The 56,344-nt window shown below is 76.7% G+C and carries 57 protein-coding genes, 1 tRNA gene and 1 pseudogene (2 of these 59 cut by a window edge); 41 read left to right on the top strand and 18 right to left on the bottom strand.

The features are described from left to right. From WA616_RS07680 to WA616_RS07640, 9 genes are all read left to right on the top strand, one after another. Positions 1–1,567, top strand: partial view of a TIGR03960 family B12-binding radical SAM protein gene (locus WA616_RS07680; RefSeq protein ID WP_336028708.1) — the 3' portion only. 362 nt of this gene lie to the left of the window's left edge; 1,567 of the gene's 1,929 nt are visible here — the last part of the coding sequence; its start codon lies beyond the left edge, outside the window; its stop codon occupies positions 1,565–1,567. 3 nt (positions 1,568–1,570) lie between these two features. Beyond that, positions 1,571–2,338 carry a TIGR03936 family radical SAM-associated protein gene (locus tag WA616_RS07675; RefSeq protein ID WP_073419145.1) on the top strand — a complete coding sequence of 256 codons (768 nt, stop codon included), beginning with the start codon at positions 1,571–1,573 and terminating at the stop codon, positions 2,336–2,338. A gap of 313 nt (positions 2,339–2,651) precedes the next feature. Beyond that, positions 2,652–5,975: an Rne/Rng family ribonuclease gene (locus tag WA616_RS07670; RefSeq protein WP_336028707.1), complete on the top strand. Its 3,324-nt coding sequence runs from the start codon at positions 2,652–2,654 to the stop codon at positions 5,973–5,975. 191 nt (positions 5,976–6,166) lie between these two features. After that, positions 6,167–6,478 carry a 50S ribosomal protein L21 gene (gene rplU / locus WA616_RS07665; RefSeq protein ID WP_073419147.1) on the top strand — a complete coding sequence of 104 codons (312 nt, stop codon included), beginning with the start codon at positions 6,167–6,169 and terminating at the stop codon, positions 6,476–6,478. Between the two features lie 7 nt (positions 6,479–6,485). After that, complete coding sequence (rpmA, locus tag WA616_RS07660) at positions 6,486–6,743, top strand: 50S ribosomal protein L27 (RefSeq protein WP_073419148.1); 258 nt, start codon at positions 6,486–6,488, stop codon at positions 6,741–6,743. A 102-nt stretch (positions 6,744–6,845) separates the two neighbouring features. Next, positions 6,846–8,360, top strand: a complete 1,515-nt coding sequence (gene obgE / locus WA616_RS07655; protein WP_336028705.1) for a GTPase ObgE — start codon at positions 6,846–6,848, stop codon at positions 8,358–8,360. Continuing rightward, the gene (proB, locus tag WA616_RS07650; RefSeq protein ID WP_336028703.1) at positions 8,357–9,493 is read left to right on the top strand and encodes a glutamate 5-kinase; all 1,137 of its coding nucleotides are present in this window, start codon (positions 8,357–8,359) and stop codon (positions 9,491–9,493) included. The genes obgE and proB overlap by 4 nt, the downstream gene beginning before the upstream one ends. Beyond that, on the top strand, positions 9,490–9,972 hold the full coding sequence (def, locus tag WA616_RS07645) for a peptide deformylase (RefSeq protein ID WP_073419151.1): 483 nt from the start codon (positions 9,490–9,492) through the stop codon (positions 9,970–9,972). The genes proB and def overlap by 4 nt, the downstream gene beginning before the upstream one ends. A 22-nt stretch (positions 9,973–9,994) precedes the next feature. Next, positions 9,995–10,777, top strand: a complete 783-nt coding sequence (locus WA616_RS07640) for an isocitrate lyase/PEP mutase family protein (RefSeq protein WP_336028701.1) — start codon at positions 9,995–9,997, stop codon at positions 10,775–10,777. A gap of 41 nt (positions 10,778–10,818) precedes the next feature. Here WA616_RS07640 and WA616_RS07635 read toward each other — a convergent pair whose 3' ends face one another. After that, a complete protein-coding gene (locus WA616_RS07635) occupies positions 10,819–11,124 on the bottom strand; it encodes a hypothetical protein (protein WP_336028699.1) in 306 nt (101 codons plus the stop codon). After that, positions 11,121–11,777, bottom strand: coding sequence for a maleylpyruvate isomerase family mycothiol-dependent enzyme (locus tag WA616_RS07630; protein WP_336028698.1), 657 nt, complete (start codon positions 11,775–11,777; stop codon positions 11,121–11,123). Before WA616_RS07630 ends, WA616_RS07635 begins: the two co-directional genes overlap by 4 nt. Positions 11,778–11,849: 72 nt before the next feature. On the opposite strand from WA616_RS07630, the gene WA616_RS07625 reads away from it, so the two are divergent. After that, positions 11,850–12,290 (top strand): MarR family winged helix-turn-helix transcriptional regulator, encoded by a 441-nt coding sequence (locus tag WA616_RS07625; protein WP_336028696.1) that lies wholly within the window; start codon positions 11,850–11,852, stop codon positions 12,288–12,290. Here the strand turns inward: WA616_RS07625 and WA616_RS07620 are convergent. Genes WA616_RS07620 through WA616_RS07605 form a run of 4 tightly spaced genes read right to left on the bottom strand, consistent with a single transcriptional unit; the run spans position 12,281 to position 15,528 of the window. After that, positions 12,281–12,700, bottom strand: a complete 420-nt coding sequence (locus WA616_RS07620; RefSeq protein ID WP_336028695.1) for a Fur family transcriptional regulator — start codon at positions 12,698–12,700, stop codon at positions 12,281–12,283. The genes WA616_RS07625 and WA616_RS07620 overlap by 10 nt on opposite strands. After that, positions 12,697–13,761 carry a metal ABC transporter permease gene (locus tag WA616_RS07615; RefSeq protein ID WP_336028693.1) on the bottom strand — a complete coding sequence of 355 codons (1,065 nt, stop codon included), beginning with the start codon at positions 13,759–13,761 and terminating at the stop codon, positions 12,697–12,699. The genes WA616_RS07620 and WA616_RS07615 overlap by 4 nt, the downstream gene beginning before the upstream one ends. Before the next feature lies 1 nt (position 13,762). Further along, positions 13,763–14,569 carry a metal ABC transporter ATP-binding protein gene (locus WA616_RS07610; protein WP_336028692.1) on the bottom strand — a complete coding sequence of 269 codons (807 nt, stop codon included), beginning with the start codon at positions 14,567–14,569 and terminating at the stop codon, positions 13,763–13,765. Continuing rightward, the gene (locus WA616_RS07605) at positions 14,566–15,528 is read right to left on the bottom strand and encodes a metal ABC transporter substrate-binding protein (RefSeq protein WP_336028691.1); all 963 of its coding nucleotides are present in this window, start codon (positions 15,526–15,528) and stop codon (positions 14,566–14,568) included. The genes WA616_RS07610 and WA616_RS07605 overlap by 4 nt, the downstream gene beginning before the upstream one ends. Positions 15,529–15,591: 63 nt before the next feature. On the opposite strand from WA616_RS07605, the gene WA616_RS07600 reads away from it, so the two are divergent. From WA616_RS07600 to holA, 10 genes and pseudogenes are all read left to right on the top strand, one after another. Then, positions 15,592–16,845 carry a glutamate-5-semialdehyde dehydrogenase gene (locus tag WA616_RS07600; protein WP_336028689.1) on the top strand — a complete coding sequence of 418 codons (1,254 nt, stop codon included), beginning with the start codon at positions 15,592–15,594 and terminating at the stop codon, positions 16,843–16,845. A 26-nt stretch (positions 16,846–16,871) separates the two neighbouring features. Beyond that, on the top strand, positions 16,872–17,759 hold the full coding sequence (locus tag WA616_RS07595) for an AAA family ATPase (protein ID WP_336028688.1): 888 nt from the start codon (positions 16,872–16,874) through the stop codon (positions 17,757–17,759). Next, positions 17,759–19,225, top strand: a complete 1,467-nt coding sequence (locus WA616_RS07590; protein ID WP_336028686.1) for a vWA domain-containing protein — start codon at positions 17,759–17,761, stop codon at positions 19,223–19,225. Before WA616_RS07595 ends, WA616_RS07590 begins: the two co-directional genes overlap by 1 nt. Before the next feature lie 335 nt (positions 19,226–19,560). Next, positions 19,561–20,244 carry a nicotinate-nucleotide adenylyltransferase gene (nadD, locus tag WA616_RS07585; protein ID WP_336028685.1) on the top strand — a complete coding sequence of 228 codons (684 nt, stop codon included), beginning with the start codon at positions 19,561–19,563 and terminating at the stop codon, positions 20,242–20,244. After that, positions 20,241–20,870 carry a ribosome silencing factor gene (gene rsfS, locus WA616_RS07580; protein ID WP_336028683.1) on the top strand — a complete coding sequence of 210 codons (630 nt, stop codon included), beginning with the start codon at positions 20,241–20,243 and terminating at the stop codon, positions 20,868–20,870. Before nadD ends, rsfS begins: the two co-directional genes overlap by 4 nt. A 16-nt stretch (positions 20,871–20,886) precedes the next feature. Beyond that, positions 20,887–21,621, top strand: coding sequence for a histidine phosphatase family protein (locus WA616_RS07575; RefSeq protein ID WP_336028681.1), 735 nt, complete (start codon positions 20,887–20,889; stop codon positions 21,619–21,621). 71 nt (positions 21,622–21,692) lie between these two features. Beyond that, complete coding sequence (locus WA616_RS07570) at positions 21,693–22,601, top strand: DegV family protein (protein WP_336028680.1); 909 nt, start codon at positions 21,693–21,695, stop codon at positions 22,599–22,601. A 134-nt stretch (positions 22,602–22,735) separates the two neighbouring features. Beyond that, positions 22,736–23,623, top strand: coding sequence for a ComEA family DNA-binding protein (locus WA616_RS07565; RefSeq protein ID WP_336028679.1), 888 nt, complete (start codon positions 22,736–22,738; stop codon positions 23,621–23,623). Further along, positions 23,620–25,725, top strand: a pseudogene (locus WA616_RS07560) (ComEC/Rec2 family competence protein); the annotation flags it as partial. The gene WA616_RS07565 and the pseudogene WA616_RS07560, both read left to right, overlap by 4 nt. A gap of 331 nt (positions 25,726–26,056) precedes the next feature. After that, positions 26,057–27,061, top strand: coding sequence for a DNA polymerase III subunit delta (gene holA, locus WA616_RS07555; RefSeq protein ID WP_336028678.1), 1,005 nt, complete (start codon positions 26,057–26,059; stop codon positions 27,059–27,061). 114 nt (positions 27,062–27,175) lie between these two features. Here holA and rpsT read toward each other — a convergent pair whose 3' ends face one another. Further along, positions 27,176–27,436 carry a 30S ribosomal protein S20 gene (rpsT, locus tag WA616_RS07550; protein WP_073419169.1) on the bottom strand — a complete coding sequence of 87 codons (261 nt, stop codon included), beginning with the start codon at positions 27,434–27,436 and terminating at the stop codon, positions 27,176–27,178. Positions 27,437–27,610: 174 nt separating this feature from the next. On the opposite strand from rpsT, the gene lepA reads away from it, so the two are divergent. Genes lepA through WA616_RS07530 form a run of 4 tightly spaced genes read left to right on the top strand, consistent with a single transcriptional unit; the run spans position 27,611 to position 32,557 of the window. Next, on the top strand, positions 27,611–29,440 hold the full coding sequence (gene lepA / locus WA616_RS07545) for a translation elongation factor 4 (RefSeq protein WP_336028676.1): 1,830 nt from the start codon (positions 27,611–27,613) through the stop codon (positions 29,438–29,440). Further along, positions 29,437–30,099, top strand: coding sequence for an MOSC domain-containing protein (locus WA616_RS07540; protein ID WP_336028675.1), 663 nt, complete (start codon positions 29,437–29,439; stop codon positions 30,097–30,099). Before lepA ends, WA616_RS07540 begins: the two co-directional genes overlap by 4 nt. Before the next feature lie 60 nt (positions 30,100–30,159). Beyond that, the gene (locus WA616_RS07535; protein ID WP_336028674.1) at positions 30,160–30,852 is read left to right on the top strand and encodes an LppX_LprAFG lipoprotein; all 693 of its coding nucleotides are present in this window, start codon (positions 30,160–30,162) and stop codon (positions 30,850–30,852) included. Beyond that, positions 30,821–32,557: an MFS transporter gene (locus WA616_RS07530; RefSeq protein WP_336028673.1), complete on the top strand. Its 1,737-nt coding sequence runs from the start codon at positions 30,821–30,823 to the stop codon at positions 32,555–32,557. The genes WA616_RS07535 and WA616_RS07530 overlap by 32 nt, the downstream gene beginning before the upstream one ends. Here the strand turns inward: WA616_RS07530 and WA616_RS07525 are convergent. From WA616_RS07525 to selD, 3 genes are all read right to left on the bottom strand, one after another. Next, positions 32,547–33,512, bottom strand: coding sequence for a zinc-binding dehydrogenase (locus tag WA616_RS07525; RefSeq protein ID WP_336028672.1), 966 nt, complete (start codon positions 33,510–33,512; stop codon positions 32,547–32,549). The two genes, WA616_RS07530 and WA616_RS07525, sit on opposite strands and share 11 nt — an antisense overlap. A 65-nt stretch (positions 33,513–33,577) precedes the next feature. After that, positions 33,578–34,123 (bottom strand): hypothetical protein, encoded by a 546-nt coding sequence (locus WA616_RS07520; RefSeq protein ID WP_336028671.1) that lies wholly within the window; start codon positions 34,121–34,123, stop codon positions 33,578–33,580. 146 nt (positions 34,124–34,269) lie between these two features. Next, complete coding sequence (selD, locus tag WA616_RS07515; RefSeq protein WP_336028670.1) at positions 34,270–35,277, bottom strand: selenide, water dikinase SelD; 1,008 nt, start codon at positions 35,275–35,277, stop codon at positions 34,270–34,272. Between the two features lie 78 nt (positions 35,278–35,355). On the opposite strand from selD, the gene WA616_RS07510 reads away from it, so the two are divergent. The 5 genes from WA616_RS07510 (at position 35,356) to WA616_RS07490 (ending at position 39,871) form a co-directional block, all read left to right on the top strand. Further along, complete coding sequence (locus tag WA616_RS07510) at positions 35,356–35,997, top strand: DUF6624 domain-containing protein (RefSeq protein WP_336028669.1); 642 nt, start codon at positions 35,356–35,358, stop codon at positions 35,995–35,997. A gap of 21 nt (positions 35,998–36,018) precedes the next feature. Next, positions 36,019–36,114: transfer RNA gene (locus WA616_RS07505), tRNA-OTHER, on the top strand. A 38-nt stretch (positions 36,115–36,152) separates the two neighbouring features. After that, positions 36,153–37,463, top strand: a complete 1,311-nt coding sequence (gene selA, locus WA616_RS07500) for an L-seryl-tRNA(Sec) selenium transferase (RefSeq protein ID WP_336028668.1) — start codon at positions 36,153–36,155, stop codon at positions 37,461–37,463. Beyond that, positions 37,454–39,214, top strand: a complete 1,761-nt coding sequence (selB, locus tag WA616_RS07495; protein WP_336028667.1) for a selenocysteine-specific translation elongation factor — start codon at positions 37,454–37,456, stop codon at positions 39,212–39,214. The genes selA and selB overlap by 10 nt, the downstream gene beginning before the upstream one ends. A 282-nt stretch (positions 39,215–39,496) precedes the next feature. Beyond that, complete coding sequence (locus WA616_RS07490; RefSeq protein WP_073419178.1) at positions 39,497–39,871, top strand: PH domain-containing protein; 375 nt, start codon at positions 39,497–39,499, stop codon at positions 39,869–39,871. Positions 39,872–39,975: 104 nt separating this feature from the next. Here the strand turns inward: WA616_RS07490 and WA616_RS07485 are convergent, their stop codons facing one another. Both WA616_RS07485 and WA616_RS07480 read right to left on the bottom strand, forming a co-directional pair. Beyond that, positions 39,976–40,131 carry a hypothetical protein gene (locus WA616_RS07485; protein WP_175562792.1) on the bottom strand — a complete coding sequence of 52 codons (156 nt, stop codon included), beginning with the start codon at positions 40,129–40,131 and terminating at the stop codon, positions 39,976–39,978. A 32-nt stretch (positions 40,132–40,163) separates the two neighbouring features. Further along, the gene (locus WA616_RS07480; protein WP_336028664.1) at positions 40,164–40,946 is read right to left on the bottom strand and encodes an enoyl-CoA hydratase-related protein; all 783 of its coding nucleotides are present in this window, start codon (positions 40,944–40,946) and stop codon (positions 40,164–40,166) included. Positions 40,947–40,993: 47 nt separating this feature from the next. Here WA616_RS07480 and hemW point away from each other — a divergent pair, with 47 nt between their 5' ends. The 5 genes from hemW (at position 40,994) to WA616_RS07455 (ending at position 45,674) form a co-directional block, all read left to right on the top strand. Then, on the top strand, positions 40,994–42,217 hold the full coding sequence (hemW, locus tag WA616_RS07475) for a radical SAM family heme chaperone HemW (protein ID WP_336028663.1): 1,224 nt from the start codon (positions 40,994–40,996) through the stop codon (positions 42,215–42,217). A gap of 69 nt (positions 42,218–42,286) precedes the next feature. Next, positions 42,287–43,168, top strand: a complete 882-nt coding sequence (locus WA616_RS07470; RefSeq protein WP_336028662.1) for an ABC transporter ATP-binding protein — start codon at positions 42,287–42,289, stop codon at positions 43,166–43,168. After that, entirely contained in the window at positions 43,165–43,905 is a 741-nt protein-coding gene (locus tag WA616_RS07465; RefSeq protein WP_336028661.1) for an ABC transporter permease, read from the top strand. The genes WA616_RS07470 and WA616_RS07465 overlap by 4 nt, the downstream gene beginning before the upstream one ends. A gap of 18 nt (positions 43,906–43,923) precedes the next feature. Next, positions 43,924–45,036, top strand: coding sequence for a sensor histidine kinase (locus WA616_RS07460; protein WP_336028660.1), 1,113 nt, complete (start codon positions 43,924–43,926; stop codon positions 45,034–45,036). After that, positions 45,033–45,674, top strand: a complete 642-nt coding sequence (locus WA616_RS07455; protein WP_442901984.1) for a response regulator transcription factor — start codon at positions 45,033–45,035, stop codon at positions 45,672–45,674. The genes WA616_RS07460 and WA616_RS07455 overlap by 4 nt, the downstream gene beginning before the upstream one ends. Before the next feature lie 4 nt (positions 45,675–45,678). Here the strand turns inward: WA616_RS07455 and WA616_RS07450 are convergent, their stop codons facing one another. From WA616_RS07450 to WA616_RS07440, 3 genes are all read right to left on the bottom strand, one after another. Continuing rightward, positions 45,679–45,840 (bottom strand): hypothetical protein, encoded by a 162-nt coding sequence (locus WA616_RS07450; protein ID WP_336028659.1) that lies wholly within the window; start codon positions 45,838–45,840, stop codon positions 45,679–45,681. Positions 45,841–45,913: 73 nt separating this feature from the next. Beyond that, positions 45,914–46,351: a GNAT family N-acetyltransferase gene (locus WA616_RS07445; protein ID WP_336028658.1), complete on the bottom strand. Its 438-nt coding sequence runs from the start codon at positions 46,349–46,351 to the stop codon at positions 45,914–45,916. 32 nt (positions 46,352–46,383) lie between these two features. Beyond that, complete coding sequence (locus tag WA616_RS07440; RefSeq protein WP_442901983.1) at positions 46,384–46,758, bottom strand: type II toxin-antitoxin system VapB family antitoxin; 375 nt, start codon at positions 46,756–46,758, stop codon at positions 46,384–46,386. Positions 46,759–46,964: 206 nt separating this feature from the next. Here WA616_RS07440 and hrcA point away from each other — a divergent pair, with 206 nt between their 5' ends. From hrcA to WA616_RS07425, 3 genes are read left to right on the top strand one after another with little or no spacing between them, the layout of a single operon-like run. After that, positions 46,965–47,987, top strand: a complete 1,023-nt coding sequence (gene hrcA, locus WA616_RS07435; RefSeq protein WP_073419184.1) for a heat-inducible transcriptional repressor HrcA — start codon at positions 46,965–46,967, stop codon at positions 47,985–47,987. A 15-nt stretch (positions 47,988–48,002) separates the two neighbouring features. Then, entirely contained in the window at positions 48,003–49,139 is a 1,137-nt protein-coding gene (dnaJ, locus tag WA616_RS07430) for a molecular chaperone DnaJ (RefSeq protein WP_073419185.1), read from the top strand. Further along, positions 49,136–49,903: a 16S rRNA (uracil(1498)-N(3))-methyltransferase gene (locus WA616_RS07425; RefSeq protein ID WP_336028655.1), complete on the top strand. Its 768-nt coding sequence runs from the start codon at positions 49,136–49,138 to the stop codon at positions 49,901–49,903. Before dnaJ ends, WA616_RS07425 begins: the two co-directional genes overlap by 4 nt. A 155-nt stretch (positions 49,904–50,058) precedes the next feature. Here WA616_RS07425 and WA616_RS07420 read toward each other — a convergent pair whose 3' ends face one another. The 3 genes from WA616_RS07420 to WA616_RS07410 all read right to left on the bottom strand — a co-directional run bounded on the left by WA616_RS07420 (position 50,059) and on the right by WA616_RS07410 (position 53,353). Further along, a complete protein-coding gene (locus WA616_RS07420; RefSeq protein WP_336028653.1) occupies positions 50,059–51,669 on the bottom strand; it encodes a PhnE/PtxC family ABC transporter permease in 1,611 nt (536 codons plus the stop codon). After that, the gene (locus WA616_RS07415; RefSeq protein ID WP_336028651.1) at positions 51,666–52,343 is read right to left on the bottom strand and encodes a phosphonate ABC transporter ATP-binding protein; all 678 of its coding nucleotides are present in this window, start codon (positions 52,341–52,343) and stop codon (positions 51,666–51,668) included. The genes WA616_RS07420 and WA616_RS07415 overlap by 4 nt, the downstream gene beginning before the upstream one ends. Before the next feature lie 62 nt (positions 52,344–52,405). Beyond that, the gene (locus WA616_RS07410; RefSeq protein WP_336028650.1) at positions 52,406–53,353 is read right to left on the bottom strand and encodes a putative selenate ABC transporter substrate-binding protein; all 948 of its coding nucleotides are present in this window, start codon (positions 53,351–53,353) and stop codon (positions 52,406–52,408) included. A 112-nt stretch (positions 53,354–53,465) separates the two neighbouring features. On the opposite strand from WA616_RS07410, the gene WA616_RS07405 reads away from it, so the two are divergent. The 4 genes from WA616_RS07405 to ybeY form a co-directional block, all read left to right on the top strand. Then, a complete protein-coding gene (locus WA616_RS07405; protein WP_073419186.1) occupies positions 53,466–53,825 on the top strand; it encodes a histidine triad nucleotide-binding protein in 360 nt (119 codons plus the stop codon). 43 nt (positions 53,826–53,868) lie between these two features. Further along, positions 53,869–54,693, top strand: a complete 825-nt coding sequence (locus tag WA616_RS07400; protein ID WP_336028648.1) for an enoyl-CoA hydratase/isomerase family protein — start codon at positions 53,869–53,871, stop codon at positions 54,691–54,693. 119 nt (positions 54,694–54,812) lie between these two features. After that, a complete protein-coding gene (locus WA616_RS07395; RefSeq protein ID WP_442901982.1) occupies positions 54,813–55,922 on the top strand; it encodes a PhoH family protein in 1,110 nt (369 codons plus the stop codon). A gap of 5 nt (positions 55,923–55,927) precedes the next feature. Then, positions 55,928–56,344: the 5' portion of an rRNA maturation RNase YbeY gene (ybeY, locus tag WA616_RS07390; RefSeq protein ID WP_336028646.1), read on the top strand. Its footprint extends 87 nt past the window's final position; 417 of the gene's 504 nt are visible here — the first part of the coding sequence; its start codon is at positions 55,928–55,930; its stop codon lies off the right edge, out of view.

The raw sequence follows: 56,344 nt of genomic DNA, 5'->3' as shown, positions 1-56,344 counted from the left end.
CAACCTCCTCGAGGCGCTCGACCTCGCCGGCGTCCCGCTGCACGCGGTCGACCGCGACGAGACCCACCCCGTCGTCGTCGCCGGCGGGCACGCCGCGTTCAACCCCGAGCCCGTCGCCGACTTCGTCGACTGCGCCGTCCTCGGCGACGGTGAGCAGGTCGTCGGCGACGTCACCGACGTGGTGGCGGCGTGGAAGGAGCAGGGCCGCCCCGGCGGCCGCGAGGAGCTCCTCGCGCGCCTGGCCCGCGTCGACGGCGTGTACGTGCCGCGCTTCTACGCCGTCTCCTACGGGCCCGACGGCGCGATCGCCGCGGTGACCCGCACCCGCGACGACGTGCCCGCCCGGGTCGGCAAGCGCACCGTCATGGACCTCGACGAGTGGCCCTACCCCAAGACGCCGCTGGTGCCGCTGGCCGAGAGCGTGCACGAGCGGATGAGCGTCGAGATCTTCCGGGGCTGCACCCGCGGCTGCCGGTTCTGCCAGGCCGGGATGATCACCCGCCCGGTCCGCGAGCGGACGATCACCGGCATCGGCTCGATGGTCGACCAGGGGCTGCGCGCCACCGGGTACGAGGAGGTCGGGCTGCTCTCGCTGTCGAGCGCCGACCACTCCGAGATCGCCCAGGTCGCCAAGGAGCTCGCCGACCGCTACGAGGGCACCAACACCGGCCTGTCGCTGCCCTCCACCCGCGTCGACGCCTTCAACGTCACCCTCGCCAACGAGCTGTCCCGCAACGGCCGCCGGTCCGGGCTCACCTTCGCCCCCGAGGGCGGCAGCGAGCGGATCCGCCGGGTGATCAACAAGACCGTGTCCAAGGAGGACCTGGTCCGCACGGTCACCACCGCCTACGCCAACGGCTGGACGCAGGTGAAGCTGTACTTCATGTGCGGCCTCCCCACGGAGACCGACGAGGACGTGCTCGAGATCGCCGAGCTCGCCGTCGAGGTCATCCGCGCCGGCCGCGAGGCCAGCGGGCGCAGGGACATCCGCTGCACCGTCTCGATCGGCGGGTTCGTGCCCAAGCCGCACACCCCGTTCCAGTGGGCCGGGCAGGCCAGCGCCGAGACGATCGACCACCGGCTGCGGGTACTGCGGCAGGCCATCAACGCCGACCGCCGCATCGGCCGCTCCATCGGCCTGCGCTACCACGACGGCAAGCCCGGCGTGATCGAGGGACTGCTCTCCCGCGGCGACCGCCGCGTCGGCCGGGTCATCGAGCGGGTGTGGCGCGAGGGCGGCCGCTTCGACGGCTGGAGCGAGCACTTCTCCTACGAGCGGTGGACGGCCGCCGCGGCCGAGGAGCTCGCCGCGTTCGGCGTCGACCTCGACTGGTTCACCACCCGCGAGCGCACCCAGCACGAGGTCCTGCCCTGGGACCACCTGGACTCGGGGCTGGACAAGGAGTGGCTCTGGGACGACTGGCAGGAGGCCCTCTCGGAGGAGGAGGTCGCCGACTGCCGGTGGACCCCCTGCTACGACTGCGGCGTGTGCCCGACCATGGGCACCGAGATCCAGATCGGCCCCACCGGGCGCAGCCTGCTGCCGCTCACCGTCGTCGGGCGCTGACGGGTGGCCCGCTCGCCGGAGGGCCCGCCTCCACCGCCCACGGTCCAGAAGCTGCGGCTGCGCTACGCCAAGCGCGGCCCGCTGCGCTTCGCCTCCCACCGCGACCTCGCCCGCGCGCTCGAGCGGGCGCTGCGCCGGTCGCGGGTGCCGATGGCCTACTCGGCCGGGTTCACCCCGCACCCGAAGATCAGCTACGTCGGGGCGGCACCCACCGGCGCGGCCAGCGAGGCCGAGTACCTGGAGATCGGCCTGGCCGAGCGGCGCGACCCGGAGGAGGTCCGCGCGGCGCTGGACGCCTCGCTGCCGCCGGGCATCGACGTCCTCGAGTGCGTCGAGGCGGCCGAGGGCGGCGGGTCGCTGGCCGACCGGATCGACGCCGCGCGGTGGAGCATCGAGCTGCCCGGTATCGAGCCCGAGCACCTGTCGGCAGTGGTGGCGGAGTTCCTCGCCCGCGACGAGGTGACCGTGGCCAAGCGCACCAAGAACGGCCTGCGCGACGTCGATGCGCGCGGCCCCGTGGCGTCGGCGTCCGTGGGCGGTGCGGCAGGACGTGCCATACTGCACGTGGTCGTCCGGCAGGTGACGCCCGCCGTTCGACCCGACGACGTGGTGGCCGCTCTGGCTGCCGTCGCCGACCTGCGCCCGCCGTCGCCCCCACGGGCCGTGCGTGAGGCGCAGGGCCGGCTCGACGGCAGCGGGACCGTGGCCGATCCGCTCGGTCCCGACCGAGAGGCGCGCACCCGCTGCCAGGGGGAGCACGCCGCGGTCTGACCGGAGCAGCCCGGGAGCCACCCGCCGTCGCGCGACACGGCTGCCAGACGTGCCGCACCCCGACCGGTACCACCCGAGACCACCGGCACCACCGCACCACCCAGACCACCGCACCACCTGCAGTCCGCACCACCTGCAGTCCGGCCCCGGCCACGGCGACCGCCGACCCGGGACCGACCCACAGACTTCGCAGGCCGGGCGAGCCCGCCGTACCCCGTGCGGCCGCCCGGCCCGCCCAACCCGTGCTCCTGCGCGGCCGCCTGTCCCCGCCGGGGACCGGCGCCCGGGAGCACCACACAGGAGGCGAGCCCTCGTGGCCGACCAGGACGACGACACCACCACCACGCCCGGAGGAGCCGGCAGCGGCACCCCCGACCTCCCGCCCGGCGACGCCGCGGCCGCGGAGGTCCTCACCGGGGAGGCGGCGACCGGCGAGAGCGGCGGCGAGCCGCTGCCCGACCCGGAGCTCGAGGCCGCCGAGGAGGGCCCCACCGACGAGGCACCCGCCGAGGAGGTGCCCGCCGGGAACCCCGCCGAGGAGGCCGAGGACGAGGAGCCGGCCGGCCCCCGCTTCGGCGCCCAGTTCAGCTCCCCGGAGCCCACCGCCGTCATCGCCCGGCCCCGCCGCCGGGCCACCCGCCCCGCCGGCGCCGCCGACCCCGGCAGCGTCGAGGCCGCACCCCTGCCGGCGGCCCCGCCGCGGCCGGCCTTCGTCAGCTTCGTGGCCCCGCTCGAGCCCGAGGTCGCGCCCGCCCCGCGCCGCCGCAGCCGCCGGCCGCTGCCCGAGTCGCCCGACGTCGAGGAGCTCGAGGGCCTCGACGACGTCCCCGCGGCCTCCGCGGACGACGAGGACGTGCCCGCGCCGCGCTCCCGCCGCGGCCGCTCCCGCCGCCGCGCCGCCGCGGACGCCGAGGCGCCCGCCGAGGAGACCCCGCTCGAGGACACCGCCGACACCGGCCGGGACACCGGGCGGGACGACGACGCCGACGACGAGGTCGACCGCGACGACGCCGAGGACGGCGACCGCGAGGAGGCCGGCGGGAGCAGCCGCCGCCGTCGCCGGGGCCGCCGGGGCCGCGGCCGGGGCCGCAGCGGTGAGGACGCCGCCGACGAGGCCGACCGCGACGACGCCGACGAGGACGCCGACCGCAGCGGCGAGCGCAGCGGCGAGCGTGCCGCCGACGAGGACACCGAGGACACCGACGACGACGCCGACACCGGCGAGGACGCCGAGGGCGACGAGGCCGAGGGCGGCTCGAGCACCCGGCGCCGCCGCCGTCGCCGCCGCCGTGGCGGGGAGCCCGCGGGCGAGGCGGCGGCCGAGGACGACGACGACCGTCCCGAGCGCGCCGGCCGCAACGGCCGCGCCACCAGCGACGACGACGTCCGCGGGGTCACCGGCTCCACCCGGCTGGAGGCCAAGCGCCAGCGCCGCCGGGAGGGCCGCGACAGCGGGCGCCGCCGCGCGCCGATCCTCACCGAGGCCGAGTTCCTCGCCCGCCGCGAGGCGGTGGAGCGCCGCATGGTCATCCGCCAGCGCGGTGAGCGCACCCAGATCGCCGTCCTCGAGGACGGCGTGCTCGTGGAGCACTACGTCACCCAGGCGCAGGCGACGTCCTTCGCCGGCAACGTCTACCTCGGCCGGGTGCAGAACGTGCTGCCCAGCATGGAGGCGGCGTTCGTCGACATCGGCAAGGGGCGCAACGCCGTCCTCTACGCCGGTGAGGTCAACTGGGACGCCGCCGGCCTGACCGGCAAGCAGCGCTCCATCGAGCAGGCGCTCAAGTCCGGCGACAAGGTGCTGGTGCAGGTCACCAAGGACCCGATCGGCCACAAGGGCGCCCGGCTCACCCAGCAGGTCAACCTGCCCGGCCGGTTCCTCGTCTACGTGCCCGGCGGGTCGATGACCGGGATCAGCCGCAAGCTGCCCGACACCGAGCGGCAGCGGCTCAAGGACATCCTCAAGAAGATCGTCCCCGAGGACGCCGGCGTGATCATCCGGACCGCCGCGGAGGGCGCCTCGGAGGAGGAGCTCACCCGCGACGTCGCCCGGCTGCAGGCGCAGTGGGAGGTCATCCAGCAGAAGTCGCAGTCGACGAGCAACGCCCCGTCGCTGCTCTACGGCGAGCCCGACCTCGCCATCCGGGTGATCCGCGACGTCTTCAACGAGGACTTCAGCGAGCTCGTCGTCCAGGGCGACGACGCGTGGGACACCGTCGAGGCCTACGTCGCGCACGTCTCCCCGGAGCTGACCGGGCGGCTGACCCGGCACACCGGCGAGGGCGACGTCTTCCGCGACCTGCGCGTCGACGAGCAGCTGGCCAAGGCGCTCGACCGCAAGGTGTGGCTGCCCTCGGGCGGCTCGCTGGTCATCGACCGCACCGAGGCGATGACCGTCGTCGACGTCAACACCGGCAAGTTCACCGGCTCCGGCGGCAACCTCGAGCAGACCGTCACGCGCAACAACATGGAGGCGGCCGAGGAGATCGTCCGCCAGCTCCGGCTGCGCGACATCGGCGGCATCATCGTCATCGACTTCATCGACATGGTGCTCGAGAGCAACCGCGACCTGGTGCTGCGCCGGCTCACCGAGTGCCTGGGCCGCGACCGCACCAAGCACCAGGTGGCCGAGGTGACCTCGCTGGGCCTGGTCCAGATGACCCGCAAGCGGGTCGGCCAGGGCCTGCTCGAGGTGTTCTCCGAGCCGTGCGAGCACTGCCGCGGCCGCGGGGTGCTCGTGCACACCGACCCGGTCGACGACAAGCGCCGCGGCGGCTCGGGCTCCGGCTCCGGCGGCTCCGGCGGCTCCGGCGGGGGCAACGGCGGCAACGGCCGGCGGGACCAGCGCGGTGACCAGCGCAAGGACGCCGAGCGCAAGGAGACCGAGCGCAGGGACGCCGAGCGCGCCGAGACCGCCTCGGCCGAGCAGGCCGCGACGGACGCCGACGGCTCCGGCGACGGGTCCGGCGCCGGCAACGGCTCGGGGGAGGGGCAGCGCTCGGGCGGCCGCCGCAACCGGGGACGCCGCAACCGCGGCCAGTCCGGTGAGGAGCGCGCCGCCGAGGACGCCGCCGTGCTCGCCGCGGCCGCCGGGGGCGACACGGCGTCCGAGGACACCGCCGCCGACCCCGCTCAGGACGTCCCGCCGGCCGAGGACGCCCCCGTCGAGGACACCGCCGTCGAGGACACCGCCGCCGACGCCGCCCAGGACGTCCCGCCGGCCGAGGACGCCCCCGTCGAGGACGCCCCGGCCCAGGACCCGACGCCCGCCGACGTCGCCACCGAGGTCACCGTCCCCGACGAGACCACCCCGGAGCTGCCCGCGGCCGACGCGGTCGCCGGGCCGGCCGAGGTCGACGTCACGGTGCAGTTCGGCGCCGAGGTCCCGGGGGCCGAGGTGACCGAGCCGGAGCCGGCCGAGTCCGAGACCGAGGCCGCCGCGGCGGCGGACGAGGACGTGCCCCCGGGCACCGGTCCGGACGACGCCGGTCCCGGGGACGACGAGCCGGTGCCCGCCGACGGCGTCGCGGGGAACGGCACGGGCGACGCCGCAGGCGCCGAGGACGCGGCCGTCCCGCCCGCCCGCCCGCGTCGGCGCCGGGCCGCCAGCCGCCCGGCGGGCCCGCCCGCCAGCTGACCTCCGGGCGCCCGAGGCCGCGTTCGACCCGGTCCCGGGCGCTCGGGTACGCTGGTCGGGTTGCACCGCCCCGGACCGGGCTCCCTCCCGGGGCCGAGGAGGCGGTGCGGCCCGTCCAGCACCCGGTGCCCGCGCCGGGGTGCGCCCAGGACGCATCGCGGGACAGACAGCAGCGATCGAGGAGTTCAGTGGTGTACGCAGTCGTGAAGGCCGGTGGCCGGCAGCACAAGGTGGCCGTGGGCGACCGGTTCACGGTCAACCGTCTCGCGGGTGAGGCGGGCGACTCCGTCACCCTCCCGGCCCTGCTCCTGGTCGACGGCGACACCGTCACCAGCGACGCGCAGGCGCTGGCCGGCGTGACCGTGACCGGCGAGATCGTCGGGCACGGCAAGGGCCCGAAGATCCGCATCCACAAGTTCAAGAACAAGACGGGCTACCACAAGCGTCAGGGCCACCGTCAGCCGCTGACCGACGTGGTCGTCCGCGACATCACGAAGGGCTGACGACGACATGGCACACAAGAAGGGCGCCTCGTCCTCCCGCAACGGCCGCGACTCGAACGCCCAGCGCCTCGGCGTGAAGCGCTTCGGCGGCCAGGTCGTCAAGGCCGGCGAGATCATCGTGCGCCAGCGTGGCACCCACTTCCACCCGGGTCTCGGCGTCGGCCGTGGCGGCGACGACACGCTGTTCGCCCTGACCCCGGGCGCGGTCACCTTCGGCACCAGCCGTGGCCGCAAGACCGTCTCGATCACGACGGTCGACGCCTGAGCCGCAGGCTCGGGACCAGATCTCCGTACCGCCACGAGCGCACGGGCCGGCCGGCCCGTGCGCTCGTCGGCGTTGAGCAGGCAGTGAGCAGGTAGAGCAGAGATGGCCGCGTTCGTCGACCGCGTGATCGTGCACGTCGCCGCGGGCAACGGGGGTCACGGCGTCGCGTCCGTGCACCGCGAGAAGTACAAGCCCCTCGGCGGCCCCGACGGGGGCAACGGGGGCAACGGCGGCGACGTCGTCCTGGAGGTGGACCCCAACGTCCACACCCTCCTGGACTTCCACCACCGCCCGCACCAGAAGGCCGGCAACGGCCGCCCCGGCGCCGGCAGCCACCGGCACGGCGCCAACGGCGAGGAGCGCGTGTTGCGCGTCCCCGAGGGCACCGTGGTCAGCGTCGGCGGCGAGGTGGTCGCCGACCTGGTGGGCGCCGGCACCCGCGTCGTGCTGGCGCAGGGCGGCAAGGGCGGCCTGGGCAACGCGGCGCTGGCCAACCCCCGCCGCAAGGCGCCGGGCTTCGCCCTGCTCGGCGAGCCGGGCGAGGCCTTCGACGCCGTGCTGGAGCTCAAGAGCGTCGCCGACGTCGGGCTGGTCGGCTTCCCCTCGGCCGGCAAGTCCTCGCTGATCGCCGCCATGTCCGCGGCGCGGCCGAAGATCGCCGACTACCCGTTCACCACGCTGGTGCCCAACCTCGGCGTCGTGCGGGCGGGCGACACCGTCTTCACGATGGCCGACGTCCCCGGGCTGATCCCCGGCGCGGCCACCGGCAAGGGCCTCGGCCTGCAGTTCCTCCGGCACGTCGAGCGCTGCGCGGTGCTGGTGCACGTGGTCGACATGGCCACCCTCGAGCCCGGCCGCGACCCCGAGACCGACATCGACGCGCTCACCCAGGAGCTCGCGGAGTACGGCGGCGACGAGCTGGACCTCGTCGGCCGGCTGCGGGTCGCCGTCCTCAACAAGATCGACGTCCCCGACGGGCGGGAGCTGGTCGACCTGGTGCGCCCGGCGCTGGAGGCGCGCGGGCTGCGGGTCTTCCCGGTCAGCGCCGCGACGGGTGAGGGCCTCGACGCGCTCGGCTACGCCTTGGCCGCCGCCGTCGAGGAGTACCGGGCCGCGCTGCCGGCGCCGGAGCCCGCGCGGGTGACGATCACGCCGCGCGCCGTCGACGACTCCGGCTTCACCGTCGAGCGCGACCCCGACGACGAGACGACCTTCGTCGTCCGCGGCGCCAAGCCCGAGCGCTGGGTGCGCCAGACCGACTTCACCAACGACGAGGCCGTGGGCTACCTCGCCGACCGGCTCAACCGGCTCGGCGTGGAGGAGCGGCTCACGAAGCTCGGCGCGCGGGAGGGTGACACGGTCGTCGTCGGCGACGTCGCCTTCGACTTCGATCCCGAGCTGCCCGCCGGCACCCCGCTCGCGGAGGAGACCGCCGGCCTCGGCGGGCGCGGCACCGACAGCCGGATCGACGCGCCGCACCGCGTGCGCGCCGCCGAGCGGCTGGCGGCCAAGAAGGCCCGCCGGGTGCCCTACGAGGTCACCGACACCTGGACCGACGAGGAGCTGCCCGGCGAGGAGCTGCCCGCCGACGACCCGACCGGCGAGGACGACGCGTGACCGCCCGCCCGGGGATCGCCGGGGCGGGCCGGGTCGTCGTCAAGGTCGGCTCCTCCTCGCTCACCACGCTGCCCGGCGGGCTCGACCCGGCCCGGCTGACCGCGCTGGTCGACGTCCTCGCCGCCGTGCGAGCGCAGGGCCGCGAGGTCGTGCTCGTGTCCTCCGGCGCGATCGCCGCGGGCCTCGCGCCGCTCGGCGTGGAGGGCCGCCCGCGCGACCTCGCGACCGCCCAGGCGGCGGCCAGCGTCGGGCAGCTGCGGCTGGTGCAGACCTACGCCGACGCCTTCGACCGGCACGGCATCACCGTCGGCCAGGTGCTGCTGACCGCCGACGACCTCACCCGGCGCGGCCACTACCGCAACGCCCGCCAGACGCTCGAGCGGCTGCTCACCCTCGGCGCGCTGCCGATCGTCAACGAGAACGACACGGTCGCCACGGAGGAGATCCGCTTCGGCGACAACGACCGCCTCGCCGCGCTCGTCGCGCACGTGGCCGCCGCGGACGCGCTGGTGCTGCTCTCCGACGTCGACGGCGTCTACGACGGCGACCCGCGCACCGGCCCCGCACAGCTGGTCGACCGGGTGACCGGCCCGGCCGACCTCGCCGCGGTCACCCTCGGCACCGCCCGCCGCAACGGCGTGGGCACCGGCGGCATGGCGACCAAGGTGGAGGCCGCGTTCATCGCGTCGGGCGCCGGCGTGCCCGTCGTCGTCACCTCCACGCCGCAGGCCGCCGCCGCGCTGGCGGGGGAGCGGGTGGGCACGCTGTTCGAGCCCTCGGGCCGCCGCCCGTCGGGCCGCCAGTTCTGGCTGCGCTACGCCAGCCGCCCCCGCGGGCGCCTGGTGCTCGACGACGGCGCGGTGCGCGCGGTGCGCGAGCGGTCGGCGTCGCTGCTGGCCGCCGGGATCACCGGGGTGGACGGCGACTTCCTCGCCGACGACCCGGTGGAGCTGGTCGGCCCCGACGGCGCCGTCGTCGCCCGCGGGCTGGTCGCCTACGACGCCCGCGAGCTGCCCGGCCTGCTCGGCCGGCGCACGCCCGACCTCGACCCGGAGTACCGCCGCGAGGTGGTGCACCGCGACGAGATGGTGCTGGTCGGGCGCCCGCGGGCGGCTGGGAGACTGCCCGGGTGACGATCCGCCCCATCCGCGAGCTCGGTGACCCCGTGCTCCGCACCCCCGCCGACGAGGTGCGGGCCTTCGACCGGGAACTGGCCGCCCTGGTCCGCGACCTCGAGCAGACCGTCGACCACCCCGGCCGCGCCGGGCTGGCCGCGCCGCAGATCGGCGTGAGCGCGCGGGTGTTCAGCTACAACGTCGACGGCGAGATCGGCCACCTGGTCAACCCGCGGGTCGTCGAGCTGTCGGAGGAGACCCAGGACGGCGACGAGGGCTGCCTGTCGATCCCCGGCATCTGGGCGCCCACGGTGCGGGCGATGCACGCCGTCGTCGAGGGGTTCGACGTGCACGGTGAGCCGCTGCGGCTGTCCGGCTCGGGCCTCATGGCGCGCTGCCTGCAGCACGAGGTCGACCACCTCGACGGGAAGGTGTTCCTCGACCGGCTCACCGGGGACGCCCGCAAGGCGGCCCTGCGGGCGCTGCGCGACCGTTGACGCGCCCGTAGGTTCGGGACCCGTGACCGACCTCGCGACCCGCGCCCGCACCCTCCTCGACCTGCACACCGCCCCGGAGATCCTGGTCCTCACCAACGTGTGGGACGTCGTCTCCGCGCAGGTGGTCGCCGCCACCGAGGGGGTGCGCGCCCTCGCCACCGCCAGCCACGGGATCGCCGCGACCTTCGGCTACGAGGACGGCGAGAACATCCCGCTCGACCTCCACCTGGACATGGTCGGCCGGATCACCGCCGCCGTCGACCTGCCGGTGAGCATGGACATGGAGGCCGGCTACGGCGACGCCGGCGAGACCGCGCGGCGAGCCATCGAGAAGGGCGTCGTCGGGGGCAACCTCGAGGACCAGATGAAGCCGCTCGACGACGCCGTGGCCGCCGTCGAGGCCGTGGTCCGGGCCGGGCGCGACGCCGGCATCGACTTCGTGCTCAACGCCCGCACCGACGTGTTCGTGCGGGCGGCCCAGGGGGCCGACCGCGGCGAGCTGGTGGCCGAGGCGATCCGCCGCGGGAAGGCGTTCCTCGAGGCCGGCGCGCCGGTGGTCTTCGTGCCGCGCCTGGTCGACCGCGACGAGATCGCGCAGGTGGTCGAGGGCCTCGGCCGCAACAAGCTGACGCTGATCAGCCCGCCCGGCGCCGCGCTGCCGGCCCGCGAGATGCAGGAGCTCGGCGTCGCCCGGGTCTCCACCGGCCCGTTCACCCAGCGCGTGGCGCTCACGGCGCTGCAGGACGCGGTCGTCGACATGGTCGGCGGCGGCGTCCTGCCGCCCGGCACCCGTGCCTTGAACTGACCCGCCCGGCGCCGGCCCCGCGGGGCCGGCGCCGGCCCCCCTCAGACGGCGACGCCGGTCCGCGGGAGCACCAGGCCGCGGACCTCGAACTCGGTCACGGTCGGAGGCGGGAGCTCCCGGCCGCCCAGGACCTCCGCGGACACCGGCCCGACCACCTCCCGGATCCCGCGCTCGTAGGCCTCGCGCGACTCCCACACGTCGATCACCTGGAAGCCGTCCGCGGTCGCGCGGGCCACGTGCACCAGCAGGCCCTCGGTCGCCGGGTCCATCCGCGCGAGCATCGCCGCGTGAACCGCGTCGTAGGTCTCGACCGGTGCGGACACGTCCGTGATCACACCCAGGGTCATGTCGCCCTCCTCGGCTCCTCCCGGCGGCCCTGCGCCGCCGGCAGTCTCTGCAGGCCCTCCCCGGAGAGCCGGTGCACCGTCGCGGTGCGCCCCGTGACCAGCAGCAGCAGGTCCCCGGTCGTGCCCTCGACCGAGGCGCCCTCGCCCAGCACGAGGTCGCTGTCGGTGGCCCGCAGCCGCAGGCCGGCCAGCCGCTTCCGCACGCCGAACGGGAAGCTCATCGCCCAGGCGCGCCGCGCCGACACGGCCGCGGCGGCCGGCGGGACCGGCCGGGTGCGCCCGAGGGGCAGCGCGATGTCCTGGCCGTGCACCAGGACGTCGGTGAGCGGCTCGACGGGGGAGACGAACGGCGCCCGCCGCCGGGAGCCGACCATGGCGCGGATCCGGCGGCCGTACTCCGCGTCGGGCAGTGGTCCCAGGCGGAGCGCGGTGTCGCGGATGATCCGGTTGAAGTTGCCCCCCGCGCGGACGGCGGCGACCGTCGCGGGCCACGGCCCCATCTGCGCCAGCGTGAGGTGCGCGGCGACGTCGCGGACCCGCCAGCCTGCGCACAGCGAGGGCGTCTCCCACTCGGCCGGGGAGAGCTCGTCGAGCAGGTCGGCGAGGCCCGCCCGCTCGGAGTCGATCATGCGCCAGACGTCGTCGGTGTCCATGGCGGTCTCCGCTGGGTTGGTACGATGTCCTGACCATCTAGTCAGAAGATCTGACCATCGTCAAGGGGTCCCGTGACCGAGCCTGACCGCCAGAACCTGGGCCTGCTCTGCTTCTACCCGCACCGGGCCATGGAGGCCCGGCTGCTCGCCGCGATGGCGGAGAAGGGGTTCGACGACATCACCGCCGCCCAGGGGCGCATCGCCGCGCGGATCGGCCCGCAGGGGACGCGGCTGACCGACCTGGCCGAGCAGGCGCTGGTGACCAAGCAGACGGCGGGCCACCTCGTCGACCAGCTCGAACGCGCCGGCTACGTGCGGCGCGTGCCCGACCCGACCGACGCCCGCGCCCGGCTGGTGCAGATCGCCGAGCGCGGCTGGGCCGTCATCGCGCTGGCCCGTGAGGTGGAGGCGCGGGTGGAGGCCGAGTGGACCGCCCACCTCGGGGAGGAGACGACGGCACAGCTGCGCGCGGCCCTCACCCGGCTGCGCGAGGTGACCGACCCCTACCGCTGAGCGGCGTGGCAGGCGGCGCAGGTGCCGAAGACCTCGACCTGGTGGGACACGTCGGTGAACCCGTGCTCGGCGGCCACGCGGGCGGCCCAGCGCTCCACCGGCGCGTCGGCGACCTCGACCGTCGTCCCGCACGAGCGGCAGACCAGGTGGTGGTGGTGCACCGGCGAGCAGCGCCGGTAGGACGCCTCGCCGTCGTCGTTGCGGAGCACGTCGAGCAGGCCGTCGTCGACCAGGGCCTGTAGCGCGCGGTAGACGGTGGCCAGGCCCACGGCGTCGCCGCGCTCGCGGAGCAGGGCGTGCAGGTCCTGGGCGCTGCGGAAGCCGTCCTGCTGCTCGAGCAGCGCGAGCACCGCCGTCCGCTGGCGGGTCTGCCGGCGGGCGGGCGCCTCGGTCGTCTCCGGGCCGCTCACGCGCGCTCCGTCCTCCCCGCCGGGGGCGTCCCGACCGGGTCGCCCGTGTGCTCGTCCGTGTGCTCGTCCGTGTGCTCGTCCGTGTGCTCGTCGTAGTGCACGCCGCTGCCCGTCCGGTGCGGCGCGTGCAGGTGGCCGTCGTGGTCGTAGTCCACGTGGTCGCCGTGCGGCACCGCCCGGTGCCCGCAGCCGGTGCCGTGCTCGTGCGGGTGGGCGGCGTGGACGACGACCCTACGCCCGTGCCGCCGCCGCGCCGTCGCGTCGCGGAGGGCGACGGCGGCCGTGACGGCCAGGAACAGCGCGATCGCCAGCAGCACGATGGTGCCGCCCGAGGGGGTGCCCGTGTAGTACGAGCCGGCGGTGCCGGAGACGCTGACGACGACGCCGATCGCGCACGCCAGGTACAGCGTGGTGCGGAAGCTGCGACCCACCAGCTGGGCCACGGCGCTCGGCAGGATCATCAGCGCGCTGATGAGCAGCAGGCCCACCACCCGCATCGACAGCACGACCGTCGAGGCCACGAGCGCCGCGAGCACGGTGTTCAGCGGCAGTACCGGCAGCCCGACGGCGCGGGCGTACTCCTCGTCGTCGCTCACCGCGTACAGCCGCTGCCCGAGCAGCCAGACCACGCCCAGCACGACGACGGTGATCACGCCGAACACCGCGACGTCGGCGGCCGTCGTCGTGGTGATCGCGCCGAACAGGTAGGCGTCGAGGTTGGTGGCCTGCCCGCGCGGCGCGAGCGACAGCAGCACGACACCGCCGGCGATGCCGCCGTAGAACAGGACGGCGAGGGCGACGTCGCCGCTGGTGCGCCCGCGCGCACGGACCAGCTCGATGAGCACGGCGCCGAGGACGGCGGCCACCAGGGCGGTGCCCACCGGGGCGCTGGAGGTGAGCACGCCGACGCCGACGCCGGTGAGCGCGACGTGGCCGAGGCCGTCGCCGAGCAGCGACAGCCGCCGCTGGACGAGGAAGACGCCGACCGCGGGCGCGACCAGGCCGACCATCAGCGAGGCGAGCAGCGCCCGCTGCATGAAGCCGTACTCGAGCAGTTCCACGTCAGCGGCTCCCGTCGCGCACCCGGACGGCGTCGGGCGCCGGGCGCGGCTGGTCGAGCGAGTAGCCGCGGGCAGGCCGCTCATCAGCCTCCGCGGGGTGGTGGCAGTCGGGCCCGGCCGGGGCGCCCGCGCCGGCCAGCGGCCCGTCGTAGGTCAGCAGCCCCGAGTCGACGACGACCGCGCGGGTGAGCACCCCCGCCAGCGGGCCGGTCTCGTGGGTCACGACCACCAGTGTCGTGCCGCCCGCGGACACCCGGGCGAGCACGCCGGCCAGCGCCGCCTGGCTGGCCGCGTCCACGCCGGCGGTCGGCTCGTCCATGATCAGCAGCTCGGGCTCGGCGGCCAGCGCCCGGGCCACGAGCACACGCCGCTGCTGACCGCCGGAGAGGGAGGCCACCGGGTCCTCGAGCCGGTCGGCCAGGCCCACGGCGGCCACGGCCTCGGCGACGGCGGCGCGGTCGCGCGGACCGGGCCGGCGGAACAGCCCCAGGCGGGGCAGCCGGCCGACGGTGACGACCTCGCGGACGGTCGCCGGCATGGCGCCGCTGACCGTGTGGCGCTGCGGCACGTACCCGACCCGGCCGCGCTCGCGCAGTCGGCCGACCGGGGCGCCGAGCACCTCCACGGTGCCGCCGAGCACCGTGGCCAGGCCCAGCACCCCGCGGGAGAGCGTGGTCTTGCCCGACCCGTTGGAGCCGAGCACCGCGACGGCCTCGCCGCGCCGCACGGTCAGGTCGGCGTCACGGACGATCGCGACGTCGCCGTACCCGATGGTGGCGCCGGCGAGGCGTAGCGCGGGGTCGCTCATGCGCAGCCCTGTCCCTCCTGCAGCGTGGCCAGGTCGGCGCGCATGACCTCGAGGTAGTCCGACCCGGCCGACTCGTCGGTGAGGCCCTCGAGCGGGTCGAGCACGGCGGTCTGCACGCCGGCCTCCTGCGCGACGGTCTCGGCGACGGCGGGGTCGACGAGGGTCTCGGTGTAGACGGTGGTCACGCCGGTCTCCCGCACCAGGGTGGAGATCTCGGCGAGCTGCCCGGGGCTGGGCTCCGTCGAGGGGCTCAGGCCGCTGATGCCGACCACCTCCAGACCGTACCGGTCGGCGAGGTAGCCGAAGGCGTCGTGGGAGGTGACGAGCGTGCTCACCGCGCAGTCGGCCAGGCCCTCCTGCATCTCGGCGTCGAGGGCCTCGAGGTCGGTGCGCAGCGCGGCGGCGTTCTCCTCGTAGGTGGCGGCGCCGTCGGGGTCGGTCTCGGCGAGCCGCTCGGCCAGCGCGTCGCCGACGTCGGCCAGCCGCGTCGGGTCGAGCCAGAAGTGCGGGTCGGTGACCTCCTCGCCGCCCTCCTCCTCGGCGTGCTCGGCGTGCTCCTCCTCGCTCTCGCCCTCGTGTGAGTGCTCCTCGGTCGTCAGCGAGAGGTCGGCCGCCTGGCCGGCGTCCCAGGTGTTGTCGCCGGCCTCGGCCGCGGCGTCGTCGAGCGCCGGCTGGAAGCCCTGGAGGTAGACGACGAGGTCGGCCTCGGTGAGGGAGGCGACGTCGCGCGGGGTGAGCTCGAGGTCGTGCGGCTCGGCGCCCGGCGGGGTGAGCGAGGTGACGTCGACCCGGTCGCCGCCGACCCGCTCGGCGGCCCACTGCAGCGGGTAGAAGGCCGCCACGACGCCGACGCCGTCCGACGCCGCGGCCGCGTCGTCGCCGGACCCGCAGGCGGTCAGCAGGAGGGCGGTGGCCGAGGCGGCGGTCGCGGCGAGCACGCGCGTCGAGGTCGTGGGCATGAGAACCATTCTCACACATCGGCGACACGCCCGGCCGGGAGGGGCGCCGGGTAGCGTGAGGGCGTGTCCGACGCCGCCGAGCTGCCGCTGATCGGGGCCGCCGTCACGCGCGCCCGCGCCGCCTCCCGGGTGCTGCGCACCCTGCCGACCGACGTCAAGGACGCCGCGCTGTCCGCGATGGCCGACGCGCTGGTCGAGCGCACCGACGAGGTGCTCGCCGCCAACGCGCGCGACGTCGAGGCCGCGGCCGCCGACGGCACCCCGGCGTCGGTGCTCGACCGGCTGCGCCTCGACGCCGGCCGGGTCGCCGGGGTGGCCGCGGCGCTGCGCGAGCTGGTCGCGCTGCCCGACCCGGTGGGCGACGTCGTCCGCGGGTCCCGGCTGCCCAACGGGCTCGAGCTGCGCCAGGTCCGGGTGCCCTTCGGCGTGATCGGGATCGTCTACGAGGCGCGGCCCAACGTGACCGTCGACGCCGCGGGCCTGTGCCTGAAGAGCGGCAACGCGGCGCTGCTGCGCGGCTCGGCGTCGGCGTTCGGCACGAACACCGCGCTGGTCGCCGTCCTGTCCGAGGCCGGGCAGAAGGCCGGGCTGCCGGAGGGCGCCGTCGAGCTGCTGCCCGCCGACCGCGCCTCCGTGGGCGAGCTGCTCTCCGCGCGCGGACTGGTCGACCTCGTCATCCCGCGCGGCGGGGCCTCGCTCATCCAGCGGGTGGTCCGCGAGGCGCAGGTGCCGGTCATCGAGACCGGCGTCGGCAACTGCCACGTCTACGTCGACGCCTCCGCCGACGCCGCCATGGCCGAGGCCGTGGTGCTCAACTCCAAGACGCACCGGGTCAGCGTGTGCAACTCCGCGGAGACGCTGCTCGTGCACCGCGACGCACCGGTCCTGCCGCGGCTGCTCACCGCGCTCGCCGACGCCGGCGTGACGCTGCACGGCGACGCCGCCGCCCGCGCCGCGCACGACGCCGTCGTCCCGGCCACCGACGAGGACTGGGCCACCGAGTACCTGTCGATGGACATGGCCGTGCGGGTGGTCGACGACCTGCCGCAGGCCCTCGACCACATCGCGCGGTGGGGGAGCGGGCACAGCGAGGCCATCGTCGCCGACTCCGCGGCCGCCATCGCCGCGTTCACCGCCGGGGTCGACGCGGCCGCCGTCCTGGTCAACGCCTCCACCCGGTTCACCGACGGCGGCGAGTTCGGGTTCGGCGCCGAGATCGGCATCTCCACCCAGAAGCTGCACGCGCGCGGGCCGCTGGGCCTGCCCGAGCTGACCAGCACCACCTACGTCGTCACCGGGAACGGCCACACGCGCTGACCCCGGCCTCCCCCTCGAGGAGTCCCATGCCCCGCCCGCCGACGCAACTGCCGCAGTTCTCCTCCGTCAGCGACGTCGAGAAGCGGCTGTCCACGGCGGGGTACCTGCCCGACGAGCGGATCGCGACGACGGTCTTCCTCGCCGACCGGCTGGGCAAGCCGCTGCTCGTCGAGGGACCGGCCGGCACCGGCAAGACCGAGCTCGCCAAGGCGCTGGCGGCGGCGACGAGCGCGGAGCTGATCCGGCTGCAGTGCTACGAGGGGCTCGACGAGGCGCGGGCGCTGTACGAGTGGAACTACAAGAAGCAGCTGCTGCGCATCCAGGCGGCGCAGGGCGACGGCGGCGCGGACTGGGACACCGTCCACGACGACATCTTCGGCGAGGAGTTCCTGCTGTCGCGGCCGCTGCTCACCGCGATCCGGCGCACCGAGCCCACCGTGCTGCTCATCGACGAGACCGACAAGGCCGACGTCGAGGTCGAGGGCCTGCTGCTCGAGGTGCTCAGCGACTTCCAGGTGACCATCCCCGAGCTCGGCACGGTCGCCGCCACCCGCCGGCCCACGGTGGTCCTCACCTCCAACGCCACGCGCGAGCTGTCCGAGGCGCTCAAGCGGCGCTGTCTGTACCTGTCGCTGGACTACCCGTCGGCCGAGCGGGAGCGGGAGATCGTGCTCTCCCGGGTGCCCGACCTCGCGCCGGCGCTGGCCGAGCAGCTCGTGCGCACCATCCGGGCGCTGCGGGCGATGGAGCTGAAGAAGTCGCCGTCGATCTCCGAGACCCTCGACTGGGCGCAGACGCTGCTGGAGCTGGGCCTGGACACCCTCGACGAGACGGCGGTGCGCGCGACGCTCGGCGTGGTGCTCAAGCACGCCAGCGACCAGGACCGGGCCGCCGCCGAGCTGCGGCTCAACTGATGAGCGCGCCGGCGGCTCCCGGCCCGGTCGCCGCGGGCGGTCTGGCCGGGCATCTCGACGGGTTCGTGCGCGCGGTGCGCGAGGCCGGTATCCCGGTCGGGATCAGCCAGGCCGTCGACGCCGCCGAGATCCTCACCGTCGTCGACCTGCTCGAGCGCGAGCAGCTGCGGCACGGCCTGGCGGCGGTGCTGCTGCAGCGGGCGTCGCAGCGGCCGGCCTACGACGTGCTGTTCGACCTGTGGTGGCCGCTGTCCGACCGCCCCGCGTCCGGCCCCGACGCCGACGGGGACCCCGACAGCGGGGATGCGGACGAGGACGCCGACGACGGCGCGACGCTCGACCTGCCCGACGGGCACGGCGACGGCGACGAGCGCGACCTCGCCGAGCGGATGCGCGCCGAACTCGCCCGCCTGCTCGCCGACGGCGACGACGAGGCGCTGCGCCGCTTCGCCCGGAGGGCCGTGGAGCAGCTCGGCCGGGCGCCGGCGTCGCCGTCGGGGCAGTCGTTCTTCGGCTACCGGGTGATGCGGGCGCTCTCGCCCGACACCCTGGTCGCCCAGCTGCTCGCCGGGCTCCTCGGGGACGGCGGCCGTGGCGGCCTGGCCGAGCAGGTGGCGCGGCAGACGGTGCGCGAGCGGCTGGCCGCGTTCCGGGCGGCCGTGGACGCCGAGGTGCGGCGGCGGGCGGCGGCCGAGCGCGGCCGGGACCGCGTGGCGAAGAGCGCGGTGCGGCCGCTGGCCGAGCAGGTCGACTTCCTGCGCGCGCAGCAGGCCGACCTCGCCGAGCTGCGGCGGGCGGTGGCGCCGCTGGCCCGCCGGCTGGCGGTGCGGCTGTCGGCGCGGCGGCGGATGGGCCGCGAGGGCCGGCTGGACTTCCGCAAGACCGTGCGCGCCTCGCTCGGTACCGGCGGCGTCCCGGTGGTCACCCACCACCGGCCGCGCAAGGTGCACAAGCCGGAGCTGGTCGTGCTGTGCGACGTCAGCGGCTCGGTGGCCGGGTTCAGCCACTTCACGCTGATGCTCACCCAGGCGCTGCGCGAGCACTTCTCCGGCGTGCGGGCGTTCGCGTTCGTCGACGCCACCGACGAGGTGACCCGCTTCTTCCGGCCCGGCGCCGACGTCACCCAGGCGATCGCCCGGATCGGCCGGGAGGCCGACGTGGTGGCCTTCGACGGGCACAGCGACTACGGCAACGCCCTCGAGGTGTTCGCCGACCGCTGGCCGACCGCGGTCGGGCCGAAGACGTCGCTGCTCGTGCTCGGCGACGGGCGGACCAACTACCGCCAGCCGGGGCTGCCGGTGCTCGCCGACCTGGTGCGCCGTGCCCGCTCGGCGCACTGGCTCAACCCGGAGCCGCGGCGGCTGTGGGGGAGCGGCGACTCGGCGGCCGACCGCTACGGCGAGGTCATCGACATGGTCGAGTGCCGCAACGCCACCCAGTTGGCCGACTTCGTGACCACCCTCTGACCCGTGACCGCCGCGGTGCGCTCCGTGGCGGCACGCGTGCCCGACACGCCCGGGACGGTGGATCCGCGCCGCAGCCGTAACCGGATCACGCTCGTTCCGTTGGTCAGCGCGGTGCCGGGTCCGGTCCGGCGCCACCCCGGCTCCTCCGCCCCGGCGGCGGAGCCCGGGGGAGCGACCGACGGCACGGGGGTGCCGGTCGTGACCGGACCCCGGTCCCGGCGGCCGGGTGCGGCGACGACCGCGCCCGGCCGTCCGGACCGGGCGCCGTCCACCGCCCGTTCCACCGGGGCCGGACCGGTCCGGCCCGCATCGCCCCGCCCGGCTAGGCTCGATCGGTGGCTGGGACGCGGATCGGCGTGATGGGTGGGACGTTCGACCCCGTCCACCACGGCCACCTGGTCGCCGCCAGCGAGGTCGCCGGTCTGTTCGGTCTCGACGAGGTCGTCTTCGTGCCGACCGGCCAGCCCTGGCAGAAGACCGAGCGGGAGGTCAGCCCCGCCGAGGACCGCTACCTCATGACCGTCATCGCCACCGCCTCGAACCCGCGGTTCTCCGTCAGCCGGGTCGACGTCGACCGCGAGGGGCCGACGTACACGATCGACACCCTCTCCGACCTGCACGCCCAGCGCCCCGACGCCGAGCTGTTCTTCATCACCGGCGCCGACGCGCTCGCCCAGATCCTCAGCTGGCGCGACAGCGACCGCTTCCTCCGGCTGGCGCACTTCGTCGGCGTCACCCGCCCCGGGTACGCGCTCGCCGACGGCCACCTGCCCGAGGGCGCGGTGAGCCTGGTCGAGATCCCGGCCCTGGCCATCAGCTCCACCGACTGCCGCGACCGCGTCGCCCGCGGGATGCCGGTCTGGTACCTCGTGCCCGACGGGGTCGTCCAGTACATCGAGAAGCGTGGGCTGTACCGGAGCGGGCAGACCGCCCGGCGCCCCGGCGCCCCGCGCACCGGCCGGCCCGCCGCCGGCCCCGCCGACCCACCCACCGAACACCTCCGGGAGATGCCCCGATGACCGCCTCCGCCGAGGCGCGGGAGACCGCACTGCTCGCGGCCCAGGCCGCCGCCGACAAGCTCGCCACCGACGTCTCGATCGTCGACGTCAGCGACCGGCTCGCCATCACCGACGCCTTCGTGCTCGCCTCCGCGCCCAGCGAGCGCCAGGTGCAGTCGATCGTCGACGAGGTCGAGGAGCGGCTGCGCCGCCACGGCGTGAAGCCGGTGCGCCGCGAGGGCGTCGCCGAGGCGCGCTGGGTGCTGCTGGACTTCGTCGACGTCGTCGTGCACGTCCAGCACACCGAGGAGCGGGCCTACTACGCGCTCGAGCGCCTGTGGAAGGACTGCCCGACGATCCCCTTCGTCGACCGGGCGCTGCCCGCCGACGGCGCTACCGGCCCGGCCGGAGACCGCGCCGTCGCTGACGGTGCGGTCTCCGGCGGCGTGGTCTCCGGGGACGACGTCGACCCGGCCGGCGCCTCGCCCGTGCTGCTCGCGCCCGACCCGGACGCCGAGCAGGCCGACGCGGGCGGCGCGACCGACGAGGACCTGCTCGACGACGACCTGCTCGAGGCCGACCCGCTGCTCGACGGGGGGACCGGCGGGGACGGCGCGACCGGTGAGCCGGGGGCGTCCGGCCGCTGACGGCCGCACACCCCCGATGAGCCTGCCCGAGCTGCCGCCCCTGCCCGTCCCACGCCTGCTCGTCTGGCGGCACGGCCGGACGGAGTGGAACGCCACCGGCCGCTTCCAGGGCCAGATGGACCCGCCGCTCGACGCCGAGGGCCGCGCCCAGGCCGCCCGCACGGCGCCGCACCTCGCGGCGGGCGGACTGCGCACCGGGTCGTCCGTCGTCGTCTCCAGCGACCTCGTGCGTGCCGCCGACACCGCGCTGGCCCTCACCGACCTCCTCGGTGTGGACCTGCGGATCGACGAGCGGCTGCGCGAGCACGGGCTCGGCTGCTGGGAGGGCCTGACCCGTGGCGAGGTCGAGCAGCGGTATCCCGAGCAGTTCGCCGACTGGCTCGCCGGCCGGCCGGTGCACGGCCGCGGCGGCGAGGAGAACGCGGCGGTCGTCGCCCGGGCGCTGGCCGCGCTCGTGGACCTCCCGCCCGTCGACGTCGCCGTCGTCGTCACCCACGGCGGCACGGCCGGGCGGCTGATCGAGGCGCTGCTGGGCCTGGGCCCCGAGCACCGGCGGGTGTTCGGCCCGCTGTCGAACTGCGGCTGGAGCGAGGTCGTGCGGCAGGGCGACCGCTGGCGGCTGATGCGGCACAACAGCACGGTGGCCGCCGTCCCCGCGGCCGAGGGCGACGGCAGGGTCGCCCGGCCCGCCGACGGCGCCACCCCCGAGGCCGCCCCGCCGCCCGCCTCGGACGCCGACGCGCTGTCCTGAGGACACCCGCCGGACGCCCGCCGGCTCCCTCCGCGACACGCCACCGCCGGCGCGCGGTCTAGCCTCGCCTGGTGTCCGTCGCCGTGGTCACCGACTCCACGGCCTACCTGCCCCCGGACGTCGTCGCCCGGTACGGCATCGAGGTGGTGCCCTGCTACGTCGTCCTGGCCGGCCGGTCGGGGCGCGAGGGCGAGGAGATCACCCCGGAGGACGTCGCCCGGGCTCTGGGCACCCGCGGCCAGCGGGTCTCCACGTCGCGGCCCACGCCCGGCGACTTCGTCGCCGCCTACCGCCGACGGCTGGCCGAGGGCGCCGACCGCGTGGTGTCGGTCCACCTGTCCGCCGACCTCTCCGGCACCTGGGACGCGGCGCGACTGGCCGCCGGGCAGGTCGGCGAGCACGTGGTGACCGTCGTCGACACCCGCTCCACCGCCATGGGCACCGGCTTCGCCGTCCTCGCGGCCGCGCGGGCGGCCGCCGAGGGCGCCACCGCGCAGGAGGTGGCCGCGGTCGCCAACGGCACCGCCGCCCGCACCCGCACGCTGTTCGTCGTCGACACCCTCGAGCACCTGCGCCGCGGCGGCCGCATCGGGCCCGCCGCCTCGCTGCTCGGCACGGCGCTGTCCATCAAGCCGCTGCTGCACGTCGTCGACGGCACGGTGGTGCCGCTGGAGCGGGTCCGCACGACCGGGCGGGCGATGACCCGCCTCGTGCAGCGCGCCGTCGAGGCGGCCGGCGGGGCGGGCGCGTCGGTCGCCGTGCACCACCTGGCCGCGGCCGACCGCGCGGAGAAGCTCGCCGCGCAGCTGCGGGAGGCCCTCCCCGGGATCCGCGAGATGCACGTCAGCGAACTCGGCGCGGTGATCGGCGCGCACGTGGGCCCCGGCGCGGTGGGCGTCGTCGTGGCGCCGGCCGAGGTGGCGCCGGAGGAGCCGGAGGAGACTCCGGAGGGCACCGTGGAGGACCCCGGGGAGGGCTGAGCAGGAGGCGGGCACGGGCGCAGGCTGCACCCGGGTACCTCCCGGACGGCTCCGCGCGTCCACAGGCCCGCTCGCCGTCCACAGTCCTCCCGTGACCGGACCGGTGGCCGCGGCGGCTTCCTAGCGTCCGCCGCGTGCGCCTGACCTCCCGCCGCGACGACGACGCCGACGTCATCCGCGCCCGCCTGCGGGTGCTGCTGGCGGAGGGCCGGCGGTCGGGCTGGCTGCCCGAGGACGACCCCCCGGACCACGACGCCCCCAACGAGGACCGCTGGGGCGGGGAGCCGGAGGAGGACGCCGGACGGGCCGCCGGACGGGACGCTCCTGCCGCACCCGGCGACGACCTCTCCGACGGGCTCCCTCCCGGGCTCGGCCGCCACCGCGCGCCGGCGCGGACGGTCCGCGTCGACCCCGGCCGGCGGGGCAACCGGGCGCTGTGGGCCGCCGGGCTGATGGCCGCGCTGCTGCTCGCGGGCTGGACCTGGCTCGACCGGCCCGCCGTCGAGATGCCCCCGCCGGCTCCCGCCCCGGCCTCGGCGTCGCCACCGCCCGCCGACCCGCCGGGAGGGGAGGCCGCCGACGCCCAGCCCGCCGATGCGCAGCTCACCGTCGTCGTCTCGGTCGTGGGTCTCGTGGTGCGCCCCGGCCTGGTCACGCTGCCGCAGGGCTCGCGGGTCGCCGACGCGGTCGCCGCGGCGGGCGGCCTGCTGCCGGAGGCCGACCCCGCGTCGGTGAACCTCGCCGCGGTGGTCGCCGACGGCGAGCAGGTGGCCGTCGGCGTGCCCGGCGCCGCACCGGCGGCCGCGCCGGCCGGAGGTGCCGCGACCGCCGGGCCCGTCGACCTCAACACCGCCACCGTGGCCGACCTGGACGCGCTGCCGGGCATCGGCCCGGTCCTGGCGCAGCGGATCGTCGACCACCGGCAGAGCGCCGGCCGGTTCACCAGCGTCGAGCAGCTCGACGACGTCCCGGGCATCGGCCCGTCGATCTACGCCGACCTCGCCGACCGGGTGCGGGTGTGAGCCGCGCGCCGGAGGGCCGCTGGACGTGGGTGGACCTCCGGCTCGTGCCGGTGGCCGTCGCCGTGTGGGCCGTGACGCTGGCCGCCGGACCGCTGCCGCCGCTCGTCCCGGCGCTGGTTTCGGCCGGCGCGGTCCTCACCGCCGCCGTCCTGCTCCGCGCCCGCGATCGGCCGCGGGTCCTGGTGGCGCTGGCCGTCCTCGCCGCGGTGGCCACGACGGCCGGTGCAGCCGCGGTCCGGGGTGCCGCGCGGGCCACCTCGCCGCTCCTCGACGTCGCCGGCGCGGGCCCGGTGACGCTGGTCCTGGAGGTGGACGGCGACCCGCGGCTCGTGGGCGCGGCCGCCACGCCGCGGCTCGCGATCGACGCCACGGTCCTCGTCCTCGACCACGCGGGCGCCCGGGTGCACCTGACCGCGGACGTGGTCGTCTTCGCGCCGGTGGAGGGCTGGGCGGGCCTGCTGCCCGGCCAGCAGGTGCGCGCCCGCGCCGCGGTCACCGCCGCCGCACCGGCCGAGGGCGTGGTCGCCCGGTTGTCGGCGCGGGGCCCGCCGGAGGCCGTCGGTGCGGTGCCGGGGACCCAGGCACTGGCCGGCGGGCTGCGCGACGGCCTGGCCGCCTCGGCGGCGCGGGTGCTCGGCGATCCCGCGGCGGGGCTGCTGCCCGGCCTGGTCGTGGGGGACACGCGGGCGATGGACCCGGTCCTCGCGGAGGACTTCCGCCGCGCCGGCCTGTCCCACCTGACCGCGGTCTCCGGCGCGAACGTGGCGATCGTGCTGGCCGGCGTGCTGGCGCCGCTGCGCCGCCGCGCGGTCGACCGGCGCGTGCAGGCGGGAGTGGCGCTGGTCGCCCTCGCCGGCTTCGTCGTCCTGGCCCGGCCGAGCGCGAGCGTCGTCCGCGCCGCGGCGATGGGCGGGGTCGGGCTGCTGGCGCTCGCGTCGGGGCGGTCGCGGGTGGCGGTGCCCGCGCTGGCGGCCGCGGTGACCGTCCTGCTGCTCCTCGACCCCGGACTGGCCCGCGACGCCGGCTTCGCGCTGTCGGTGGGCGCCACCGCGGCCATCGTGCTGCTCGCGCCGGGCTGGTCCCGCCGGCTGCGCGACCGCGGCTGGCCGGGGCCGGTCGCCGACGCCGTCGCCGTCGCGGCGGCCGCGGGGCTGGCCACCGCACCGCTGGTCGCCGGCCTGTCGGGCCTGGTCAGCCCGGTCTCGCTGCCGGCCAACCTGCTCGCCGCGCCCGCGGTGCCGCCGGCCACCGTCCTCGGCCTGCTGGCGGCCCTGGCCGGCGCCGTCGTGTCGCCGCTGGGTGACGCGCTGACCTGGCTCGCCGGCTGGCCCGTGCGGTGGCTGGTCGCCGTGGCCCGGGTCGCGGCCGGCCTCCCCGACGGGGCGGTCGGCTGGCCCGCCGGTACCCGCGGCGCGCTGCTGCTCACCGTGCTGCTGCTCGCCGCCGGCCTGCTGATGTGGCGGTTCCGGCGGCTGCGCGCCCTGGCCCTCGCCGCCGCCGTGGGCCTGGTGCTGCTCGGCTGGCCGCTGCGGCAGGCGGCCGACGGCTGGCCGCCGGCCGACGCCGTCCTCGTCGCCTGCGACGTCGGCCAGGGCGACGGCCTGGTCGTGCCCACCGCGCCGGGGGAGGGCGTGCTCGTCGACTCCGGCCCCGAGGTCGGGCCGATCGACCGCTGCCTCGACCGGCTGGGCATCGACGCGCTGCCGCTGGTCCTGCTGTCCCACCTCGACGCCGACCACGCCGGCGGGCTGGCCGGCGCGCTCACGGGCCGGGAGGTCGGCACCGTCGCCACCGGCGCGCTGTCCCCGGCCGACGACCGCCTGCCCGCCCTCGACGCGCTCACCGCCCGGGCCGGCGCGCGCCGCGAGGTGCTCGCGCCCGGCGACGTGCGCACCGTGGGCGGCGCGACGCTGCAGGTCCTCGCCCCACCGTCGGAGGTCGCGACGGCGGCCGCCGAGCCCAACGACCTGTCGCTGGTCGTCCGGGTCACCGTCCGCGGCGTCCGGGTGCTGCTCACCGGCGACCTGAGCGCGGCGGCCGAGGCGCGGGTGCTCGCCCGCGGGGTCGACCTGCGCGCCGACGTCCTCAAGGTGCCGCACCACGGCAGCGCCGACGCCGACCCGGCGTTCCTCGCGGCGTCGGGCGCCCGGGTGGCACTGCTCAGCGTCGGCGCGGACAACACCTACGGGCACCCGGCGCCGCGGCTGCTGACGTGGCTGTCCCGCGCCGGCATGCAGGTGCACCGCACCGACCGGGAGGGCGACCTCGCGGTGGTCGGCTCGGCGGGGGAATGGGGCGTCGCGGCGCGCGGCGCCCCGGGTGCGGGCGCGGTGGCGACCGAGGGCGCCGGCAGGGGGCCCGGCGGGGACGACGCTCCCCGGCACGCACTGCCGGGGCGCCGGTCCCGTCGGCACCGCGTGACACCATCGGGACGTGGCAGCGGCACCCCCGGCACCGACCTCCCGCCTGCGGGCCGTCGTCGGGGAGGAGGAGCTGCTGCGCTCCCGCGCCGTGGCCGCCGTGCGCGCCGCCGTCTTCGAGCGCCACCCGCAGGCCGAGCTGCACGAGCTGACCGCGCTGGGCCTGCCCGTCGGTCAGCTGGCCGACGTGCTGGCGCCCTCCCTGTTCGGCGAGCACCGCCTCGTCGTCGTGTCCGGCGTGCAGGAGGCGGCCGGCGCGCTGGTCGACGCGCTGACCGCCTACTGCAAGGACCCCGACCCGGAGCTGACGCTGGTGGTCGTCCACCACGGCGGCAAGCGCAACGAGGCCCTGGTCAAGACGCTCACCGCCGCCGGCGGGGCCGTCGACGAGTGCGCCAAGATCTCCTCCCCGGGCGACCGGGCGGCGTTCGTGCGCAACGAGGTGCGGTCGGCCGGCGGCCGGATCACCCCGGACGCGATCGGCGCGCTGGTCGACGCGGTCGGCGGTGACCTGCGGGCGCTGTCGTCGGCGGCCACCCAGCTCGTGGCCGACTTCGGCGGCACCATCGACGCCGACGCCGTCGCCCGGTTCCACCGGGGCCAGGCCGAGGTCACCGGGTTCACCGTCGCCGAGCGGGTGCTGGTGGGCGACCGCACGGGGTCGCTGGAGATGCTGCGCTGGGCGCTCGAGCGCGGCGTCGCGCACGTGCTCATCGCCGACGCGATCGCCGACGGCATCCGCACCGCGGCCCGGGTGACCTCGCTGAACACCGCCAACACCGGCGACCTGGCCCGCGCGCTCAAGCTGCCGCCGTGGAAGGTCAAGAAGGCCCAGACGCAGGCGCGCGGCTGGAGCATCGACGGGCTGCAGCAGGCCATCGGCGTGGCCGCCGAGCTCAATGCCGACGTGAAGGGCGTCGCCGCGAGCGCCGACTACGCCCTGGAGCGGGCGATCCGCCGGATCGTCGACATCCGCGCCGCCACCGGCCGCGACGCCCGGGCCCGCAGCCTGCGCTGACGTCGCGGGCCGCCCGGGACCGCTGGGCCGCTCGGGGCGCCGGAGGGCTCCGGAACGCGACGAGCCCCGTCCCTCACGGGGACGGGGCTCGTCGCAGGAGCGCGGGGACGCAGCTCAGAGGCTGGTCAGCTGCTTGGCCATGCCCGACTTGCGGTTGGCGGCCTGGTTCTTGTGGATGATGCCCTTGCTGGCGGCCTTGTCGAGGGCCTTGCCGGCCTTCTGCAGCGCGGTCGTCGCGGCCTCGGTGTCGCCGGCGGCGGCGGCCTCGCGGAAGCGGCGGACGGCCGTCTTCAGGGCGGACTTGACGGCGACGTTGCGCTGCCGCGCCTTCTCGTTCGTCTTGTTCCGCTTGATCTGGGACTTGATGTTCGCCACGCGTGAGCCTCGGTGTCTCGCAGGAAGGGAGTCTGTCAGTGCGTCCGGACGGCATGCGTCGGCGGACCGGCCTGCCAGGTTACCAGCGCCCCGACCGCCACCCCAACCCGCGTCGCACCCGGCCCGGGGCGGGTGCTCGGCAGGGCGGCGAGGTCGTGGGACGATGGCGGCACTGTGACGACTCCCGCTGCGACCGATCCCGCCCGGATCCGGAACTTCTGCATCATCGCCCACATCGACCACGGCAAGTCGACGCTGGCCGACCGGATGCTCGAGGTGACCGGGATCATCGAGGCGCGGCAGATGCGCGCGCAGTACCTCGACCGGATGGACATCGAGCGCGAGCGCGGCATCACCATCAAGGCGCAGAACGTGCGCCTGCCCTGGAAGGTCGGCGACGCCGAGTACGTCCTCGACATGATCGACACCCCGGGCCACGTCGACTTCACCTACGAGGTGTCCCGGTCGCTGGCCGCCTGCGAGGGCGCGGTCCTGCTGGTCGACGCCGCGCAGGGCATCGAGGCGCAGACCCTGGCCAACCTCTACCTGGCTTTGGAGAACGACCTCACGATCATCCCGGTCCTCAACAAGATCGACCTGCCGGCCGCCCAGCCGGAGAAGTACGCCGCCGAGATCGCGCACATCATCGGCTGCGACCCCGAGGACGTCCTGCGCGTCAGCGGCAAGACCGGCGAGGGCGTGCCCGAACTGCTGGACCAGATCGTCGCCCAGATCCCCGCCCCGGTCGGCGACGCGCAGGCGCCGGCCCGCGCGATGATCTTCGACTCGGTCTACGACATCTACCGCGGCGTCATCACCTACGTGCGCGTCGTCGACGGCCGGATCTCCAGCCGCGAGCGCATCAAGATGATGTCCACCGGGGCCACGCACGAGCTGCTCGAGATCGGCGTCATCTCGCCCGAGCCCAAGCCGGTCGAGGGCCTCGGCGTCGGCGAGGTCGGCTACTTCATCACCGGCGTGAAGGACGTCCGCCAGTCCCGCGTCGGCGACACCGTCACGCTGCAGCACAAGCCGGCCGCCGAGCCGATCGGCGGCTACAGTGACCCCAAGCCGATGGTCTACTCCGGGCTCTACCCGATCGACGGCAGCGAGTACCCGCTGCTGCGCGAGGCCCTGGACAAGCTGCTGCTCAACGACGCCGCGCTCACCTACGAGCCGGAGACGTCGGCGGCGCTGGGCTTCGGCTTCCGCGTCGGCTTCCTCGGCCTGCTGCACCTGGAGATCGTGCGCGAGCGGCTGGAGCGCGAGGCGGGCATCAGCCTCATCTCCACCGCGCCCAACGTCGTCTACCGGGTGGTGATGGAGGACGGCACCGAGCACACCGTCACCAACCCCAGCGACTGGCCCGAGGGCAAGATCGACCGCGTCTTCGAGCCGATCGTCAACGCCACGATCATCGCGCCGAGCGACTACACCGGCGCGATCATGGAGCTGTGCCAGAGCCGGCGCGGCCAGCTCGGCGGCATGGACTACCTGAGCGAGTCCCGGGTCGAGCTGCGCTACACGCTGCCCCTCGGCGAGATCATCTTCGACTTCTTCGACGCCCTGAAGTCGCGCACCCGCGGCTACGCCAGCCTCGACTACGCCGAGGCGGGCGAGCAGGAGTCCGCGCTGGTCAAGGTCGACATCCTGCTGCAGGGCGAGGCCGTCGACGCGTTCAGCGCCATCGTCCACAAGGACAAGGCGTACAGCTACGGCGTGATGATGGCCGGGAAGCTGCGCGAGCTCATCCCGCGGCAGCAGTTCGAGGTGCCCATCCAGGCCGCCGTCGGCTCCCGGGTCATCGCCCGCGAGACGGTGCGCGCCATCCGCAAGGACGTCCTCGCCAAGTGCTACGGCGGTGACATCACCCGCAAGCGGAAGCTGCTGGAGAAGCAGAAGGAGGGCAAGAAGCGGATGAAGATGGTCGGCCGCGTCGAGGTCCCCCAGGAGGCGTTCGTCGCCGCGCTCTCCACCAACGAGCCGTCCGCCGCGAAGAAGTGAGCGGCCGGCTCCTCGCCGTCTGCGTCTCCGGCTCCGACCTGCTGCCCCTGCCCGGGCGCCGGCCCGACCGGAGCGGCATCGACAAGCGCCCGCGGGAGGGCCGCGTCGCCGTGTACGAGCTGGGGCTCGACGGCGACGTGCAGGTCAACCGCAAGTACCACGGCGGGGAGGGGCAGGCGGTCTACGCCTTCGCCCAGGAGGACGCCGACGTCTGGGCCGCCGAGCTCGGCCGCGACCTGCCGCCGGGCCGGTTCGGGGAGAACCTGCGGACGGCGGGCATCGACCTCACCGCCGCCGAGGTGGGGGAGCACTGGCGGATCGGGACGGCGCTGGTCGAGGTGACCGCGCCGCGCATCCCGTGCGCCAACTTCGCCCGCTTCTGGGACGTCCCGGACCTGGTCAAGCGGTTCACCGCGCGCGGCGCCACCGGCGCCTACCTGCGGGTGCTCGAGACCGGCGACGTCGGCGCGGGCGACGAGGTGACGGTCGTCTCCCGGCCGGGCCACGGCGTCACCACCGGCCTCGCGTTCCGGGCGCTGACCACCCAGCGGTACCGGGTGGCGCAGCTGGAGCCGGCGCTCGCGTCGTTCCCGGTCAAGGACCGGCCGAAGCTCGCCGAGCGGATCGCGCGCGCCACGGACTCGGCCGCCCGGGCCTGACCCGAGCGGCGCGCTACCGTGCCCGCGCCGGGCGCACCCGGCGCGAACGGGGAGGTCGGGATGCTGTTGCGCCGCGCTGCCGCGCTGGGGACCGGGCTGGTGGTCGCGCTCGCCGGCTGCGGGGGCGGGGAGCCGGAGGAGTCCGCGGGCGACCTGCTCTCGCGCGCCAAGACGACGCTCGACGAGACCAGCAGCCTGCACTTCGTGCTCACCAGCGAGGGCGCCCCGACCACCGGCACCGCGCTGGTCGGCGGCGAGGGCGACGTCCTGCGGCCGGCCTCCTTCGAGGGCACCCTGCAGGTCCTGGCCGCGGGCTCCTCCCTGGACCTGGCCGTGGTCTCCGTCGACGGGACCGTCTACGCCCAGCTGCCGTTCACCAGCGGCTACAGCGAGGTCGACCCCGCCCAGTTCGGCTTCGGCGACCCGGGCGCGCTGCTCGACCCGGACACCGGCATCTCGCAGCTGCTCGCCGAGGCCGACTCGGCGCAGCTGGGGGAGGAGCGGCGGGTCGACGGCGAGGTGGTGCGCGAGGTGACCGCCGAGCTGCCCGGCGAGCTGGTCGAGCAGGTGCTCACCAGCGCGGACCCGGCCCAGCCGGTGCAGGCGCGCTTCTCCGTGGCCCCCGACAGCGGCGAGCTGCGCCGCGCCGAGCTGACCGGCCCGTTCTACGCCTCCGGCCAGGACGCCACCTTCACGATCGAGCTGTCCGACCCCGGCGCCGATGTCGAGATCACCGCACCGCCAGTCGGCTGAGCCGCGGGAGGACGCCCGCCCGGTCCCGGGGCTGCCGCTGGTCGTCCTCGCGACGCTCGCGGTCCTGGTCACCGCGGCCGACACCTACGTCGTCGTCCTGGCGCTGCCCGACATCCTCGCCGGGGTCGGCGTCGGCATCGACGAGCTGCAGCGGGCGACGCCGATCATCGGCGGCTTCCTGCTCGGCTACACCGCCACGCTGCCGCTGCTGGGCCGGCTCGCCGACCTGCGCGGCCGCGTCCCGGTGCTGGCCGGCTGCCTGCTGCTGTTCGCCCTCGGCTCCCTGCTGACGGCGACGGCGGACGGTCTCGGGCTCGCGGTGGCCGGCCGTGGCCTGCAGGGCGTGGGCGCCGGCGGGCTCGTCCCGGCCACGCTGGCGCTGGTGGCCGACCGGTGGCCGCCGGAGCGCCGCGCGGTCCCGCTGGGCGTCGTCGGCGCGGTGCAGGAGGCCGGCGCGGTGCTCGGGCCGCTGGCCGGCGCCGCGGTGCTCGCCGTCGCCGACTGGCGCGCAGTCTTCTGGCTCAACCTGCTGCTCGGGCTGGCGCTGGCCGCCGGGGTGGTCGTCACCGGGGGACGGCGGCCGGACCCCGTGGGACTCGCGCTGCTCGCGCTGGCCGGCGCCGCGGGCGGCCTCCAGCTCGCCGAGCCGGCCGCGCTGGCCGAGGACGTCACGCTCGGGCTGGCCTGGGTGCCGCTGCTCGACGGCGTCCCGGCGGCGACGCCGCTGGTGCTCGTCGCCGTCCTCGCCGGGCTCGCGCTCGGAGCGCGCAGCCTCGCCGCGCCGGACGGCGCCGTGCTGCCCCTGCGCGGGGTGCCGCGGCTGGTGCGCGAGGTCGACGTCGTCGGCTCGCTGCTGGCCGTCGTCGCGCTCGGGGCGCTGGTGTGGTCCTTCGCCGCGGCCGACCCCGCCACCGAGGTCGTCGCCCACGGGCCGGTGCTGCTCCCGGTGGCCGCGGCCGCCGCCGTCGCGTTCTGGCTGCACGAGCGGCGCACGCCCGACCCGGTGCTGCCCCTGGGGGCGCTGCGCCCGGCCGGCGCCTGGGGCGCGCTGCTGGTGAACCTGCTGGTCGGCGTGGCGCTGGTGGCCGCGCTGGTCGACGTCCCGCTGTTCGCCCGCGCCACCACCACACCCGGCGACCAGCTCGGCGCGGCACTGGTGCTGCTGCGGCTGCTGGTCGCCGTCCCGGTGGGCGCGGTGGCCGGCGGGTGGCTGTGCCGGCGGGTGGCGCCCCGGCTGGTCGCCGCGGCCGGCATGGCGCTGGCCGCGCTCGCGCTGTGGGCGATGACCGGCTGGGGCGAGACCTCGCTGGACTCGTGGGCCTCGACCGTCGTGCTGCTCGCCGCGGGTCTCGGCTTCGGCCTGGCGATCGCGCCGGTCAACGCGGTGCTGCTCGCCGTCACCGGGCCGGAGGTGCACGGCAGCGCCAGCGCGCTCGCCGTCGTCGCCCGGACCGTGGGGATGCTGGTCGGGCTGTCGCTGCTGACCGCCGTCGCGCTGCGGCGGTTCACCGCCGAGGTCGAGGCGATCGGCTCGCCGCTCACCGTCTGCCCCGACACCCCGGCCGACTGCCCCGCGTACGACGCCGCCGCGAACGCCGCCGTCCTCACCCAGCTGCACACGGTCTTCGCCGGCGCCGCGACCGCCGCGGGACTCGCGGCGGTCGCGGCGCTGGTGCTGCTGCGGGAGCGCCCCGTCAGAGGGTGAAGACGATCTTCCCGGCGGTGCGGCCCTCGAGCATGCGGGCGAACCCCTCGCGGGCCTCGGCCACGGGCAGCTCGACGTCGATGACCGGGCGCACGCCGGTGACCGCGCACATCCGCATCAGCGACTCGAGCTCGTCGCGGGTGCCCATGGTGGAGCCGACCACCGACAGCTGGGTGAAGAAGACGCGGTTGAGCTCGGCGCTCGGGTCGAAGCCGGTGGTGGCGCCGGAGGTGACGATGACGCCGCCGGGCTTGAGCGACTTGACGCTGTGGCCCCACGTCGCCTTGCCGACGGTCTCCATGACGCCGTCGACCCGCTCGGGCAGCCGGGCGCCGGTCTCGAAGGCCTGCTCGGCGCCGAGCTCCAGCGCGGCGGCCCGCTTCTCCTCGCTGCGCCCGGTGACCCACATCCGGTAGCCGGCGGCCCGGCCGAGCACGACGAGCGCGGTGGCCACGCCGCCGCTGGCGCCCTGCACGAGCACGGTCTGGCCGGGGCGCAGGCCGGAGCGGACGAACAGCATCCGGTAGGCGGTCAACCAGGCGGTGGGCAGGCAGGCGGCCTCGGCGAAGGAGAGCTCGGCGGGCTTGGGCAGCACGTTGCGCCGCGGCACGGCGACGCGCTCGGCCATCGTGCCCTGGTACAGCTCGGAGAACAGCGAGCGCTTGGGGTCCATCGTCTCGTCGCCGGTCCAGCCGGGGCTGGCGACGACGCCGTGGACGACGACCTCGTTGCCGTCCTCGTCGAGCCCGGCCGCGTCGGTGCCCAGGATCATCGGCATCCGCTCCTGCGGCAGGCCGATGCCGCGCAGGCTGAACAGGTCGTGGTGGTTGAGCGAGACGGCCTTCACCTGCACCGTCGTCCAGCCGTCGGGGACCTCGGGCTCGGGGCGCTCGCCGACCTCCAGGACGGAGAGCGGGTCGTCGGACGAGGGCGAGGACACGAAGACGGCGCGCATGCGCCGGACGTTAGGACACCCCGGTCCGGCGGGCGACACCGCGCCCGCCGGACCGGGACGCGCGGTCAGCGCGGTGCCGCGCAGTTCGACAGGGCCGAGCGGATCGTCCCGGGCACCCCGTCGAGCGCCGCCGTCGCGTCGACCAGCCCGGGGACGTCGACGGTGACCGAGCCGGTCACGTCGGCGGCGCGCTCGAGGACGCGCAGCCGGCACTCCGACGGGACGGGCGGCTGGGCGGTGACCGGCCCGCGGCCGCGCCAGGCCACGTCGACGGTGAGCGTCCCGGTGAGGTCGGGCGCCTCGAACCCGGAGCAGGTGAGCGTCACCGTCCCGGCCGCGCTGACCGCGCCGAGACCGGAGAACGCGGCGGGCACCCGCTCCTCGGTCACGCACTCGTAGCGGCCGGCGAACACCTCCGGCACGACGAACGCCGCCTCCCCGTCCGGGTCGAAGGCGCTCAGGAACACCCCCGCGCCGCCGACGAGCGGGAAGGCGTCGGCCGACCCCGTCGTCGTGTTCCCGGGCGGTGCCGCCGCCGCCGTGCCGGTCAGCGTGCCCAGGGTCCCGGCAGCCAGCAGCAGGGTCACCGCCGCGGCCGTCCTCGTCCTCATCGTCGTCCTCCTCCGCGCCTCCCGGGACCTCCGGTCCGGCGCGGGCGGCAGGGTGGCAGCGGCCGGGCAGGCGCGGAACGGATCGGGGCGCGGGCCCGGCCGGGGACGGCGCGTCGGGCGGGACGCGCCGTCGGCGGACGACGATCTCAGCGGACGACGACGACGGCGTCCTGCCGCGGCACGAACTCCCCGATGACCGGGGCGCCGGGCACCTCGCCGGCCAGGAGCAGCCCGCCGGAGGTCTGCGCGTCGGCCAGCAGCAGCGCCTCGTCCTCGCCGACGGCCGACAGGTCGGTGTGCGGCCGCACCCAGTCGAGGTTGCGCCGGGTGCCGCCGGAGACGAACCCGTCGGCCAGCGCCTGCCGCGCGCCGGCGAGGTAGAGGACGGCGGCGGCGTCGAGCACCGCGGTCACCCCGCTGGCCCGGGCCATCTTGTAGAGGTGGCCGAGCAGGCCGAACCCGGTGACGTCGGTGCCCGCCCGGATGCCCGCGGCGACGGCGGCCCGCGCGGCGTCCCGGTTCAGCGCCGTCATCGAGGCGACGGCCTCCTCGCTCACCTCGCCGGTGGCCTTCATGCGGCTGTTGAGCACGCCGACGCCGAGCGGCTTGGTCAGCGACAGCGGCGTGCCGGCGACGGCGGCGTCGTTCCGGATGACCCGGTCGAGGTCGAGCAGGCCGGTGACCGCCATGCCGTACTTCGGCTCGGGGTCGTCGATGGAGTGCCCGCCGCCGACGTGGCAGCCGGCCTCCTGCGCCACCTCCAGCCCGCCGCGCAGCACCTCGGCGGCGAGCTCGGCGGGCAGCACGTCGCGCGGCCAGCCGAGCAGGTTGACGGCGACGACGGGGGTGCCGCCCATGGCGTAGACGTCGGACAGCGCGTTGGCCGCGGCGATCCGGCCGAAGGTGTACGCGTCGTCGACGACCGGGGTGAAGAAGTCGGTGGTCAGCACCAGGCCCTGGCCGCCGGGGATCCGGACGACGGCCGCGTCGTCACCGTCGTCGAGGCCGACCACCAGCTCGGCGGCGGGGTCCGCCGGGCCGGTGCGGGTGAGTCCCGCGACGACGGCCTCGAGCTCGCCGGGCGGGATCTTGCAGGCGCAACCGCCCCCGTGGGCGTACTGGGTGAGCCGGACGGTGGCGGGCGCGCTGGTCACCCGGCCGACGCTAGTCCGCCGCCGCTGGACACGTCGGGCGCGCGCGAGGACGCTCGCGGCAGACCCCGGAGGCCGCCCGTGACCCGCCTGCTGCCCGCCGCGCTGCTGGTGCTGCTCGCCGGCTGCGCGACCGGCGCCGGGCCCCCACCGGCGGCGTCGACGGCGTCGCCGCCCGCCGCGGCGGCACCCGCCACCGGGTCCGCCGCGCCCACCGCGGCGACGCCGGTGCCGACCGGCTCGGACCCGGCGCTGCGCGCGGAGCTGCTGGCCATGCTCGAGCGCGACCAGAGCGGGCGCACCGGCGGCCCCGACCCGGAGGGCGACGCCGCGCGCACCGAGCGGCTGGCGCAGATCCTCGACGAGCACGGCTGGCCCGGCCGCGACCTGGTGGGGGAGGACGGCGCGGAGGCGGCGTGGGCGATCGCCCAGCACTCCGACCTCGACCCGGCGTTCCAGCAGCGGGCGCTGGAGCTGCTGCGCGCGGCGGTAGCCGAGGGGCGGGCCTCGCCCGGCGACCTCGCCTACCTGACCGACCGGGTCGCGGCGAACACCGGGCAGCCGCAGACCTACGGCACCCAGGTGTCCTGCACGCCGGAGGGGCCCGAGCCGGCGGTGCCGCTGGCCGACGAGGCCGCCGTCGAGCAGTTGCGCGCCGACGCCGGCCTGGCCCCCTGGGCCGACTACCTGGAGGAGATGGCCGCGATCTGCGCGGAGGAGTGAGCGCGCCGTAGGCTGCCCGGCGGAGGCGTCAGGGTGCCTGGTGGCCCCCGCGGCCTCTAAAGCCGACGTGGCCGAGCAGCTCGGTCAGGCGGGTTCGATTCCCGTCCGCCTCCGCCAGCCTCCCCGCGGGCCGGCGCGCATACGCTGCGACAGCGATGAGCGCCGACCCGCGGCGGGCAGTGCCCCGCACCGACACGCTGCTGGCCGACCCGGCACTGGCCGAGGCCGCCGCCCGGCTGGGCCGCGACCTGGTGAAGGACGCCGTCCGTGCCGTCCAGTCCCGCGTCCGCGCGGGCGACCTCGCACCGGACGACGCCGTCGCCGCGGTGCTCGCCGGCCTGCCCCCGACCGCCTCGTCGCTGCGCCCGGTGCTCAACGCCACCGGCGTCCTGGTGCACACCAACCTCGGGCGGGCGCCGCTGTCGCCGGCCGCGGTCGAGGCGGTGGTCGCCGCCAGCGGCACGACCGACGTGGAGCTCGACCTGGCCACCGGCCGCCGCGGGCCGCGCGGGGAGGCGGCGCTCGCGGCGCTGCTCGACGCCGTGCCCGCGGCCGGGGCGGCGATTGTGGTGAACAACTGCGCGGCCGCCCTCGCGCTGGTGGCGACGGCGCTCGGCGGCGAGCTGGTCATCGCCCGCGGCGAGCTGGTCGAGATCGGCGACGGCTTCCGCATCCCCGAGCTGCTGGAGGCCACCGGCGCCCGCCTGCGCGAGGTCGGCACCACCAACCGGGTCGCGCTCGAGGACTACACGCGGGCGGTCGGCCCGGGCACCGGCGCGGTGCTCAAGGTGCACCCGTCGAACTTCGTCGTCCGCGGCTTCACCCGCGCGGTGCCGGTGACCGACCTCGCCGCCGGGCTGGCCGGCACCGGCGTCCCGCTGGTGGCCGACGTCGGCTCCGGCCTGCTCCGCCCGCACCCGGCGCTCCCCGACGAGCCGGACCTGCAGACCACGCTCGCCGACGGCGCCGACCTCGTCCTCTCCAGCGGCGACAAGCTGCTCGGCGGCCCGCAGGCGGGGCTGGTGCTCGGGCGCGCCGACCTCGTGCAGCGGCTGCGCCGGCACCCGCTCTACCGGGCGCTGCGGGTGGACAAGACGACGCTGGCCGCCCTGGAGGCGACGCTGCGCGGACCGCTGCCGCCGGTGCCGCGGATGCTGGCCGCCGACGTCGCCGGACTGCGCGCCCGCGCCGACGCGCTGGCCGCCCGGCTGGCCGCCGCGGGCATCGACGCCCGCGCCGTCGACTCCGCCGCGCGGGTCGGGGGTGGGGGAGCGCCGGAGCACCCGCTGCCCAGCGCCGCCGTCTCGCTGCCGGAGCCCTTCGCCGAGCCGCTGCGGCGCGGCGCGCGTCCCGTCGTCGGGTACGTGGCCGACGGGCGCACCCTGCTCGACGTGCGCAGCGTCCCGCCGTCGGCCGACGACGACCTGGCCGCCGCAGTGCTGGAGGTGGCCCGCCGGTGGACGTGAACGGGATGGACGTGATCGCCACCGCGGGGCACGTCGACCACGGCAAGTCGACGCTGGTCCGCGCCCTCACCGGGATGGAGCCCGACCGGTGGGAGGAGGAGCGCCGCCGCGGGCTGACCATCGACCTCGGCTTCGCCTGGACGACGCTGCCCTCGGGCCGGGTGCTGTCCGTGGTCGACGTCCCGGGCCACGAGCGGTTCGTCGGCAACATGCTCGCCGGCGTCGGGTCGGTGCCCGCGGCGCTCGTGGTGGTGGCGGCCGACGACGGCTGGTCGGCGCAGACCGCCGAGCACGTCGCCGTCCTGGACGCGCTCGGAGTGCGGCACGCGCTGCTCGCCGTCACCAAGGCCGACCTCGCCGACCCGGGCCCGGTGCTCGCCGACGCCACGGAGCGGCTGGCGGCCACGTCGATGGGCGCGCTGCCCGGGGTGGCGGTCAGCGCGCCGTCGGGACGGGGCGTGCCGGAGCTCGCCGCCGCGCTGGAGACGCTGCTGGCGGGCCTGCCGGCGCCCGATCCCGCGGCGCCGGTGCGGCTGTGGATCGACCGGGCCTTCCCGATCCGCGGGGCGGGCACGGTGGTCACCGGGACGCTGGCCGCGGGTTCCGTGGCGGCGGGGGACCGCCTGGCGCTGGGCGGCCGGGAGGTGACGGTGCGCGGGGTGCAGTCGCTGGGCCGGCCCGTGGAGGGGTCGCGGGCGACCGCCCGCGTGGCACTGAACCTGCGCGGCATCGCCGTCGAGGACCTCTCCCGCGGCGACGCGCTGCTCACGCCGGGTGCGTTCCGGGACACCGCCGAGGTCGACGTCACGCTGGCCCGCGAGCCCGCCGACCGGCTGCCCGCCGAAGCCGTGCTGCACGTGGGGTCGGCGGCGGTGGCCGCGCGGCTGCGGCCGCTGGAGGGGACGGCGGTGCGTCTGCGGCTGGCCGCGCCGCTGCCGCTGCGGGTGGGCGACCGGGTGCTGCTGCGCGACCCGGGCGCCCGGCGGGTGCTCGGCGCCGACGTCCGCGACGTCGCCCCGCCGGAGCTGCGCCGCCGCGGTGCCGCCCGGCAGCGGGCCGCCGACCTCGACGCGCAGTCGGCCGGGCCCGCGGGCGCGGCGGCCGACCTGGCCCGGCGCCGGGTGGTGCGCGCCGACGACTTCACCGCGATGGGCTGGCCGGTGCCCGAGGACGCGGTGCGGGCCGGGCCCTGGCTGCTGGCGCCGGGTCTCGTGGACACGCTGGCCCGCCGGGTGCCGGGGCTGGTCGCCGCGCACCGCCGAGCGCACCCGCTGGAGCCGGGGCCGCCGGTCGCCGTCGTGCGCCGGGATCTGGAGCTGCCGGCCGACGACCTGGTGGCGCTCGTGGTCCGCCCGCCGCTGGCGCTGCGCGAGGGCCGGGTGGTGGTCGCCGCGGCGGGGCTGCCGCCGGCGGTGCAGCGCGCGGTCGACGGGATACGCGCCCGGCTGGCGTCCGACCCGTTCGCGGCGCCGGACGCCGAGGAGCTGCGCGCCGCGCGGCTGGGCCCCCGGGAGCTGGCGGCGGCGGTGCGTGACGGGCAGCTGGTGCGGATCGCCGACGGCGTCTACCTGGCGCCGGGCGTGGAGGCGGCGGCGCGGCAGCGGCTGGCGGCGGTGACGCCGCCGTTCACGCTGAGCCAGGCGCGGTCGGCGTGGGGCACGACCCGGCGCGTGGCGGTGCCCCTCATGGAGTGGCTGGACGCCCGCGGGGTGACCGAGCGGCTGCCCGACGCCTCCCGCCGGCTGCGCTGAGGCCCGCCGGCCGGAGCGCGACACCTGTCCCGGGCGCGGTCGTGCTCTGCACACACCTGCGTGCAGAGCACGACTCCGCTGGAGGGGACACACGTCCTCCGGCGGGCGGTCGTGCTCTGCCCACAGGGGCGGGGCAGAGCACGAAGGAGAGGGCGACCGCTGTCCGGCGGGCGGTCGTGCTCTGCCCACAGGGGCGGGGCAGAGCACGACCCGCCGCGGCATCGGGACACCCCGGCGGCGTGGGAGGCGGACGGTGATGTTCCGGTGACCTAGCGTGTCCGGGTGATCGACTTCTCCAGCGGCTCGGTCTTCAAGCTGAGCCAGTGCAACCCCCAGGACGTCGCCGGCGACGTGGCCCCGCTGCTCGTCCCGGGCGAACAGCTGTACTACGCCTTCAAGACGGTGCGCGACTTCGTCGTCTTCACCGACAAGCGGCTGATCGCGGTCAACATCCAGGGCATGACCGGCCGCAAGCGGGACTTCACCTCGCTGCCGTACAGCAAGATCCAGGCCTTCTCCGTCGAGACGGCCGGCACCTTCGACCTCGACGCCGAGCTGGACCTGTGGTTCAGCGGCCTGGGCAAGGTGCGGCTGGAGTTCAAGGGCAACTCCGACATCCGGGCCCTCGGCCAGCTGGTCGCCAGCCGCGTCCTCTGACCCAGGGCCGGGTCGTGCTCTGCCCACGGGGGCGGGGCAGAGCACGACCAGCCCGGGGAGGACACCCGGCCGGGGAGGGCACCCGGCCGGAGAGGTCCGGGAGGTCAGCCGCCCGCCTCGCGGAGCAGCGCGTCGCGCGCATCGCCGTCGTCGAGCAGCGGCCGTGCGTCGGTGTCGAGCGAGGTCACGGTGTCCTCGGAGCGGACCGGCTCGGGGAGGGTGCGGAACCGCTCGCGCGGGTCCTCGGGCGGGGTGGTCACGGCCGCAGCGTCCCGCGGGGACGGGCCCGGCGCTAGAGCGTGGGCACCCACCGGGCCGGGCGCTTCTCCCGGAACGCCGCGATGCCCTCCTGCCCGTCCTCGCCGGCGAAGGCCCGGGCCGAGAGCTCCAGCAGGTCGTCGAAGGAGCCCCGCAGACCGCCCGCGCGCAGCAGCCGCTTGGTCTCGGCCAGCGCCCACGGCGACCCGGCGGCCAGCGCCCGCACCTGCACGTCCACCGCGGCGTCGAGCTCGTCGTCGGCGGCCACGAGGTCCACGAGCCCGCCGGCGGCCGCGGCGGGCGCGTCGAACACCTCGCCGGTGAGCATCAGCCGGTGCGCCACGTGCGGCAGCATCCGCGGCAGCACCACGGCGGAGATGACGGCGGGCACCAGCCCGAGCCGCACCTCCGACATCCCGAACGTCGCCGACGACGCCGCCACCACCACGTCGCAGGCGGCCGCGAGCCCCACCCCGCCCGCCCGGGCCGCCCCGCGGACCACGGCCAGCACCGGCTTGGGCGAGGTCCAGATCGTCTCGAGCAGGTCGGGGAGCTCCCGCACGCCCTGGTCGCCCGCGCCCGCACCGGCCGCCTCGGACAGGTCCATCCCGGAGCAGAACACCCGCCCCGTGTGGTCGAGCACCACGACGCGGACGCCGTCGTCGGCCAGCGCCGCGTCCAGCGCCCCGCGCAGCTGCGCCCGCATCGCCCGGGACAGCGCGTTGCGGTTGGCGGGGGAGTCCAGGACGAGCCGGGCCACGCCCCCCGCGACGGTCACCTGCAGCAGCCGGTCCTCACCCACGGGCGCAGAGCTCACCCGGGCATCCTGCCCGGGGTGGCGGCCGCGCGGCACACTGGGAGCAGATGACCACCACTTTGCCGCTGCTGCCGGCGCGGCCGCCGGCGGACGACGCACTGCCGGCCGGCGCCCGCGAGCACCTGACGACGACGCCCTTCGGCCTGTACGTGCACGTGCCCTTCTGCGCCACGCGCTGCGGCTACTGCGACTTCAACACCTACACCTCCGACGAGCTCGGCCCCGGCGCCAACCGCGCCGAGTACGCCGGCACCGCGATCGCCGAGCTGCGCCGCGCCGCGGAGGTGCTCGGCCCCGACCTGCCGACGGTCTCCACCGTCTTCGTCGGCGGCGGCACCCCGACCCTGCTGCCCGCCGAGGACCTGGCCGCCGTCATGGCGGCCGTCCGCGAGCTGTTCCCCGTCGCGCCCGGCGTCGAGGTGACCACGGAGGCCAACCCCGAGTCGGTGACCCCGGCGTCGCTCGCCACCCTGCGCGCGGCCGGGTTCACCCGGCTCAGCCTCGGCATGCAGTCCGCGGCCGAGCACGTGCTCGCCGTCCTCGACCGCCGGCACACCCCCGGCCGGGCCGCGCAGGCCGCGCGCGAGGCGGTCGCCGCGGGCTTCGAGCACGTCAACCTCGACCTCATCTACGGCACCCCGGGCGAGACCGACGCCGACTGGGCCGCCTCGCTCGACGCCGTCCTCGCCGCGCCCGTCGACCACGTCAGCGCCTACGCGCTGATCGTGGAGGACGGCACCCGCCTGGCCCGCCGGATCTCCCGCGGCGAGCTCCCCATGCCCGACGACGACGTCCTCGCCGACCGCTACGTGCAGGCCGACACCGTGCTGCGCGGCGCCGGGTTCGACTGGTACGAGGTCAGCAACTGGTCGCGCGGCGACGCCGCCCGCTGCCGGCACAACGAGCTCTACTGGGCCAACGCCAACTGGTGGGGGATCGGCCCGGGCGCGCACAGCCACGTCGGCGGCGTGCGCTGGTGGAACGTCAAGCACCCGGCCGCGTACGCGCAGCGGCTGGCGGCGGGCGAGAGCCCGGCCGCCGACCGCGAGGTGCTCGAGCCCGCCGACCGGGCGCTGGAGACGGTCATGCTCGGCCTGCGGCTGCGCGACGGGCTGCCGCTCACGGCGCTGTCCGACGCCGGCCGTCGCCGCGCCGCCGACGCCGTCGCCCGCGGCCTGCTCGACCCGGCCGCGCACGAGGCGGGGCGCGCCGTGCTCACCGACCGCGGCCGCCTGCTCGCCGACGCCGTCGTCCGCGACCTGACCGACTGACAGGTGTCACGGCGGGACGACGACGTCCCGCACTACTGCCCGGGCGGGCCCCGCGGCCAGGCTCGGCGCATGCCCTCGGACGCCCTCGACGTCGCCGGTCTCACCGTCCGCCACCGCGACGTGCTCGCCGTCGACGGCCTCGACCTGCGCATCGGCCAGGGCGAGACCGTCGCGCTGCTCGGCCCCAACGGCGCCGGCAAGTCCTCCACCGTCTCCGCCGTCCTCGGGCTGGTGCGGCCGGCCGCCGGGAGGGTCCGCGTGCTCGGCCGCGCCCCGGCCGACGCCGTCCGCGCCGGCTGCGTCGGCGCGATGCTGCAGCACGGCGGGCTGCCCGGCGAGGCGCGGGTCGGGGAGGTCGTGCACCTGGTGCGCCGCAGCTACCCCGACCCGTGGCCGCTGGACGACCTCGTCGCCACCACCGGGATCGGCGGGCTGCTCGGCCGGCCGGTCGACGCGCTGTCCGGCGGTCAGCGCCAGCGCGTGATGCTGGCGCTCGCGCTGGCCGGCCAGCCGCCGCTGCTGCTCCTCGACGAGCCCACCTCGGCCATGGACGTCGAGGGACGCCGCGCCTTCTGGGCCACGATGCGCGACCTCGCCGCGCGCGGCACCACCGTCGTCTTCGCCACCCACCACCTCGAGGAGGCCGACGCCGTCGCCGACCGCGTGGTCGTCCTCGCCGGCGGCCGGGTCGTCGCCGACGGGTCCTCGGCCGCGGTGCGCTCCGCGGTGGCCGGGCGCAGCGTCCGGCTCACCGCCGACCGGGTCCCCGACGACGTCCCCGGGGTCACCGCCGGCACCCGGCGGGGCGGCGTCGTCACCCTCACCACCACCGACGTCGAGGCGACCCTGCGCGGGCTGCTCGACGCCGGTGTCCCGCTGACCGATCTCGAGGTCCGCGGCGCCAGCCTCGAGGACGCCGTCCTCAGCCTCACGACGGGAGCCGCCCGATGAGCCCGCTGTTCGCCTTCCAGCTGCGCCGGATCGGCCGCAACCGGCAGTACCTGCTGTTCACCGTGGTGCTGCCGGCCGCGTTCACCGTCTTCTTCACCCAGGTCTTCGCCGGCGCGCCGGGCGGCGTCAGCCAGGAGCAGGCCGCCGCCACGATGGTCGCGATGATGGCCTACGGCGCCATCGGGGCGGCCCTCGGCGCCACGGTCCGGCTGTCGTTCGACCGGGCGTCGGGCTGGCTGCGCCAGCTGCGGGTGACGCCGGTGCCGCAGACGACGGTGGTCGCCGTCGACGTCGCCGTCGGCATGCTGCTCACCCTCCCGCCGCTGCTGGTCGTGGCCGGGGTCGGCCGGTTCGTCAACGGCGTGCGGCTCGGCGCCGCGGAGTGGGCGGGGCTGGTCGGCGTGCTGTGGCTCGGCTCGGCGGTGTTCGTCGCGCTGGGCCTGCTGCTCGGCTGGGCGCTGGAGGAGAAGGCCGCGGGCGGCGCGATCGGCATCCTCACCACCGTGCTCGCCGCGCTGGGCGGGTTGTGGGTGCCGGTCGAGCTGTTCCCGTCGGGCCTGCGGGCGTTCGCACAGGTCCTGCCCTCGTACTGGTACGCCGAGGCCGGCCGGGACGTCGCCGCCGGCGGGGTGCCCGCGGTGCTGCCGCTGGCGCTGCTCACCGGGTTCGCCGTCGTGTTCGCCGCGCTCGCGGTCGGGGTCGCGCGCCGTCGCCCGCTGACCGCGACCGCCGGCTGACCCGGATACGGTCGCGCCGTGGACGTCCACAGCCGCTGGCAGCAGATCGGCTGGTCGCTGCCCTGGCTGCTCTTCCAGGTCTTCCCCGCCGCGGACCTGGTCACCGTCGAGCGCCCCCTGGCGGTCCGCGTGCTGGCCGGCGCGGCGCTGCTGGCGTTCACCCTCGTGTACCTCGACGTGTTCCGCCGGTCCTTCGGCGGCTGCCGCACCGAGGGGACGCTGGTCCGGCTGGCGGTGGTCGGGGCGCTCGGCGTCGGGCTCGCCGTCGCGATGGGGCCGTCGTGGGCCGGGCTGATGATCTACGTGTCGGCCGCCTCGGCGGTGGCCCTGCCGCAGCGCCGGGTGTGGTGGGCGGTCGTCGGCGCCGCGGCCGTCTGCGTCGCCGTCGTCGCGGCCGACGGCCAGCTGGCCAACCTCTTCATCCTGCCGGTGATGTGCGTGCTCACGGCGTTCGCGCTGCTCGGCACCCGGCACCTCGTCTCGGTCAACACCGAGCTCGCCGCGGCGCGCGAGGAGCTGGCCCGCAACGCCGTCGCCGAGGAGCGGCTGCGCTTCGCCCGGGACCTGCACGACCTGCTCGGCCACAGCCTGTCGCTCATCGCGCTCAAGAGCGAGCTCGCCGGCCGGCTGGCCGAGGCCGACCCGGCGCGCGCCCGCACCGAGATGGCCGACGTGGAGGGGGTGGCGCGCCGGGCCCTGGCCGAGGTGCGCGACGCGGTCAGCGGCTACCGCCAGGTCAGCTGCGCGCAGGCGCTCGCCGAGGCGCGCTCGGCGCTGTCGGGGGCGGGCATCGCCGTCCGGCTGCCCGCCCGCGTGCCCACCCTGCCCGGGCCGGTCGACGCGGCGCTGGGCTGGGTGGTCCGCGAGGCGACGACGAACGTGCTGCGGCACAGCGGCGCCCGGGCGGTCGCCGTCACGCTCACCGACGACGGCGTCGAGGCGGTCCTCACCGTCGCCGACGACGGCCGCGGCCCGGCCGAGGACACCGAGCTCGGCTCCGGGCTGGCCGGACTCGCCGAGCGGGTCGGCAAGCTCGGCGGGGCGCTCACCGGCGGCGCCGGGCGCGACGGCGGCTACGAGCTGCGCGCCGTCCTCCCGCTGGCGCCCGTGCCGGCCGGGACGGCCCCGTGACCGACGGCGCGACCGGCGGCGGGGGCGGCGGCGTGATCCGCGTGCTCGTCGCCGAGGACCAGTCGATGGTCCGCGGGGCGCTCCGGGCGCTGCTGGAGCTCGAGCCCGACCTCACCGTCGTCGCCGAGGTCGGCCGCGGCGACGAGGTGCTGGCCGCCGCCCGCGAGCACCGGCCCGACGTCGCCCTGCTCGACATCGAGATGCCCGGGCAGGACGGGCTGGAGGCCGCCCGCGAGCTGGCCGCGGAACTCCCCGGCGTGCGCGCGGTCGTGCTGACCACCTTCGGCCGGCCCGGGTTCCTGCGCCGCGCCATGGAGGTCGGCGCCGCCGGGTTCCTCGTCAAGGACGCCCCCGTGGCCGAGCTGGCGAAGGCCATCCGCGCCGTCGTCGCGGGGGAGCGGGTCATCGACCGCGACCTCGCCGCCGCGGCCCTCGCCATCGGGGCCACGCCGCTGTCCGGCCGCGAGGCGGACGTGCTGCGCGAGGCGGCCGACGGCGCCACCGTCGCCGACATAGCGCGGACGCTGTTCCTGTCCGAGGGCACCGTGCGCAACTACCTGTCCTCGGCGATCGGCAAGACCGGCGCCCGCACCCGGGTGGAGGCCGCCCGCGTCGCCGCGGACAAGGGCTGGCTGTAGAGGTTCAGCCGGGGAGGACCCACGGGGCGCTGCCGAACGGGGCGCCGGTCTGCTTCCCGCAGAGCCGGCACACCTTGTCGTCCGGCCCGGAGGGCCGCTCGCGGTCGGGTGGGCGCCGGACGTAGGAGTGCATCCCGAACCGGCACCGCATCGGCTTCCGAGTCATGGGCCGACGCTAGGAGCGGCCGACCCCGCCGGACAGGGGAGTTGGACCTGACCCGGGCCGCTGCGGTCGCGGCCTACAGCGGCAGCTTCATCCCGACGTGCGAGGCCTCGAAGCCCAGCCGCTCGTAGAAGCGCCGGGCGTCGGGACGGCGGACGTCGGTGGTGAGCTGCAGCAGCGCCGCGCCCCGGCGGCGGGCCTCCGCGGCGCACCAGCGCAGCATCGCCTCGCCGAGCCCCCGCCCGCGCGCCGCCGCGGCCACCCGGACCCCCTCGACCTGCGCCCGCAGCGCCCCGCCGCCGGCGAGCCCCGGCAGGAACGACAGCTGCAGCGTGCCAACGACCGTGCCGCCGTCGTCGGCCACGACCAGCAGGTGCGCGGGGTCGGCGTCGACGGCGGCGAACGCCCGCTCGTAGGGCGCCGGGTCGGCGGTCTCCCGGCCGGCGCCGAGCACGTCGTCGGCCAGCAGCGCGACGACGGCCGGCAGGTCGGCGGCCACCATCCGGCGCAGCACGACCCCGCCGCCGAGGTCGGCCGTGACGGCGCTCAGAGGGGGCGGGTGGGGTCGGCGGGCATGAGCGCGTCGAGGTCGAGCACCCGCACGTGGATGACCGTGCGCTGCTGCAGCGCCGCCCGGAGCGCCCGGTGCAGCCCGTCCTCCAGGTAGAGGTCGCCGTGCCACTGGACGGCGTGCGGGAACAGGTCGCCGTAGAAGGTCGAGTCGTCGGCCAGCAGCGTGTCCAGCGCCAGCTCGCTCTTGGTGGTGACCAGCGTGTCGAGCCGGATCTGACGGGGCGGGATCATCGCCCAGTCCTTGGTGGACAGGCCGTGCTCGGGATAGGGACGCCCGTTGCGCACCGCTTTGAAGATCAGGGCCCGACCTCCGTCCGACCACCCCGCACCGGCACCGTCCGCGGCCACCCTATCCACCGTCCGGGGAGCCCGCCGGTGCCCCCCGGAGGGTGTGGCGTCCGTCCGGCTCCGCGACGGAACGCCCCGCCGGTCGTATGCTGGGCTGGCACTCAGTCCGTGCGAGTGCCAGCCCTCCGGGGCCGCCGGCGCCGCTGCCGGGGCCGCCCCGCGGCGGCCCGCACGACGGACGTCGACCGGTACGGGGAGGTGTCACCGTGGCGCACGACGAACGCCGGCTCCAGGTCCTGCGGGCCATCGTCCAGGACTTCGTCTCCACCAACGACCCGGTGGGCAGCAAGGCCCTGGCCGACCGCCACGACCTGGGCGTCTCGCCGGCCACCATCCGCAACGACATGGCGGTGCTCGAGGAGCAGGGCTACATCACCCAGCCGCACACCAGCGCCGGCCGGGTGCCCACCGACAAGGGCTACCGCCTGTTCGTCGACCGGCTGTCGTCGGTCAAGCCGCTGTCGGGCGCCGAGCGCAAGGCGATCGAGCGGTTCCTCGACGGCGCCGTCGACCTGCACGACGTCCTCGGCCGCACGGTGCGGCTGCTCGCGCAGCTGACCCACCAGGTCGCCGTCGTCCAGTACCCGACGCTGTCGCGCAGCGCCGTGCGCCACCTCGAGGTGGTGCAGCTGACCGGCTCGCGGCTGCTGCTGGTGCTCATCACCGACACCGGCCGGGTCGAGCAGCGCGTGGTCGAGTGTCCCGCCGACGTGGCCCGCGACGACGTCGCCGACCTGCGGGCGCTGCTGAACTCCGCGTTCACCGGCGCGCGCCTGGCCGATGCGGGCGGCAAGGTGCCCGAGCTGCTCGACACCGCCCCGCCGCACCTGCGGGCGCTCGTCGCGGCGGTCGGCGCCGCCCTGGTGGAGACGCTGGTCGAGCCGGGGGAGGACCGGCTCGTCGTCGGCGGGACGGCGAACCTCGCCCGGGTCGCCGTCGACTTCCCCGGCAGCCTGCGGCCGCTGCTCGAGGCGCTCGAGGAGCAGGTCGTGGTGCTCAAGCTGATCAGCGAGGTCGACAGCGGCGGCACCGTGCTCGTGCGCATCGGCGAGGAGAACGCGCACGAGGCGCTCGCGGGCGCGTCGGTCGTCTCCGTCGGGTACGGCACGGGCGACCGCGCACTGGGCGGACTCGGCATCGTCGGCCCGACCCGCATGGACTATCCGGGCAACATGGCCGCGGTGCGCGCCGTGGCCCGCTACGTCGGCCACCTGCTGGCCGAGAGCTGAGGACTCGAACACCTGATGGCAACCGACTACTACGGCGTCCTGGGGCTCGCCCGGGGCGCGTCCGACGCCGACATCAAGAAGGCCTACCGGCGGCTGGCGCGCGACCTGCACCCCGACGTCAACCCCGATCCCGAGGCCAAGGAGCGCTTCCAGGAGGTCAGCCGCGCCTACCAGGCGCTGACCGACCCGGACAAGCGCCGCATCGTCGACCTCGGCGGCGACCCGTTCGACAGCAGCGCCGGCGCCGGCGCGGGCTCCCCGTTCGGCGGGGCCGGCTTCGGCGGGCTCGGCGACATCATGGACGCGTTTTTCGGCGGCGGGGTGGGCGGCCGCGGCCCCCGCAGCCGGGTCCGCGCCGGCGACGACGCGCTCATCGTGCTCGAGCTCGACCTGGAGCAGACGGTCTTCGGCACCACCGAGGACATCACCGTCGACACCGCGGTGCTGTGCGGCACCTGCAGCGGCGCCGGGACCGCCCCGGGCACCCACCCGACCACCTGCGCCACCTGCTCCGGCCGCGGCGAGGTGCAGAGCGTGCAGCGCTCGTTCCTCGGCCAGGTCGTGTCCACCCGCCCCTGCCCGACCTGCGCGGGCACCGGGCAGGTCATCCCCGACCCGTGCCCCGAGTGCGGCAGCGAGGGCCGCGTGCGCGCCCGCCGGACCATCCCGGTGAAGGTGCCCGCCGGCGTCGAGGACGGCATGCGGATCCGGCTCACCGGCCGCGGCGAGGTCGGCCCCGGCGGCGGCCCGGCCGGCGACCTGTACGTCGAGATCCGCGAGCGCCCGCACGAGGTCTTCACCCGCGACGGCGAGGACCTGCACTGCCACGTCACGCTGCCGATGACGGCCGCGGCGCTGGGCACCACGCTGCCGCTGACGCTGCTCGACGGCGAGGAGACCGACGTCGACGTCCGCCCCGGCACGCAGGCGGGCACCGTGACGACGCTGCGCGGCAAGGGCGCGCCGCGGCTGCGCGCGACCGGCCGGGGCAACCTGCAGGTGCACGTCGACGTGCAGACCCCCACCAAGCTCGACGCCGAACAGGAGAAGCTGCTGCGCGAGCTCGCCGCGCTGCGCGGGGAGGACCGCCGGGAACCGGCCGGCGAGGGGCACGGCGGGCTGTTCTCGCGCGTCCGGAAGCCCTTCCGGTGACGGCCCCGGCCGCCGACGACCAGCGCCCGGTGCAGGACGGCTCGCCGCTGTTCCTGATCGACGAGCTGCCCGAGGCGGCCGAGGTCCTGGTCGACGGCGCCGAGGGCCGGCACGCCGTCGACGTCCTGCGGCTGGCCGCCGGGGAGCCGGTGGGGGTCGGCGACGGCCGCGGCACCGTCGTCGAGGGCACGGTCCTCGACGCGGGCCCGCGCGGCCTGCGCGTGCAGGTGACCGCCCGCCACGAGGTGCCCGCGCCCGAGCCGGAGTTCCTGCTCGTCCAGGCGCTGCCGAAGGGCGACCGCGGGCAGCTGGCCGTGGAGCTGGCCACCGAGCTCGGCGTGGACCGGATCGTCCCGTGGGCCGCGGCCCGCTGCGTCACCCGCTGGCGCGAGGACCGCGTCGACAGGGGCCTGGCGAAGTGGCGGGCGGCGGCGCGGGCGGCGGCCAAGCAGTCGCGCCGGCCGCGGGTGCCCGAGGTGGGCGGGCTGATGACCACCCGCCAGGTGTGCGGCGAGCTCGCCGACGTCGACCTCGCGCTGGTGCTGCACGAGCAGGCCCGCCGGCCGCTGTCCGGCGTCGACGTGCCCTCCCGCGGCACGGTCGCCGTCGTCGTCGGCCCGGAGGGCGGGCTCACCGACGGCGAGGTCGTGGCGCTGCGCGCCGCCGGTGCCCAGGCCGTGCGGCTCGGCCCCGAGGTGCTGCGGACCTCCACCGCCGGCGCCGCCGCGCTCGCCGCCCTGTCGGTCCGCACCCGCTGGAGCTGACACATCGCGGTCCTCCGGACCGCACCACGGCCACGTGCCGTCCCCACCTGAGCTGAGTGTGAGCGTGCACCGCGCCGGGAGCCCTCCGGGCCCCGCGTCGCGGCACACAGTCCGAGCACGCCGTCGGGGACCCTCCGGGCCCCGCTCCGCCGCGCTCAGCGCAGGGCGCGGCGGGCGCGGTCGCTGACCAGGTCGACGGCGAGGGTCAGCGCGATCGTCGCGAGCAGCACGGTGGTGACCGCCGGCCAGTCGAACACGGCCAGCCGCGACGCGAGCAGGGCGCCGAGCCCGCCGGCGCCGAGCAGCCCGACGAGCAGCGTGTCCCGGACGGCGACCTCCCACCGGTACAGCGCGAACGCCAGCACCGGCCCCGCCGCGCGCGGCGCCACCCCGTAGAGCACCCGTGACGCCGGCCGGGCGCCCAGCGCGGTGAGCGCGGCCCGCGGGCGGGGGTCGGCCTCCTCGACCGCCTCGCCGGCCAGCCGCCCGAGCACGCCGAGGGTGTAGACGCCGAGCGCGAGCGCCCCGGGCAGCACGCCGGGCAGCAGCACGAAGAGGAACACCAGCGCCCACACCGGCGGCGGCACCGCCCGCAGCACGAGCAGCGCCGCCCGCACCAGCGCCCCGGCGACCCGCCGCCCGGGACCGGCCGCGGGCGGCCGCGCCGCGACCCCCGCCAGCAGCACCGCCCCGGCCAGCGCGAGCGCCACGGCCAGCACCGACATCTGCACCGTGACGACGGCGAGCCGGCCCACCTCGCGCAGCAGGTCGCCGTCGGCCGCCGGGGGCCAGGCGGCGCCCGGCACGTACGCGGCCTGCTCCCGGGTGCGGGCCGATCCCAGCGACGCCGGCGTCGGCGCCAGGTACCACCACGCCCAGGCGACGGCGGCCGTCGACCCGGCGAGCGCCGCGGTGAGCACCCGGTCGCGGGCGAGCACCCCGGCCCGCCGGCGCGGCGCGGCCACCCGGCGGCGCACCGCCCGCCCCGCGACGTCGGCCGCCAGGCACAGCAGCGCCAGCGCGTACACGCACGTCCACACCTCCGCCCAGCGCAGCGACGCGAACGACAGCGCCAGCTGGTAGCCCAGCCCGCCGGCGCCGATCAGGCCGAGCACCACGGCCGAGCGCACCGCGCACTCCAGCCGGTGGAACGCGTAGGACAGCAGACCGCCGGCCGCCCGCGGCAGCAGCCCGTACAGCGCCGCCGGGACCCGGCCCGCCCCCTGCGCCAGCAGCGCCTCGTACGGGCCGCGCGGCACCTCGTCGAGCAGGTCGGCGAACACCTTCGCGGTGACCGCGCCGTAGGGCACGCCGATGGCCAGCACGCCCACCCACGGGTCGAGGCCGAGCACGTTGACCAGCAGCAGCGCCCACACCGCCTCGTGCAGCCCGCGCGGGACGGCGAGCACGGCGCGGGCCGCCGCCCAGCCCAGCCGCCGCCGGCCCCAGGCGGTGCGCGCGACCGCGACCGCCCCCAGCGCCCCGAGCAGCAGCGCCAGCGCGGTGCCCAGCACGGCGTAGGCGAGGGTGACCAGCGCGGCGGTGCCGAGCACGCCGAGGAAGGGGCCGTCGAGCGCGGGGGACAGCGCGGCCGCGGCGAACCGGCCGGCCTGGGCGCCGCCGGCCGGGTTGAGCACCTCCCCGTCGAGCGCCGCGGCCAGCGACCAGCCGACGGCGGCCAGGGCGGCCAGCCCCCACGCCCAGCGCCGCCGGTCGCGCCGCAGCGATGGTGCCGCCGTCGCCGGCGGGGACAGCACGGCGGTCACGCCGGCGTCCCGTAGAAGGCGGCGAGGTCGGGCGCCGACAGCGCGGCGGCCGGGGCGTCGAGCACCACCCGGCCGCCGGACAGGCCCACCACCCGGTCGCAGTGCCGGAGCGCCAGCGCCGGGTCGTGCAGCGCCGCGACCAGGGCCCCGCCGCGCCCGGCCGTCTCCGCCAGCAACCCCAGGACCCGGTCGGCGAGCAGCGGGTCCAGCGCCGACGCGGGCTCGTCGGCCAGCACGAGCTCGGGCCGCTGCACGAGCACCCGCGCCACGGCCACCCGCTGCCGCTGGCCGCCCGAGAGCGTGTCGGTGCGGTCGAAGAACCGGTCGGCCAGCCCCACCCGGTCGAGCGCGGCCAGCACCTCCGTCACGCCCTGCGGCCGCACCAGCGGCCACGCCGCGCGGGCCGCCGACCAGGCGCCGAGCCGGCCGGCGTTGACGTCGTGCACCACCCGCAGCGGCCCGGCCAGCTCCAGCGACTGGTGCACCGTGCCCACGCGGGCCCGCAGCCGGCGCAGCGCCCGCCCGCGCAGCGCCGAGGGGTCGCAGCCGAGCACCTCCACCGCGCCCGCCGACGGCGACACCCCGCCGTTGGCCACGGCCAGCAGCGTCGACTTGCCGGCGCCCGAGGCCCCGACGACGGCGACCCGCTCGCCCGGGCGCACGGTGAGGTCCACCCCGTCGAGCGCGGTCGCCGCCCCGAAGCGGACCGTGACGCCGGCCAGCCGGAGGACGGCGGTCAGCTGACCAGCCCCAGGCTGCGGCCGATCTCCTCGATCCGGTCGTAGTCCGAGGCCCGCGCCGGGATGAACGACCGCGCGCCGAACAGGTCGAGCACCGCGGCGTCGTCCGGGTCGTCGGCCGACAGCCCGGTGAAGAACGCGGTCAACCGCTCGGCGACGTCGTCGCCGAACCGCTCGGCCGCGCGGGGGCCGAGCAGCCAGTGGTAGTCGGAGTAGGCGGGAGTGCGGGCGTACCCGACGACGGCGGGGTCGACCGCGCCCTCCTCCGTCCGCGAGCGCCACACCTGCTCGTTGAGCACGCCGGCCTGGTAGCTGCCCGAGGCGACCAGCGCGATCGTGGCGTCGTGCGAGCCGGAGAACCCCGGCCCGCCGGGGAAGCCCTGCGGGTCGACGCCGGCCTGCTGCAGGTAGTACGCGGGCATCAGCCGGCCCGACGTCGAGGTCTCGCTGCCGTAGGTGAACCGCAGCGCGGCCAGCGGGCGCAGGTCGTCGGCCGGCGCGAGCCCGGCCGCGGCGTTCACCACGAACACGGAGTGGAACGCCGCGTCGATGTCGCGCTGGGCGACCGGCCGCGCGCCGGGCGCCTGCAGACGGGCCTGCACGCCGGTGAGCCCGCCGAACCAGACGAGGTCGAGGTCGCCGGTGCGGAAGAGGGAGACCGCGGCGGCGTAGTCGGTGACCGGGGAGTAGACGACGTCGAGGTCGAGCGCGGCCGACATCGCGCCGGCGACGGTGGCGTACAGGCGCTGCAGGACCTCGGGGTCCTGGTCGGGGATGGCGCCGATGCGCATCGTCGGCGTGCCGCCCGACGACGGGGCGGCGCCGACGGGGGAGGAGCGGCCGCAGGCGGCGGTCGCGAGGGCGAGAGCGGTGCCGGCGAGGAACGCGCGGCGGGACGGGCGGACACTGGGGCTCCCCGACCGGAGAGCGCTGCGGACGGTCACTACGTCCGACTGGGCGGCTGGGGGACGGGCACGGGGGACCTCCTGCGGGTCGGGGCGCTGACCGGGCCATCCTGGCCCGCAGCGCCCGCCGCCGCCCCCTAGGGTCGGGGAGGTGAGCGACTGCCTCTTCTGCCGGATCGTGGCCGGGGAGATCCCCGCCGACGTCGTGCACGAGACCGACCGCACGCTGGCCTTCCGCGACGTCAACCCGCAGGCCCCCACGCACGTCCTGGTCATCCCGAAGGACCACCACGCGACGGCGGGGCTGCTCGTGGGTGCCGACCCGCAGCTGCTGGCCGAGGTCGTGGCGGCCGCGCACGCCGTCGCCGTCCAGGAGGGCCTCGCGACGCAGGACGGGCCCGAGCCCGGCTACCGCCTGGTGGCCAACACCGGCCCCGCGGCCGGGCAGACCGTCCACCACCTGCACCTGCACGTCCTCGGCGGCCGCTCGCTGGGCTGGCCCCCGGGCTGAGCCGCCGGGGAGGGCACCCGCCCGGGCTGGCAGGGTGGCCGCCATGACCGACAGCGCCGTCGCCCCCGTCCGGATCGAGCGCGACGGCGACGTCGCCGTCGTCGTGCTGGACCGGCCGCCGCTGAACCTGTTCGACGAGTCGGTCTTCGCCGCGCTGGAGCAGGTGGCCGCCGAGCTGGCCGCGCTCACCGCGCCCGGCCGCGCCGACCGCGCCCGCGCCGTGCTGGTCGAGGCCCGCGGGAAGGTCGTCTCCGGCGGGGTCGACGTCACCGCCTTCCGGGCGATCGCCGAGGGCCCCGACCCGGCCGGGGAGGGGGCGGCGCTGTGGGCCCGGCTGCTGCGGGTGGCGCAGACGGTCGAGGACCTGCCGGTGCCCACGGTGTTCGCCGCGCACGGGCTCACACTCACCGCCGCGTTCGAGCTGGCGCTGGCCTGCGACGTGCTGCTGGCCGCCGAGCGGGCGTCGTTCGGGCTGGTCGAGATCGTCGTCGGGCTGACGCCGTCGATGGGCGGGCCGCAGCGGCTGGCCGAGCGCGCCGGACCCGCGCGGGCCAAGGAGCTGATCTTCACCGGCGAGCGCTACCCGGCCGCGGTGCTCGAGCGCTGGGACGTGGTGAACCGGGTGCTGCCCGACGAGGGCTTCGCCGAGGCGGCCCGCGCGTACGCCCGCCGGGTCGCCGCCGGACCCACGGTCGCCCACGCGGCCACCAAGCGGCTGGTGACCACCGCCGTGCGGCACGGCGCCCGCGCCGCCGACGACGTGACGCCGCAGGTCTCCGGCCCGCTGTTCGCCACCGAGGACCTCCGCGGCGCCGTCGTCTCCTTCCTCGAGGACGGGCCCGGGAAGGCCGGCTACCGGGGCCGGTGACCCCCGTCGGGGCGGGATTCCCGCTCGACCCGCGCGGGTAGAGTCGAGGGGGTCTCATCCCCGTGCCAGGAAGGCAGGGTCGAGGGTTCTTGCCCGACACCTCCCCGAACGTCCCCGTGGTGGGCGCCCCCACCTCGCGTGAGGCCTCCGCGCAGGCCGCCGCCGCGGACGGCGCCACCACCACCCCCACGACAGCGCTCGCGGCGACCACGCCCGTCCGCGCCACCATCACCGTCCCGGACTCCGTCTCGATGGTCGCCCTGCTCGGCTCCGGCGACGAGCTGCTGCGCCTGGTCGAGGGTGAGCTCGAGGCCGACGTGCACGTCCGCGGCAACGAGATCGCCGTGACCGGGCAGCCGGCCGACAACGCCTTCGCCGTCCGCGTCTTCGACGAGCTGATCGCGCTGCTCGGCACCGGGCAGGCGCTGCGCCCCGACTCGGTGCGCCGCGTCATCGGCATGCTCAAGAGCGGCGGCTCCGAGCGCCCGGCCGACGTGCTGAGCCTCGACATCATCAGCCGCCGGGGCCGCACCATCCGGCCCAAGACGCTGAACCAGAAGCGCTACGTCGACGCGATCGACCAGCACACCATCGTCTTCGGCATCGGCCCGGCCGGTACCGGCAAGACCTACCTGGCGATGGCCAAGGCCGTGCAGGCGCTGCAGACCAAGCAGGTCAACCGGATCATCCTCACCCGGCCCGCGGTCGAGGCCGGCGAGCGGCTGGGCTACCTGCCCGGCACGCTCAGCGAGAAGATCGACCCCTACCTGCGGCCGCTGTACGACGCGCTGCACGACATGGTCGACCCGGAGTCGATCCCGCGGCTCATGCAGTCCGGGACGATCGAGGTCGCCCCGCTGGCCTACATGCGCGGGCGCACGCTCAACGACGCGTTCGTCATCCTCGACGAGGCGCAGAACACCACCGCCGAGCAGATGAAGATGTTCCTCACCCGCCTCGGCTTCGGCTCGAAGATCGTCGTCACCGGTGACGTCACGCAGGTCGACCTCCCCGGCGGCGCGCAGAGCGGCCTCAAGGTGGTGCGGGAGATCCTCGACGGCGTCGAGGACGTGCACTTCGCCAACCTGACCAGCTCCGACGTCGTCCGCCACCGCCTGGTCGGCGACATCGTCGACGCCTACGAGCGCTGGGACGCCGCCCACCAGCAGGGCGCCGGCCGTCCCGCCGTGCCCGCCCGCCCCGCGCGGCCGCGCCGGCAGGGGAGCTGACCGCCGTGCCGGTCGAGGTGGCCAACGAGTCCGAGATCGCCGTCGACGAGGCGGAGCTGACCGGGATCTGCCGGTTCGTGCTCGCCGAGATGGGCGTCAACCCGATGGCCGAGCTGTCGGTGCTCTGCGTGGACCCCGACTACATGTCGGTGCTGCACGAGCGCTGGATGGGGGAGAAGGGCCCGACCGACGTCCTGGCCTTCCCCATGGACGAGCTCGACACGGCCCGGCCCGACGACCCCGAGCCCGGCCCCGCGCTGCTCGGCGACGTCGTGCTGTGCCCCTCGGTGGCCGTCCGGCAGGCCCGCGCCGCCGGGCACTCCATGGACGACGAGCTGCTGCTGCTCGCCACGCACGGCGTGCTGCACCTGCTCGGCTACGACCACATGGAGCCGGAGGAGGAGCGGGAGATGTTCGGCCTG

This window comes from Geodermatophilus sp. FMUSA9-8, assembly GCF_037034165.1.
Taxonomy (GTDB): Bacteria; Actinomycetota; Actinomycetes; order Mycobacteriales; family Geodermatophilaceae; genus Geodermatophilus; species Geodermatophilus nigrescens.
The sequence above is the reverse complement of the archived record's forward strand: the minus strand, read 5'-3'. Positions and strand labels throughout refer to the sequence as shown.

Excerpts from the sequence above, each read along its gene's own strand:
- rpmA (WP_073419148.1), top strand. The coding sequence starts at position 6,486 with ATGGCACACAAGAAGGGCGCCTCGTCCTCCCGCAACGGCCGCGACTCG.
- obgE (WP_336028705.1), top strand. The coding sequence starts at position 6,846 with ATGGCCGCGTTCGTCGACCGCGTGATCGTGCACGTCGCCGCGGGCAAC.
- WA616_RS07635 (WP_336028699.1), bottom strand. The coding sequence starts at position 11,124 with ATGACCCTGGGTGTGATCACGGACGTGTCCGCACCGGTCGAGACCTAC.
- WA616_RS07630 (WP_336028698.1), bottom strand. The coding sequence starts at position 11,777 with ATGGACACCGACGACGTCTGGCGCATGATCGACTCCGAGCGGGCGGGC.
- WA616_RS07610 (WP_336028692.1), bottom strand. The coding sequence starts at position 14,569 with ATGAGCGACCCCGCGCTACGCCTCGCCGGCGCCACCATCGGGTACGGC.
- WA616_RS07605 (WP_336028691.1), bottom strand. The coding sequence starts at position 15,528 with ATGCCCACGACCTCGACGCGCGTGCTCGCCGCGACCGCCGCCTCGGCC.
- WA616_RS07595 (WP_336028688.1), top strand. The coding sequence starts at position 16,872 with ATGCCCCGCCCGCCGACGCAACTGCCGCAGTTCTCCTCCGTCAGCGAC.
- WA616_RS07590 (WP_336028686.1), top strand. The coding sequence starts at position 17,759 with ATGAGCGCGCCGGCGGCTCCCGGCCCGGTCGCCGCGGGCGGTCTGGCC.
- rsfS (WP_336028683.1), top strand. The coding sequence starts at position 20,241 with ATGACCGCCTCCGCCGAGGCGCGGGAGACCGCACTGCTCGCGGCCCAG.
- WA616_RS07575 (WP_336028681.1), top strand. The coding sequence starts at position 20,887 with ATGAGCCTGCCCGAGCTGCCGCCCCTGCCCGTCCCACGCCTGCTCGTC.
- WA616_RS07535 (WP_336028674.1), top strand. The coding sequence starts at position 30,160 with ATGCTGTTGCGCCGCGCTGCCGCGCTGGGGACCGGGCTGGTGGTCGCG.
- WA616_RS07530 (WP_336028673.1), top strand. The coding sequence starts at position 30,821 with ATGTCGAGATCACCGCACCGCCAGTCGGCTGAGCCGCGGGAGGACGCC.
- WA616_RS07525 (WP_336028672.1), bottom strand. The coding sequence starts at position 33,512 with ATGCGCGCCGTCTTCGTGTCCTCGCCCTCGTCCGACGACCCGCTCTCC.
- WA616_RS07520 (WP_336028671.1), bottom strand. The coding sequence starts at position 34,123 with ATGAGGACGAGGACGGCCGCGGCGGTGACCCTGCTGCTGGCTGCCGGG.
- selA (WP_336028668.1), top strand. The coding sequence starts at position 36,153 with ATGAGCGCCGACCCGCGGCGGGCAGTGCCCCGCACCGACACGCTGCTG.
- hemW (WP_336028663.1), top strand. The coding sequence starts at position 40,994 with ATGACCACCACTTTGCCGCTGCTGCCGGCGCGGCCGCCGGCGGACGAC.
- WA616_RS07470 (WP_336028662.1), top strand. The coding sequence starts at position 42,287 with ATGCCCTCGGACGCCCTCGACGTCGCCGGTCTCACCGTCCGCCACCGC.
- WA616_RS07465 (WP_336028661.1), top strand. The coding sequence starts at position 43,165 with ATGAGCCCGCTGTTCGCCTTCCAGCTGCGCCGGATCGGCCGCAACCGG.
- WA616_RS07450 (WP_336028659.1), bottom strand. The coding sequence starts at position 45,840 with ATGACTCGGAAGCCGATGCGGTGCCGGTTCGGGATGCACTCCTACGTC.
- dnaJ (WP_073419185.1), top strand. The coding sequence starts at position 48,003 with ATGGCAACCGACTACTACGGCGTCCTGGGGCTCGCCCGGGGCGCGTCC.
- WA616_RS07400 (WP_336028648.1), top strand. The coding sequence starts at position 53,869 with ATGACCGACAGCGCCGTCGCCCCCGTCCGGATCGAGCGCGACGGCGAC.